This is a genomic window from Cohnella rhizosphaerae (assembly GCF_029525575.1).
GTDB lineage: Bacteria > Bacillota > Bacilli > Paenibacillales > Paenibacillaceae > Cohnella > Cohnella rhizosphaerae.
This window is the reverse complement of record NZ_JAPDIA010000007.1, coordinates 576714-634384: the sequence shown is the minus strand read 5'-3', so window position 1 is coordinate 634384 and position 57671 is coordinate 576714. Positions and strand designations below refer to the sequence as shown.

Sequence of the window (57671 nt, the reverse complement as noted above, 5' to 3'; positions counted from 1 at the left end):
GCGGAGGAGGTCATGCGCAGATGGAAAAGCGAAACCGCGCCATCCTAATCGTGGCCATGACGCTCGCGGCCGGCCTCGCCGTCGCTTCCGCGATCTGGGACGGCCACTATCTGCTGCTGTCCGCCGTCGCGATGACGCTGGCGATGACGCCGCTGTTCGTCCGCTTCGAGCGGCGCCGGCTCGAGCCGCGCGAGATCGCGATGCTGGCCGCGCTGGCCGCGGTCGCCGCGCTGGGGCGGATCGCCTTCGCGCCGCTGCCGAGCTTCAAGCCGACGTCCTTCGTCGTCATCGTGGCGGCGCTCGTCTTCGGCAGCGAAGCCGGCTTCATCGTAGGCGCGGTCGCCGCGCTCGCCTCGAACCTTTTCCTCGGTCAAGGCCCGTGGACGCCCTGGCAGATGTTCGCCTGGGGCATGGTCGGCGCATCGGCCGGATGGCTGCGCCATACGCGTTTTATGAAGTCGCGGATCGGCCTTTGCGCTTTCGGCCTTGTCTGGGGCTTCCTTTTCGGCTGGATCATGAACGTATGGTCGCTGCTCAGCCTCCCCGACGCCTTTGGCTGGAAGCTCGTCCTGATCACGTACGCACAGAGCTTCTACTTCGATCTCGCGCACGCGGCGGCGAACGTGCTGTTCCTCGGCTTCTTCGGCCTCAGCTGGGTACGGCTGCTCGAGCGCATCCGCAAAAAATACGGGCTCCTCGAAAGCCGGAGCGCCCGCCGCTGATGATCCGCCACGTTTAGGCGAACACAACAAACAGAACACCCGGTTAACAGCTGATAACCGGGTGTTCTACTGTTCTGGTTTACTATTCAATTGTCTCAAGACGCTCCCATCTTAAGTTTCCGAAGATTCATCCAGATTCGCTTGCGCATGATCGTAATCTTCTTAGACTTCATTTTAAATGTGACCTCCAAAGGTCGTACGCGCATTCGTGCGGTTAAAGGGTCTTGCCGGCGCCCTTGGCGCTCGTTTGACGCGACACCTCTCACTTCGATCATTTTGATTTCTTGTCCTACTTTCGTATCGTTCTTTCGTATCGTTCTTTCGTATCGTTCTTTCGAATCGTTCTTTCGAATCGTTCTTTCGAATCGTTCTTTCGTATCGTTATGCCGAAGAGTCGTCCTTTTGCTCGCATACGTTGGATTCCCGCATATCCGGACCGCCACGTTACGTCAAATGCCGGGCGGTTGCGCTTGCCGCATTTCCGTTTCCTTCGGATATGCTTCGCTTACCTGGCCCAATGGACTATCCCCTTTCCTTTAAGTTGACCTCATTATAAGATAGCGGATTCAATTATTCAAATTTTCTGACTATTGATAAACGAGCCTTATCGCCCAGGAGCGCGAGCCAATCCGGCCTTTACGCTTGCATCCATTAAAATACTCGCTTTTTCGTTTATTTTTACGCAAATCGCGTTTTCATTTTACAATTCAGAAGACGCCGGCGTCGCTTCTATAAAAAAAGCCCCTACGCCTTTTGGTTGCGCATCAAGACGTCGCTGACGGACCGAGGCGTCGTTATTTTTGTTCAAACCGCTCCTGGCTGCCCCCTCCCGGACCCAGGCGCCGCTATTTTGGAATTGCCGGCCTTTTTTTGCCTGGATCCCGGTGAATAACGTCCCTCCAGTCCGAAAAGTTTGTCATTTGGACCGAATTTTAAGAAATAACGTCTCCTGAGTCCGGTAGGTATCCCCTGCATGACCTGAATTTATTTCTGCGCGATTGTATGCTGGACGGTTCAAAAAACCGCACATCGCTGTGCGGTTCCCGAGTGCATTAGCATGCTGCGCGCAGCAACATTCACGTACGCCGTTTAAAGCCTTAAGAAGGATGCTCCGCGGAAGCGGAAGCTTCCTGCGATTCGCTCGCGGCAGCCGGCGCGCGCCGCACGCCAACCCGCTTGATCTGGCGATTTTCCATCTCGGCGACGACGAACGTATAGTCGTCCGCGGACACTTCGGCGCCGACGACCGCCTCCTCCAGTTCGGACATGAGCCAGCCGCCGAGCGTGTACACGCCTTCGTCGTCTTCGATGCCCGTCTTGAGCAGGCGGTTGGTCTCCTCGATCATAAGCGTGCCGCTTAGCTCATAGCGGCCGTCCGCCAGCTGCTGGATCAGCGGACGGCCGTCCTCGTCGCGCTGCTGCCTCCGTTCGCCGACGATGCGCGCGATGATGTCGCGGATCGTGACGATGCCCGAAGTTCCGCCGTACTCGTCGAGCAGCACCGCCATATGGATGTCCTTTTTTTTGCATGAGCAAGAGAATCTCCTGTACCGACACGGTATCCAGCAGCTGCAGCACGGGCTCGATATAAGGCTTGACCGGCATATCCGGCTCTCCCGGGTGGCGAATGTACGCGGTGAGCAGCTCCTTGTAATCGATCAGTCCCACGACCGAATCCTTGTCGCCGCCCTTCGTGACCGGGTACAGATCATAGGCGTCCAACGAGGTACGGGCCACGACCTCCTGCACCGTCTCGCGCTCGTCGATAAACGCCACGTCGCGCCGCGGGATCATGATCCCTTTGGCCACCATGTCGTCCAGCTCGAAAATGTTCGTGACGTAGCGGAATTCGGACGAGTTGATAATCCCGCTCTTGTAGCCCTCGGACAGGATCAGGCGCAGCTCGGCCTCGGTGCGGGTGTTGTCCGTCTCGGAGAGCGGCTTCATCCCGAACAGACCCGTGAGCAGCCGCGCCGACCGGTTGAGCAGCCAGCTGAACGGATAGGTGAGCTTGAAAAAAATCATGAGCGGCCTTGCCAGCGCGAGCGCGAGCGATTCGGCCTTCTGGATCGCCACGATCTTGGGCAGCAGTTCGCCGACGACGACCTCCAGGAAGGTGAGGATCAGGAACGCGATCACGAAGGACACGATCGTCTCCACCGACTCCGGCAGCGGGAAAAGTCCGAATACGGGGCTGAGCAAATGCTCCACCGTCGATTCGCCCAGCCAGCCGAGCGCCAGGTTGGTCAGCGTATTGCCCAACTGGCACGCCGACAGGTATTCGTCCAGCCTCGCCACGATCTGCTTGACCGCCGACGCCTTCTTGTTGCCTTCGGCGACCAACTGCTCGATCCGGCTCATCCTCGCCCGAATGACCGCATACTCCGCGGCCACGAAAAACGCCGTGCACCCGATGAGCGCCAGCACGATTATCGTATTGATCATCCGCGCGTCTCTCCCTTCCGTGCTCGCTCCGTCGTTTCCAATGGTATATTGTACCCGGAACGCGGCGAATCGAAAGAAAGGTTACGTATATATGATGTTCGGACTCCAGTACGTCGTGTCGAAGCTGTTGTTCCCGTTCTTGTCCAGCATGAAGTAGAGCACGTCGCCCGCCGTCACGCTGACGGTCAGCGAATGGCCGACGCCGGTCGCGTCGTTGTAAGCGATCGCCTGCCAGCCGCTCGCCGGCCATAGCTGGGCAGCGTTCTTCAAGATCTTGATCCGCACGCCGTCCCCGCCGTTCGTATCCTGCTTTCGCGCGTTCCCCGTGACGCGCACCGTGCCCGATGCCGGGGCGGTCCAGGCCCGTACCGTGCCGTCGGCGTCCGGGTGCATCAGGCCGCCGTCGTGAATGATATTCCACGCGTTCGTGCCCCGCCACGTCTTGTCCGTCGCGTTCCAGGCCATGCTCGTATAGGGAGCGGCATTGCCCTGCAGATAGTGCCAGTTCCAGCCGCCCTGATACGTCAGGAAGTCGGTGGATGCGTTAAGCACCGGTTTGTAGGTAATCATCGCGTCCAGCACGGTCGTGTCGTAGCTGTCGGTGCCGTTCTTGTTGACGACGATATAAACGTAATCGCCTGCGGCGACGTTTGCGATGACGCCGAACTGCACGCCGAGCCGATCGGTCGCCCCGATCGGCTGCCAGCCGCCGGACGGCCATAGCTGGGTGCCGTTTTTCATGATTTTGATCCGCACGCCGTCGCCGCCGCCCGTATCCCACTTGGCCGCCGTGCCCTTGATCATGACCGTGCCCGTACTCGGCGCCAGCCATGCTTTGACGGCGTCATTGCTCTCCGGATGGACGAAGTTCGGCCCCCACATGCCGATGTACGAGCCCGTTCCCTTCCATTTGCGGTCCGCCGCGCTCCACGTCATATTGGCGTAGCCGCTGCCGTTCCATTCCTTGTAGTACCACTGATTCGCACCCTGTACGGAGGAAAAGTCCAGCCCGCCGACATACGTATCGACCGGCGCGGTAGAGCGCCTGACGACGACGTTTTTCACGTAATTGTTGACGTTAAACGGCTTGTCGCCCAGATCGGTCAAATATTGTCCGTCGATCGATACGTCCTCGAACAAAATGTCGCTGACAGGCTTGCCCAGGTCCCAGCCCCACAGCCGAATCTCCTTCGAGCCGGTGCCGACGGCCGTAATGTTCCGGAACGTCACGCCGCTGATGAGCCCGGGGAAGGACTGGTTGCCCGGCAGCGAGCCGAACCAGAAGCTGTCCGCGAACGAGAGATTAATGAGCCTGACGCTCTGCTCGACCCGGATGTCCTGGTACAGAATGTTGCGGAACTGCGTGCCGTTCAAGGCGGTGATATCCATCACGGCCCGGTCCTGGATGACCCCGTGATTGTCGCGGTCGTCATAGCTGTACAGGACATCGTTGTTCAAATACTTGATGTTCTCGTAATAGGCGGCCTGCGTCTCCGCGCCGAGCGCCCATACGTCGTTGGCATCGCTCCAGAATTGACTGTTCTGGATGGTGATATTGTAGTTGGGCGCCCCGCTCGCCGGATTATCGCTTGCGTTGTAGCCAGGCGTGACGACGCCTTTGATCGCGATGCAGTCGTCGGCGGTCCGAAAGAAAGAGCGGTCGATCGTCACGTCGTGGGAATTGACGAGATTCAGTCCGTCCGTACTCGCATAAGTCGGGCTGACAACCTTATAATCGGTGACGCTGACCTGGCTGCTGTTGTCCATCAGGCTCGACCAGGCACCGATCCGCCGGTCCACGATGATGCCGCTCATCTGCACGTTCGTACTCGACAGGATGCTGATCGGCTGATTCAGATAAGTCGACGTATAATTCATGCTGACGATGCCGCGGCCCCGGATCGCGACATTCGAGGCGCCGCGCACTTCGATATGCCCGTTCAAGAATGCGCCGCCGGCGATGTACAACGTCTTGCCCGAACCGACCACGATCGTCGTCGTCGGCGTGGAGGAATAGTCGTAATAGCCTGGGCCGATGTAGATGACGTTCGGATCGGACGGGCTCGGCACGCTCGTGTCCGGTGCGCTGGCGAACAGATGGAGCGTGCGTCCTTGGTAGTTCCCGTCCAAAATAAGCGATACGTTGGTTGGACCGTTCAGCGTGAACTGTATGGTGTTCCCGCTTCGGGTCGAGGCCAGGCCGAGGGAGGCGGGCGCAAGTTTATAGGATGAAAAAGAAAAGTTGACCGTCACGGACACGGTGATGGAGCCGGTCATGTCGAAGTACCCGTACGATACCTTGTTGCCCCAGCCGTTGTTGTCTCCGTACAGATCGATGGCGCTGCTGCCGGCTGCGACCGCGAAGTCGGAAGAGCGGGGAGCGCCGGCGGGCGCCGCATAGGCGGTGACCGTCCCGGCGGCGAGCGTCTTCGGGACGCCGAAGGATAGAGGGGCGATGAGCAAAGCAGCCGCGATCAGAAGACGAACCACATTCAAACCGATGTTTCGCATATAGATTGACCTCCCAAAATAGAGTCTAGCCATCGTTGTGAAGCGCTTTCAAATTTGCTTGGTGCTTGGAATGGAACCGCCAGCCGCCCCTCCCTTCGCGCGAAGGGGGATAACGACGCGAATCAGCCGCTCCCCTCCGAAGATGCCCTTCCGCTCGACGTCAGTCGGCCGATATGACTAGCGTACCGCCCTCCGGCTTCACGCGGAAAAATACGGGCCGCTCGTCCGGCGTCCGGTTCGGGCAATGCAGCGCAAGCGTCAGCCGCCCCTCCAGGTCCGCGAACAGCATGCCGTGCCCGCCGTCCCGGCGGAAGAACGGCAGCTTCTCCTGAATCCAAGGCCCTTCGATCTCTCCGGACGCAGACTTGGCGACGCCGACCGCATATCCTTCGTCGCCGTGACTCGACCAGAGCATCCACAGCTCCTGCTCCGCCGGACGGAACAGGAACGGCCCGTCCGTCACGAAGCCGCGCGCTTCCTCCTGCCCCGAAACTTCGTATACCGCGCTTCGCACCCACGGCGCCTCCGTCGCGGCGAACAGCTTGACCGGCTCTCCCGCCGTCGCGGTCAGATCAGCGCTCAGCCGAAGGGCGTACATCTCGCCGTCCGTCACCTGCAGCCACTCCCGGCAGAATACGATCCACGGATCGCCCTGCCGGTCCACATACAAGGTGCCGTCCAGGCATTCCCAGTCCGGCGGCGTCGCCGGCCGGTCGGACAAGGGCCTGAACGGGCCGAGCGGCCCGTTCGCGGCCAGAATCTGCGTCGCGCGCCGCCGTCCGGGCGCCTTGAAGCTGGCGAACATATAGTACATGCCCCGCCAGCAATGAACCTCGGGCGCCCAGAAGTTCTCGGTGCCCCAGAACCCGGTCTCGGGCCGGAACGCCGGGAACGGCCCCTCCCAATGCGCCAGATCGCGGCTGCGGTAGACGTCGAAGCCGGTGCCCGGGCCCGACCAGGCATTGCGGTCGGTCGTCCCGTACAGATAGTACAAGCCCTCTTCCGGCACCGTGACGACGAACGGATCGCGGATTTGAATATCGCTTCTGCGCAGCATATCGGCCACTCCCTCCTTATCCGTCAACCTGCCCAAATTCCAGCACGAACGCTTCGATGCCCTTGCCGCAATCCTCGACCCTGAACCGTACGGTTCCGGCTTCGCGATCCTCCTCCCAGACGATCGGCACATCATCTCCCGGCAGCCGCTTGCAGGCGGCGCTAATCGTACGGCCCGGCGGCAGCGGCGCCTCCACGACCATGTCGGCGATCGAGGCCGCCATCATGCAGCGTTCGCCATAGGTGACAAGGCAACTGCTATGCAGCGCCAACGCCGCGTAGAAGCCCGCCAGCGATCCCGACCCGTACGTCCGGTAGAACACCCGGCGATCCGGATCGATATGCAGCGCCATGTCCGCCTGAACCGGCGCGTTCGCATAGACGTTCCAGGCCGCCCGCATGCGCGCGAAGTCGGCGTCGCCGATCCTCTCCTTCGTGTCGAACCCGTCCAGATGGTAGGTGACCGGCACGCCGAAGGTCGGCGACACCATCCAATACTCGGCGGACCGGGTTCGCGCGCTCGGCCAGCCGTCCACGTCGATCAGCACGCCGGGCAGCATCTTGTTCACGAGCGCGGCCCGGCGGTACCACGGATCGGGCGATTCCGGCACGACGGGGAACAGATCGTTCAGCCGCTGCGCGGGCGCCCACGGCTGCAGGTAAGGCTCCGCCCCGCTGAGCGTCAGAAGCGCATCCGCCTTGACCGCAGCCGCCTCCGTGCCGATGAACCGGACGAGCTCGTACCAGAGCTTTTCGCCGATGCCCCATTCGTAATTGTCGATCGCATGCTTGCCGCCGACCGGACCGTAGTAGTTCATGTCGATCTTGAAGCCGTCGGCATTCACGCCGCCGGCCTCGTCCGACAGCAGGTAACGCACGACGCTTCGAATATGCGCCTGCACGTCCTTGCGCGAGCAGTCGAGCAGGTAGACGTAGTCGTAGATCTCGGTGTTCGTCACGCGGGCCGGCGCCCCGTCCAGGTCCTTCACCAGCCAAGCCGGATGCTCGCGAACGATGGCGGACGTCTTGGACACCCACAGGGGCGTGTACCAGAGCACGACCTTATGCCCTCGCGCTTGGATCGACGCGATCAGCCTTCGGAACGAAGCGGCGTCGCCGAACCGCTGCGGATGCACGCCGTATTCCCCGTAATAGTCGAACCAGTGCGAATCGACGATCAGCGTAAACGGATGGCCGCCCGTCTTCTCCTCCAGGCGTACGACCCAGTCCATCAGCGCGTCCGCCGTCAGCGGATTGCGCTCGAAGTCGCAGCTTTGCTCCAGATACTCCTGCTGCCCCCAGGTGCAGAAGATCGGCCGGCTCCACCAATCGAACCATTCGCCCCCTTCCCGCAGGTATCCGTTGTCCCTGTAATACGCCACATACCTGTCGAGCACCGACGTTTCCGATTCGAGTCCGAAATGGAACTGCACCCGGGGGAATTTCCCTTCGTACGCGGCGCCGTAAAAATGGGTGAACGCGACATCGAAGCGGCCCTGCCTGAACGTCGCCGCCGTCTCGCGTACGGGAAGCGGGTCGGGCACGACGATGCCCCACCACGGGCCGGCCTCCGCCCATTTATCCCGAAATGCCAGCGTCTTTGGCGCCGGACACGTCATCCAGATCCGCTCCAGCCCGCGGTCGAACTGCGATTCCTTGGCCGTCGCGCTGAAGGCGAATACGGCCGATTCGCCCGGCTGGAATACCCGGTTGTAATGGTCGGGCAGGAAGCCGCGAACGACGGAATCGACCAGCTCCGTACCGGCAAAATAGCGGATCTCGCCGTGCAGCGAGCTGGTTCCGTCGATCGTGTATTCCAGCCAGGACGCGCCCGCCGTCAGCTTGACGCGATAGCCGCAGTCCGGCAGCTCCCCCGAGCAGCGCACCGCCTTGTTGCGTCCATCCCGAGATCGGCAGCTTGAAACCGTCCAGTACCGGCCTCAAGCAGACCGCGTACGACTTTCCGCCCAGCGCGAGCGTCATGGTTTCGCCTTCGACCGCGATGCGGCTCCGCCGAGCCTGATGCGATAGCCTGCTCCTTTTTGTTCGAACACTTCGTCTTCTCCCCTTTATCCTTTGACGGAGCCTGCGGTCATGCCGTCGATGATGTAGCGCTGCAGCAATAGATACACGATAACGACCGGCGCCGAGACCAGCACGACGTTGGCGAAGATCAGGTTCCAGTCCGAGCTGTACGTGCCCAGGAAGTTGAAGATGGTCAGCGTCACCGTATAGTTGCGGGGGCTGTTCAGGAAGTAGATCGTAATGCCGAAGTCGTTCCAGACGCCCATGAACGAAATGATGATCAGCGTGACGGTCACCGGCCGCAGAAGCGGGAAAATAATCCCGAAGAACAGGCGGTACGGTCCGACCCCGTCCACGATGGCCGATTCGTCGATCTCGCGCGGAATGCTCTTGTAAAACCCGGTGTACAGGAAAGTGCCAAACGAGAAATTCGTCACCGCCAGCATGACAATGGCTGCCAGATACGTCTTGACATGGAGATAGTACGTGATGAAATAAGCGGGAATGATCTGCAGCGGGATCATCAGGCCGAGCAAAATGAGCAAATAGAGCAGGCCGGACATCCGCGTGTTTTTGCGCTGCAGCGTAAAGGCGGTCATCGAGCAGAGCACGATGAGCAGCGCCACGGTGGCGAACGTGACGAGCGCGCTGTTTTTCAGCCCGGTCAGCACGCCGCCGGCGTCGATCATCTCGGCATAGTTGGAGAGGAGGAACCACTTCCTCGGCAGCGCGAGGCTCATGGCCGCCGCGCCGGCTTTGTCCTTGAACGAATTGACGACGATAAAATAAAGCGGGACGACGACGAGCAAGCTGAGGAGCAGCCCGGCCGCCTCCGCGGCCCAGCGCGGCCGCTTGCGGCTCATAGCTCCACCTCCTTGCGTGCGATCAGCTTCCACGTCGGGAGCGTGATCGCGATGACGATCAGCGACAGCAGGATGCTCGCGGCCGCGCCTTCGCCCAGCCGTCCGCTGCCGAACGACTTGAACACCAGCGTGCCGAACACCTCCGTCGCCGAGCCGGGACCGCCCTGCGTCACGGCCTGCACGAGGTCGAACACTTTCAGCCCGCCGATCAGGTTGACGATGAGCGCATTGTTGAAGTAGGGGAGTACAAGCGGGAACGTAATCGATCGGAATTGCTGCCATTCGGAGGCGCCCTCGATATTGGCGCTTTCGTAGTAGTCCTTGGAGATCGACTGCAATCCCGCCAGCACGATCGCCATCGTGAAGCCCGACCACTTCCATGTCTCGATGCCGACGAGCGAATAGATGGCCAGATGCGGGTCGGTCAGCCAGTCCGGCGCGATCGCGCCGAGGCCGACGGCGTGCAGGAAGCGGTTGATCATTCCGTTCGTCGGATGCATCGCCGAGGTAAAGAAGACGCCGACCGCCACCGTGCTCAGTACCGCGGGCAGGAAGGCCACCGTGCGCAGATAGTTGGTCGCGCGCAGCTTGCGGTTGAGGAAGACGGCGAGCGCCGTGCCGATGCCGACCTTGAGCAGCGTCGTGGCGAAGGCGAAGACGAACGAATTGCGGATGGCAGCGCTCAGATAGTCGTCGGTGAGCACGTTGATATAGTTGGTCCAGCCCGTGAAGCGGATGTCCGAGAATGAAAAGCGGCCGATGTTCGCAAACGAGAGCACGCCCCCGAACAGCGACGGCACGAGGAAAAATACGGCGTACAGCAGCATGCCCGGCAGGATGAGCGTATACGTGTAAGGCTTGTTTTTAGTCGGTTTCATCTTGCTCCGCTCCTATTTGTGTAAGGCATCGCCCCTCCCGGGGAATGGAGAGAGGGGCGACCGGCTTTATTTCCAGTTCGGATCGTCTTTGGCCTTCGCGTTCTTGGCCGTTTCCTGATCGAGCGCCTGCGCCACCTGCTCAGCGGTCTTGCCTCCGGCGTAGTAATCCTGCATGAACTTGTCGAACGATCCGTACGGATACAGCTCTCCGTTGCCCTGCCAGTGCAGGATGCCCTTGCCGTCCTTCAGCGCCGCGTTCAGGTCGGCGATCGCCGGGGACAGCGCCACTTCCACCTTTTTGTTCAGGTAGATGCCCGGCTGCGCTTCGGCGAAAATTTGCTGCGCTTGCGCCGAGGCGATGAAGTCTACCGCGCGCTTGGCCAGATCGACGTCCTTCGCGGAGGTCGTCACCGACAAGGAGCCCGGCGGCGAGATGTTGACGTAGTTGTCGCCGTTGAGCGGGAACGGGAACGCGCCGATGTCGTTCACCTTATCCGGGAACTTCTTGATGATCTCGCCGATGAACCAGGTGCCGTTCACGTGCATCGCCGCCGTGCCGTCCGCGATCGCCTGCTGCGCGGAATCGTACGTATCGGACAGATACGACTTGTTGACGTAGCCTTTGTCGATCAGGTCCTTGGACTTCTTAATCGTGTCGATGAAGTTCGTCAGATCCGCGTAATGCTTCTTGTTCGTGTTCATGTCCTGCCAGAAGTCCGGGAACGACTTGCCGCTCTGCACGATATCCTGCGAGAAGCCGAAGTGCGGAACCGTCTGCAGCGTCCACGTATCCTTGCCGGCGTAGTAGACCGGCGTCTTGCCCGCTTCCTTGATCTTTTCGCACACCGCCAGGAACTCGTCCCATGTTTTCGGAACCGTCAGGTTCAGGTCGGCGAACACCTTCTTGTTGTAGAACACGCCCATCAAGGTCGTCGCGTCGATCGGCACGGAATAATACTTGCCTTTGTACTTGTAAACGCCGTCCAACGCGCTCTCGTCGTAATCCGCGTAGCTGGCGAGCCCCGTCAGATCGACGAGCTTGTCGAGCGCGTCGGCGTTCTGATCCATCCATTTCGGCCCGTAGTTTTGCAGCAGGTCCGGCAGGTCGTTGGTGGCGATCTTCGTCTTTAGCAGCTGCTCGCCCTGGCTGCCGCCGGCAATCTTCTGAATATCCAGCTTGAAGCCGAGCTCGGAGGCATGATCGCCGATGTACTTCTCCAGCGCTTGCCAGCCCGGCGTGTACCAGTCGCTGAACATGAGCAGCGACAGCGTCTTGACCTCCTGCGGTTTGCCGCCGGCCGAATCCGATGCCTGCGGCGTTTGGGAGGACGCCGAGGATGCCGGCGCCGTCGAGGTTGCCGGGGACGCGCCTTCGTTTTTTCCGTTCGCTCCGCACGCCGCCAGCGAGAACGCCATCGTCGCCGAGAGCGCGGACAGGAACAGTGCTTTTTTTATGCAGCCTCCGTTGTTGCATTTTTTGTTTCGCCCCTTGTCGGTTGTTTGTTTTGGCACTTTGAATATAGCGAAGATTCGGAGACGGAAGGATTGTATTTTTTTTTAAAAACGCTTTATTTTTATTAAATATCCGCGATATCCGCGCCAAAACTCGACAGAGAAGCAGACGCGCTGGGGAGATGACACGATGCACCGGCCGCTTCGGACCCGACTGAACAGCATCAAGATCAAGCTGTCCGCCGCGATTCTCCTGTTATTCGTCACGTTTATGTCCGTAACCGTATACATGTGGTACGCCAACTCCAAGTCCGATGCCGAGCGGCAGGCGGGACAGGCCGCGGCCGCTATGATCAACGTTTCGAGCGATAATCTGGAGACGTCGCTGCGCGACATCGACAAGATCGTGGCGCTGCTCTCCGTCGACACCGGCGAATACATGAACGATCTCGTGCGCAAGTATATCGAGCAGTACGACACGCTGGACAAGGTGGCGCTCATTCAGGCCGAGCGGGAGATTCAGGACTACCTGATCAACATCTCGATGTTCAAGCACTACCTGACCGGCGTCACCCTCTCCGATCTGTCGGGGCACACCATCGAGTACGGCGTGGCGACGCCTTACGAAGTGCTTCGTTCGCAGCCTTCGTTCGGCGAGCTGACAAGCATGACGAACGAAGCGCTGCTGCTGCCTCCCCGCCTGAATCCGCGCCTCGGCAGCAGCGCCGACCCGCAGAAGGGCAAAGTCATCACGATCGCCCGGCCGATTCGCAGCGGCGGACAAGCGATCGGCTTCGTCGCCGCGGACGTCGACTATGCGATCGTCGAGGACCTGTTCGCCACCAATATCCGCAACGCCGGCAATTTGCTCATCTTCAATAGGCGAACGGGCCAGCCCGTGCTCGACCGGCCCGAGCTCGGACTGGCGCCCGCCGATCTCGCCCGGCTCGCCTCGCATCTGGATGCCGACGGCGGCAGCTTCTACACCCGCTTGTCGACCGGCAGCATGTTCGCGGTGTATCGCACCTCCGCCTTCACCAACTGGACGACGATGGCGCTGATCCCCAAGGCGAATCTGCTCGCGGGCTCCTCCTCCACGCGCGACAAGATGCTGAACGTGTCGCTGCTGTTCTCCGCCGTGGCCGTCCTGCTCATCCTGTCCATGTCCTCGCTCCTTACCCGCAATCTGCTCCGGCTGGGGCGGGCGCTCAAGGAAGTCGCCAAAAACAATCTCGACGTCGCGATCGAGACCAAGTCGCAGGACGAGATCGGACAGCTTTACCACCAGTTCAATTCGATGACCCGCCGGATGAGCGGTCTCGTCGCCGAGGTCCGCTCGACCGAACGCGAACGCAGCCGGGCGGAGATGAAGGCGCTGCAGGCGCAGATCAATCCGCATTTCCTGCACAATACGCTCAATACGATCAAGTTCCTGTCGATCTTGCAGGGCGCCGACAACATCAAGCTGGTCGCCGAATCGCTGTCCGGTCTGATGCACGCGCAGATGGACGGACGGCCGTTCGTCAGCGTGGACGAGGAGCTGGATTGCCTGCGCAGCTACTTCAGCATTCAGAAATTTAGGTACAGCGACAAATTCGCGGTTCATATCGGTCCGGAGGAGGGCGTCGGCAAGCTGATGATGCCGAAGATGCTGCTTCAGCCGATCGCGGAGAACGCGCTGCTGCACGGCATCGCTCCGCTGAAGACGCAGGGGACGATTCAGATCAAGCTCTTCACGAGCGAGGCCCAGCTCAAGATTCGCGTTCAGGACAACGGCGTCGGCATGACTCCCGCGCAGCTGGCGGCGCTCGAAGCGCCTGTCGAACCGCACGGCGCAGCGGCGCATATCGGTCTCGCCAACGTCCGCTCCCGCATCCGCACGCTGTTCGGAGCGCCGTACGGCCTAAGCGTCTGGAGCGAGGCGCAGCGGTTTACGACGGTGGAGATATCCTTGCCGATATTGAACGAGGAGGAGGCGTTGCGCTATGTATAAAGCGCTGCTGGTAGACGACGAATTGCTCGTGCGGACGAATCTGAAGCTGATGTCGGACTGGCGGCAGCACGGCTTCGCGCTATGCGGCGAAGCCGCGAACGGCGCCGAAGCGCTGGCGCTGATCGAGCGCGAGCGACCCGATCTGATCGTCTCCGATCTGCGCATGCCCGTCATGGACGGCCTGCAGCTCTCGTCCGAGCTTGCGCGCCGCTATCCGGGCATCAAAATGATCGTGCTGAGCAACTACGACGACTTCGACTACGTGAAGGGCACGCTGCAGAACGGCGCCGTCGACTATTTGCTTAAGCACCGGCTGAACGCGTCCGCGCTGGCCGAGGCGCTCGCCAGCGTCAAGGCGCTGCTCGACGCCCGGCCGCAGGGGACGGACGGCGAGCGAACGGACGCGAACCAGCGGCTGGCGCTGCGCACCCGGTTCATCACCGAGTTGATCGCCGGGTTCTACCGCAGCCCCGAGGAGATCGGCCATCATATCCGCATGCTGGATTTGAAGCTGGATACGAAGCAGCTCATCCCCGTCATCCTCTCGATCGACGATTACCGGTCCCGGCAGTCCCGCGCGACGCTCAAGGCGGCCGAGCTGGAGCGCTTCTCCATTCTGAACATCGTCGAAGAGATCGCGGGGGGAGCTCGGCAACGGCGCGGTCGGCCACATCGGCGGCGACAGGTTCGTGCTTCTGTTCTCGTTCCCCAACGTCCGCAGCGAGACCGCGCTGTCGCTCGCCGTCGGCGAAGCGATCTCCCGCATCGCGAGCTGTCTGCGAACCTTCCTGAATCTCTCCGCCAGCTTCAGCATCGGGCCGACCTGCGCGACGCCCGCCCAGATCCCGCACAGCTACAAGCAGGCGGAAAAGCAGATGCAGGACCGTTTTCACCTGGGGAAAAACGTCGTGCTGCGAAGCGCGTCCATCGTGCAAGACAACGAAGCGTTGGCGGGGCTTGAGATCGGGACGGAGAAGGACATGCTCGCCTGTCTGAAAACGCGGAACGCCGCCGGCCTGCTCGCGATACTGGATCGCCTGTTCGAGCGCGTCAAGACGTCAGCGCTCAGCATGGCCGGCTCCCAGCTGCTGTTCAACGACCTGCTCAGCCTGCTGCACCGGGCCATCCGCGAGCATGGCCTGGAGCTGGGAGCGCTCTATGCGGACGCGGTTCCGCCGCACGAGCGGCTCGCCGCCTTCGAGACGCTGGAGGAGGTCAAGGCTTGGTTCCGTTCGCTGTTCGCGCGGTACTTCGAGCTGCTGCAGGCCGACGAAGGGGGACACTACTCCGGATATACCGCGGAGGCGATTCGTTATATCCGCAGCCATCTCGCGGACAGCATCTCGCTCACCGAGGTGGCGGAGCGGATCGGCATCAGCGGCGCTTACCTGAGCACCCTGTTTAAGAACGAGGTCAAAATCGGCTTCGCCGAATATTTGTCCGACGCCCGCCTCGAGCGGGCCAAGGCGTACTTGGAGGACGGGCGCGAGGACATGAAGGACATCGCCGCCTTGTGCGGCTTCAACAGCGCCAGCTATTTTTTCAAGACGTTCAAGAAGAAGACCGGCATGACGCCTTCGGAATTCGCGCGCGGCCGCAGGTCGACCTGAACGTGCGAAGCGAGGCATATGCGAGGGGGCGGGCGGGGCGTTGACTGCGGGCGTTGCAGAATAGCGCAAATTTGTACGCCTGTTGATTTACCAGTATCTAGGTCATGGTAGTGATAAATGGTGAGCCAAATAAACCACCCATTCGGGAGGCAAGGCAGCCAAGCTGATTAGTCGGTCAAACGCCGCAAAAGACAACCGTGCGCTGGGGTGAACCTGGCTATTTCCCTGCACATACACGTACTGAAGCAGCACGTATACGATCAAGGCGGTATATAATTGTCCGTAAACGGCATTCGGTGTCCTTCCAAATAGTTTGGGCACATTCAAATGCTGTTTAATCCATCGAAAAAATACTTCGATTTGCCACCGTTGTCGGTAGATTTCTGCAATTTTCTCCGCCGAGGGACGGTGCAAGTTGGTCACGAGAACAACCGGGTTGCCTTGGGGATCCTTTAGCTTCACGACCCGAAATCGATGGCGGGTCAAGCGCGCCTTTGTTCCGAGTTGGCAGGTCAAATCTTGCTCAATCGTATGTTTGTAGGGACGTTTTCGATCGCGATAAACAGGCTCATGCAGGAACGTGTTGTATCTCACCCGGATGACAAAATACTGCCGTTGCTCCTGCTCCATGTAGGTATCAAATTGCTTATGCTTTCCGTATGCACGATCCGCAACCAGAATGAAATTTGGGTCTGTTACCCTACTGCATATGGTCGAATCATGCTGTTTTCCCGTCGATTCCGTTACACGATGGAGTTCGCCGGTCTCTGTCAACAAAGATACGTGCAGCTTAATGCCGCTCTTCTCTCCTTTGGCCGATGGCGCCCAAGGCAGTCGATTGTGACCGGCGGAAATGGTCGTGGAATCGACCGCCAGCGGTTCTTTCGGAAGCCGAAGACGCCGGCGCGTGGAGCGATTGCATTTACGAATCAACAGATGAAGCAGTTGCTTAAAGACGCTGAACGGAACCTCTTTCGCTTTTTTGGAGATCGTAGAGTGATCCGCTTGGCGCAGCCCACAGGCGACCATCCGCTTTTCTCCGTCCCGATAGCCATCCCATTGCCCAAGCGCCGCTTCAGCAAGAAAAATAAAGAGCTCGTAGACTGTAAATTTCCTTGCTGTATCGACATAATTGGCCTGCTGTAACAGAGGTTGAATCTCTTCGTTAGGAATGAAGGATTGAAGAATAGGGGCGAACATTGTACGATAGTTCATGAGACCGTCTCACCTTCCGTAAGGTTTGTAGGGGTACAAACACTTTACAGGAATGAGCGGTCTTTTTTGCTACCATTTTTTTGATAATCAACAGGCGTACAAATTTGAGCTATAGCGGGGTGTATGCGAGGCGGCGGGCGGAGCACTGACTGCGGGCCTTGCGCATACGGAGATGGCGAACGAGGTCCGAACTGCGCTTCTTCACTGATCGCGATGAACCGCGAATTACGCATTTATGCGCCCCCGCTCACCGGACATTTCTTTACCGCCGCCCGCCAGATCTCCGATCCGACGCGGATCAACCCGCGCCATGCCGGGCTCTTTCGTCCCCCGCCCGCCGCGTCGCGCGGACATCAATTGCATCGATGCAGGACCGGCCGCCGCGGCCGGTCCTTTTCAATTTATGTCCGTATTCCGCTGATCGACGCGCGCCTACAATGGAGGCAGATCAGATTAGGTCCGCCAACGGACGGAAACGAGGTGCTTCGGATCATGGAGAAGGCGCTCACCGCATTGCCGATCCGAAAGGAAAAAAGCTATTGGTCCAGGCTTGGCGCGCGCATCGTCAAGCATCGGGCGATGTATGTGCTCGCGCTGCCGGGCGTACTGTTTTTTATTTTGTTCAAGCTCACCCCGCTGTGGGGTCTGCTGCTCGCGTTCAAGGACTACAATCCCTATTCGGGCTTCGCGGGCAGCGAGTGGGTGGGCTTCAAGCATTTTGCCGACCTGTTCGCCGACCGCAACTTCTACATCATGCTCCGCAACACGTTCGCCATCAACGTCTTCGGGCTCGTCTTCATGTTCCCGCTGCCCATCCTGCTCGCCCTCATGCTGAACGAGGTGCGGCACGGCGCCTTCAAGCGCTTCAACCAATCCATCGTTTACCTGCCGCACTTCCTGTCCTGGGTCGTCGTGGCGAGCATGACCTTTTTCGTCCTGTCCACCGACGTCGGCATCGTCAACAAGCTCATCGGCGAAGCCGGACACGAGCCGATCAGCTTCCTGTCCGAATCGAAGTATTTCTGGGGTCTCATCACGGCGCAGACGATGTGGAAGGAAGCCGGCTGGGGCACGATCATCTTCCTCGCCGCCATGGCGGGCGTCGATCCGCAGCGGTACGAAGCCGCGGTCGTCGACGGCGCAAGCCGTTTCCGCCAGATTTGGCACATCACGCTGCCCGCCATTCGCCCGACGATCCTCATCCTGCTCATCCTGCGCCTCGGCCAGATGGCCGACGTCGGTTTCGAGCAGATGCTCCTGATGATGAATCCGCTGGTCATGCAAGTGGCGGAGGTGTTCGACACGTACGCGTATACGCAGGGCATCCTGCGCGGACAGATCAGCACCGGCGTGACGGTCGGCATGTTCAAGGGCGTCGTCGGCTTCGTGCTCGTGATGACATCGAATTATATCGTCAAAAAATCCGGCCAGGAAGGCATCTACTGACCCGCCGGGAGGAGGCATACCGCCATGAGTTTCGTTTCGCGCAAAAAAGATGACGGCGTTCGATTGGATCAACTATACGCTGCTCGCCGTCATTTCCCTCGTCTGCGTATTCCCGTTCCTGTACGTGTTCAGCGTTTCGTTCACGGACCCTGAAGTGTACGTGCCGCTTCGTTTCTATCTTTTCCCGGAGAAATGGTCGCTGGCCGCCTATTCCTACATTTTGTCGACGGACAGCTTCGCCAACGCGCTGAAAAGCACGGTCTTCATCACCGCCGTCGGCACGGTGCTGAATCTGATCGTCACCTTCTCGCTCGCCTACGCGCTGACGAAGAAGGACGTGCCGGGACGCGGCCCCATGATGGGCTTCGTCATCTTCACGCTCGTCTTCAGCGCGGGCATCGTGCCGAACTACCTGCTGGTGCAAAACCTCGGGCTGCTGAACTCGTACTGGGCGCTCATCTGGCCGGTGCTGACCAACGCCTGGAGCCTGATCATCATCAAAAGCTTCCTCGAGTCGCTCCCTTCGGAGCTGGAGGATGCGGCACGTATCGACGGCTGCTCCGACATCGGCGTCTTCCTGCGCGTCGTCCTGCCGCTGTCCATGCCGGCGGTCGCGGCGTTCACGCTGTTTTTCGCCGTTTCCCACTGGAACACGTACTTCAACGCCCTCATCTATCTTTCCGACGCCAAAAAGTGGACGCTGCAGGTGCTCGTCAAAACGCTCGTTATCGACTCGGACAACGCCGGGATGGCCGGCGCCGGCGGCGACGAGCGCTCGGTCCCGCAGGAGACGATCCGCATGGCCTCCATCATGCTGGCGATGGCGCCGATCCTGCTCGTTTATCCGTTTCTGCAAAAGCACTTCGCGAAGGGCATCATGCTCGGCTCGGTGAAGGGCTGAATATTACGAACGCTGGAGGTCGATTTATTTTGGAAAACAACGAACGCGGCTGGTGGCACAAGCCCCAGCGCATCATACAGACGAATCTTCAGGTAAAGGACACGCATCTGATCGAGCCTCGCCGCCTGGCGCGCCAGATGAAGGAGCTCGGAGCGACCGCGCTCGTGTTCAACGTCGGCGGCATCTATGCCTGGTACCCTTCCGAGGTGGAGGGCCATCATGTCAACGAATATTTGCCGCAGGACTTCGATCTGCTGAAAGGGGTCGTAGACGCCTGCCACGATGAGGGCATCCGCTTCATCGCCCGCCTCGACTTCAGCAAAACGGACGACATCGTCTACCTGAAACGGCCGGGGTGGTTCGTGCGCAAGCCGGACGGACAGCCGGAGATCATCGGCGCGCACCGCCCCGGCGCATGGTCGCTTCTCATGAGCACCTGCCTCAACGCGGGCTACCGCAACGAAGACGTCGCCGTCCCGGTGCTGGACGAGGTGCTGTCGCGGTACGACGTGGACGCCGTTTTTTTTAACGCGCCGCACTTCCTCCCTTGCTGGTGCGGCATCTGCAAGCGCAAATACGAGCGGCTGTACGGCGTGCCGCTGCCGGCGGACCCGGCGTCCTTCGCGGCGGACTGGCCTTCGACGTGCATCCGGGACAACATGGACAAGATGTATCGCTTTATTAAGGGCAAGCGGCCGGAAGTCCAGATGATTCTGTACTACAACCTGTACAAGGACAACCTGTACGACCGTCTGCAGACGACCGATCTCTTATGCACGGAGCCGCAGGATGTCCTGTCGGAGGGTCACCGGAAGATTCCGGAGTTCTGGAAACCGGCGCTCAGCATCAAGCTCGGCCGCTCCGCGCACGACGTTCCCGCGCCGCTCGGCATCGTCCACTCCAGCCCGGGGATGGAGTGGCGGCACACCGGCCTGCCGCCGGCGGAATACCGGTTCTGGCTGTCGCAGATTCCGGCGCACGGGGGCAGCATCTGGCATTCGCTCACCGGCATCCCGGAGACGATCGGCGACAAGCGGATTTTGGAGACGGTCGCGGCGCTCAACCGCGACTTCGCCCAGGTGGAACCGTACATGGACGGCGCAGAGACGCTGGCGCAGGTCGCCCTTCTATGGACGGCGAACGCAGCTGCCGAAGGCTGGGCGGACGGCCTCATCAACCGCCAGATCCCGTTCGACGTGCTGCTCGAGGAGCAGGCGACGCCGGAGCGGTTGTCGCGCTACAAGGCGCTGATCGCGCCGGAGGGTCTGGCGCTGACCGAAGGCATGGCCGCCACGTTGGCCGGCTATGCCGCTGCAGGCGGTCACGTCATCGCCGAGGGCGATGCCGCCGACTATCCCGCGTGGCGGGACCTGCTCGGCGTTCGCGATCAAGGCGCAGCCGGCGAACTGCTGTCGGCCGCCTACCTGCGGTTCGAGGGCGCGGACAATCCGCTCCAGGCCGGGCTAGCGGACACGGAGCTGCTCGCGCTGCGGGGCGCCGTCTATTATGCTCAGCCGACGGCGGAGACCCGGGTGCTGGCGACGCTCGTCCCGCCGTTCGCGCCGCTCGAATGCGTGGGCGCGCCGCCCGAACGCGCGTCGCTGCCCGTGATCCGCACCGACCTGCCGCTGGCGCTGCATCGCCCGAGCGGACTCGGGGGCTTCCTGTACTTCCCGTTCTCGCTCAGCGGCATGCTCAACGAGTTCAAGCTCGGCGAGCATTACCAGCTGCTCGCCAACGCGATCGACCTGGCGCTGGGTGCGGATAAGCTCGTGGAAGTCACCAATTACCAGGGCCTGCAGCTCACGCTGTTCGAGCGGGACGAATACGTCTTGGTCCACCTGGTCAATGGCGCCGGCAGAAGGCCGCTCGCCACCAACCTCCCGCTGCACGATCTCTCGCTGAAGCTGCGGCTACCCGGCCGCCGCGTCGTCGGCGTGCGCAGGCTGATCGCGGAGGACGCGCTGTGTTATAGCGAGGAGGAAGGTGCTGCGGTTATCGACATTCCGAAGCTGGAGGTGTGGGAGTGTCTTCTAATTCGGACGGAGGAGGCCGGACGACCGTAGAACCGCAAAAACTGCTGTCATCCACAGAGCGCTTTACCCTTTCTTAAATTCTGGGCACTCTAATCATGTAGCCCATAGGTAGATGATTTCTTCTATGTTATAATTGAATTAATCTGTCTTGTGAGGTGGATAGCATGACAACAGCCGAAATGAAAAAGTACATTCGTGACATGGATGAGTACATTAAAAAAAATCAGTGCCGAACCGCGTAAGGATTCCTTGGAGTTCTTACAAAAGGCAGGCATCGTTGATAAGGAAGGCAAGCTTACGCCACAATATCAAGAAAAATGATGTATTCCAATTTACCGAATTTTGTACTTGGCTTTCATGGCTGCGATAAAACCGTCGCTGATCAAATTTTGCTGCATAACGATAAAATGCGTTCCAGCGACAATGATTACGACTGGCTCGGTCCCGGCATTTACTTCTGGGAAAACAACCCTCAGCGTGCCATTGATTACGCTCAAATGCTAAAGGATTCCCCCGGCCGATCAAGAAAACCTATCCAAGAACCTGCTTCGGTTGGAGCTATTATTGATTTGGGACATTGCTTGAACTTATTGGAGCAGAGTTCGTTAGATGTTTTAAAAAGAGGCTACGAGATACTAAAAATCAAATTTGAAAACCTTGGTGCTCCAATGCCAGTTAATAAGTACGGAACCGGCAATGAAAGCAAGGACCTGCTAAGACGTTATTTGGACTGTGCCGTGATCCAAGCCGTACATGAATACAATAAAGAAACTGGACAAAATCCGTATGATTCAGTCCGAGGCGTATTTTTTGAAGGTAGGGAGCTATATCCAGGAGCGGGCTTCAAGGAGAAAAATCATATTCAAATTTGCGTCTTGAACCCGAATTGCATAAAGGGTTACTTCAAACCCATGGAACCTGTAGAAGGATTTGAGATTCCTTAAGACGATTAAAAGCCACTTCCTTTGAAATGGCTTTTAATTTTGCTCTTTTTTCGAGTGCTTTGTGGAAATTCCCCCTCTTGCGGCAACCGCTTAGCGCAGCGACATCCTGTACTGCTTCGGCGACATGGACAGATGCCGCTGGAACGCGCGGTTCAGATTGCGTTCGGAGTAGCCGATCAACTCGGCGATCTCGGCCACGCTGTGATTCGTTTCCTCCAGCAGCTTTTTCGCGCGATCGACCTTGTACTTCATCAGGTACTCGATAAACGTCATCCCCGCCTCCTGCTTGAACAGCCGGCTCAGGTAGGACGGACTCATGCTCACGTATTCGGCGCATTCGATCAGCGATGGCATGCCCTGATGCGTCTCGATATAGGCGCACACCCGCTGCACGGCGATCCGCGTCGCGTTCGCCCGGCTCTCCTCGGTGATCTGCCGGTGCATCGGGAACAGAAAATCCACGAACCACTCCTGCACCTCGCGATACGTCTGCCTCGCCTTGAGCTGCTCGAACAGATTGTCCCCGAGATTGTCCAGCACGCCGTAGCCCATCTCCTCGAGCGATTGAATGATGGACGACAGCAGAATGTGGTAGCAATGCATCGCCGTATTGTACGATTCGGACAACCGAATGCGCTCGTAAAAACGTCCCAGAGAAGCCTCCGCCAGCCCGAGCTCTCCTTGCAGCAGATGCTCCGTAATCTCCAGCTCAAGCTCCTTCGGATAATTGAACGTCGTCAGCTTGCCCGACGGTTCGGGCAGCGCGTCGTAGCGGAAGATCCGGCGATGCTCGTCGAAAAGGCGATGCTGCAGCGCGGCCCCCCGCCTCCCGATACGATTCGGCCAGCCGATGAAGACCGTGGCGCACGCCGCCGATGCCGACCGATACGGTGAACGACAGGTGCGTCTTCAGCGCCTCGCACACGCGCTCCGCATAGTCGTCCAGCATGCAGGCAGCCTCTTCCTCGCTGACGTGCGCTTCCCAACCAAGGACGGCGACGGCTTCTTTGTCTTCCTTGCCCACCACGTAGCCGCTTGAAAAGGGGCCGCCTTGCAGCAGTTCCTGCATGACGTTTTTTACCGCAAACACGATGATCGGTCCTTCGCTGGGCAGAAACCGCTTTTCCTTGAACAGGTTCTCGGTCCGTACGATAAGCGCCGCGAATCCGCCGGCCGCAGACATGCCGTACGCCTGCGCCTCCGTCTCGACCGCTTGCGGCCGGGGCGGCGCGGACGCCGTCAGCAGCTTCAGCACGAAGCGCTCGCGCAGATCCGGCTGAAGCCGCTCGATATACGCGCGCAGCGATTCGGCCTGGTCGTTCAGATAGGCAAGACTCGATCGGATATAGCCGATCTCGTTGCCCCCGCCTGCCGTGCCCGGACCGTGCCGCAGCTGCCGGCCGTACAGGATAAGCTTGTCGATCGGACTGTAAGCGAATTTGGACGATGCGACCGTCAGCACGATGCCGAAAACCAAAATGACGAGCACCGAACCCAGAACGAACAAGCGCATCCAATTGAGCTGGCCGGCGATCGCGCGCTCCGGCAGCATCGAGATATAGGTCCGCCCGAGCGCCGTCTTGTACGTCGCCGTCAGCACCTTCCCGCCGTCCGCTTCTCCCATGACGAATTGTCCCTCGCCGCCGCTGCCGGGCAGCACGCTCCGGAACAGCGCGACCGAGTCGGCTTGCTTGCCCATCAGTGCCGCGTCCGAAGAATGCAGCAAAATCGTGCCGTCCGCATCCACGACGGCATACGACTCGTCGCTCCCCGACATGCCCGACTGGAAAAGCTGTCTGCCCAGATCCGCCGCCTTGAGCTCGTAGATCAGCGCGCCCATCGGCCGGCCGTTCCGCATGACCGGCAGTTGGCGAACGTACGAGATATAGCCGGTGCTCGCATAAGCGGGCAGGTAGGTCCAGCCTTCGGTTCGCGCCCCCCTTCAGGACTGCCGCAATGTTATCGCGCTCGGGCGAGTCCTCGAGCGTCGTCTTCCCGTAGCCGTTGGACAGCACCGTATCCGACGCGCCGGCGTAATAGACGATATCCTGTACGAGGCTGCTCGCGTTTTTTTGCACGGTCATCAAGTCGAGAAGGTTCTGTTGGATCACGTACTGCTCGGCGAAGCCCGGCCTGCCCAGCCAGGAGCGGATCGTGGCGTTCGCGGCGAGCTGCATCGACTGATACTCGATGTCCGTCATCGCGTTTTCCGTTCGCTCCTGAAGCAGCGTCAGCGAGGTGCGGCTGTCCGCCTGGAACTGCTCTTCGATCTTGTTGACGGAGTACCGGTAATACGCGAGGCCCAGGATCAGGATCGGCACCGTCACGGAGACGCATCCCAGCCACACGAGTCTTCGGAAATAATTCGATCGCGGAAAAGCCCGGTAGGCGGCTTGGCGGACTTTGTTCAGCAAGCTGCTTCATGAGGACCTCCCTCGGAACGGCGGTTGGGGCGCGATAGACAAGGAAGGCAACCGGCTGTCGGGCCGGTCACCTTCCGACTTGCTGCGTACTGCCTTGCCGCGTTTACGGATTCATCGCCTTGTAGTTCTCGGCGAATTCTTTATACGCTTTTTTGGCTTCCGGCAGGTTGTTGATCTTGTCGACGAACTGCTTGTATTGCTCCATCGTGATCTGGCCGACGATCGCCTGCGTCACCATGGACTTCCACTCGTTCTGGTACTTCGCCCAGACGTCGTTCCAGGTGTCGGAGATCAGGTAAGCGAACGGGTCGATGCTGCCGATCTCGCCGAAGTTTTGCACCTCCGCGATCTTGGCGTCGTTGTAAGCTTTGTCGCCCGACGCGCTGATGACCTTGCCCCACTTCTGGGTAGCCAGCACGCCCGCGTTTTTGCTCGTCGTGTTGACTTCCTTCACGCCCTGCTCGGTCAGCACCTTCTGGCCGCCTTCGACCGTATGGTGTACGCCCTCGACGCCGTAGTAAGCGAGATCCGTCATCTCCGTCGAAGCCGACTTCTCGAAGTAATCGAGCAGCTTCCATACCTTCTCCTCCGGCACCTTCTTGGAAATGAGGAAGCTGCCGGTGCCGCCGAGCGTCAGGTTGACCGCGTACGCCTTCGGTCCCTTAAGCGTCAGATTGATGATTTTGGCGTCGGGCTGGCCGTTTTTCTTGATCAGGTCCTCCCACTCCTTGTCCCACCAGATGCTGCGGGTATAGGAGGCCGCGCGGCCGGTCGTGAACAGATCCTGGGCCTGCGTGCGCTTCATGACGGAAAATTCCTTGGACAGGGCGCCCATCTCGTACATTTTTCGGAAGTAGGCGATGGCGTCCGTGTAGCCCGGATTCAGGTTCGTGTAAATGAGCCCGCCTTCGTCGTTGTAAGTCGGCTCCATCGCCCCGAACGCCGACGCGAAGGATGCGTCGCCGTCGCTGATGATGACGCCGCCGCCGATCAGGCCGAGCGTGTCCGCGCGCCCGTTGCCGTCCGGATCGCCCTTCGTGATCTTGACCAGCGCGTCCGCGTACTCGTCCAGCGTCGTCGGTACCGGAATGTTCAGCTTATCCAGCCAATCCTTGCGGATCTTGATGCCCGGGTCGATCTGCGAACGGGAACCGGGCAGCGAATAAATTTTGCCGTCGATCGTCCGGTATTTATAAGCATTTTCCGGCACGTTGTTCTTCAGGTTCGGATACTTGCTGAAATCGCCGAGGAACGGCGTCAGATCCCAGAACGCGCCGCCCTTGATCGCGTTGATCAGCGTCGGCCGCTTGAAGTCGGGCGCCGCCAGCACCTCCGGCAGCTGCGCCGACGCCAGCAGCAGGTCAAGCTTCGTGTCGAGGTCGCCCGACGGCACCCACTCGACGTTCAGCTTCGTGTTCGTCCGCTTCTGCCATTCGGTCCAGAAGGCGTCGTTCATGTCGGGCACTTCATTGTAGAGTCCGGCGAACATCTGGATGGAAAGCGGCTCGCCGCCCTCCGTCTTTCCGGCTCCCTGGGAGCTCGCCTGCGTTGCGCCGCTACTCCCGGTACTGCCGCCGCTGCTGCCGGTCGGAGACGCGTTATTGTTCCCGTTTCCGCCGCACGCCGCCGTACCTGCAATCGCTGTCATAAGTACGGTTGCCAACCAAGCCCTCTTTATCATCGGCTTCATCCTACCAAGTCCTCCCCCGGATTAAAATGATCGGCGCTAGCCTCGCTGTCGCCTGAATCTGTCGCTGCCATCTCATCGTAAGTCCGATCTCCGAGGCGCGGTAGGGACATTACTTGATTCGGGACGACCGAAAGAAATGTCCGCCGAAAACCCAGGCAGGGCAAGGCTTGCGGGCTGCGGCCGCGGCGTTCGGGTAAGAAAAGTCCGGTCGAAAAACGGCGCGCTAGCCGTCCGCGCGAACGCTCATGCGGGCGACGAATTCCTTCGGCGAGCACCGGTTGAACCGCTTGAACAGCTTGTAAAACTGCGCGATGCTCGGCACGCCGGCTTGAAGCGCGGCCTCCGCGATGCTGATATCGCGCGTCAGCAGCAGACGCTCCGCCATCTTGATTCGCTTGCGGTTGACATAATCGACGAACGAGCAGCCCATCGCCGAACGGAAGTAGCGGATGAAATAATGATAGCTGAAATTGAGCAGCCGGCTGACTTCTTCGACGGTGATCCGTTCGTGCAGATGACGGTCGACATAGTCCAGCGCCGGCCGCAGCCGCTGGAGTTCCCGCTCCGCGGAAGCAGGCAGCAGCCCTTCGTCGTCGTGCCGGACGAACAGCCAGAGCAGCCGCTGGATCGCGGAGCCGAGCGCCAGCGCGTAGCCGCGGGCGCGTCCGCTGTATTCTTCGTACATATGCGCGATCAAATCGTATATCTCGCGCCGAACCTCCGGCTTGTCGCGAAGCAGGCCGTTCAGCCGTTCGAGCGACGCGGCTCCGTCCCCCAGGCCGTACAGATAAGGCAGCGCGACGCTCTCCATATGACGGCCGAGATCGACCTGCAGCACGACAAAGCGGACCGGCGAAGCGCCGACGCGATGCGTCCGGTGCAGCTGGGAGGCGCCGAAAAGCGCGACGTCTCCCGGCTCGAGACGCATGTAGCCGTCCTGCGTCTGCATCCCCATCCCGCCTTCGATCATCGCGAGCAGCTCCACTTCCTTGTGATGATGCCAGGGCCCGTACGCCTCCCGGGCGGGCGCCGGCGGGTTCATGCCGACCTCCCATATTTTCATGTACAGGAGCGGATGGCCATAGACCACGACCTCTTCCCGGACCGGTTCGCGAAAATCGTCCGCCAAATTTGTCAACGCTTACACCTCGCTCGGGGCACAGAAGTTTTTGGAGTCCCAAGTATAGCACACATGTCATTTTTGGAGAATAATCGGTCAGCTTTGGAACTATTCTTGCCGGAACGGCGAGGCCTATAATGTGGGGGTCAAGGCTGAACGCAAACGAGGAGGATGGCGGCATGAAGGACAAACTGCGCGTGCTGATCTGGAACGAATTCCGTCACGAGAAAAATAACGAGAAGGTGAAGGCCGTCTACCCGGACGGCATCCATCGCGCAATCGGAGAAGGTCTCGGGGACGATCTGGCGATCGGATACGCGACGCTCGACGAAGAAGAGCACGGCCTCTCCGAGCGGCGGCTGGCGGACACGGACGTCCTTGTCTGGTGGGGACACAAGGCCCATCGCGAAGTATCGGACGAGATCGTCGAGCGCGTCCACAAGCGCGTACTTGCGGGCATGGGGCTCATCGTATTGCACTCCGGCCACTTCTCCAAGATTTTCAAGAAGCTGATGGGCACGACTTGCAACCTCAAGTGGCGGGAAGCCGACGAGAAGGAGCGGCTGTGGGTCGTGTCGCCGGGCCACCCGATCGCAGAGGGCATCGGGGAATATATCGAGCTTGCGCAAGAGGAAATGTACGGCGAGAGCTTCGAGATCCCGGCGCCCGACGAGCTCGTGTTCGTCAGCTGGTTCGAGGGCGGCGAAGTGTTCCGCAGCGGCTGCACCTACACGCGGGGACAAGGCAAGATTTTCTACTTCCGCCCCGGGCACGAGACTTATCCGACCTACTACAACGAAGAAATCCGCAAGGTCATCCGCAACGCCGTTCATTGGGCGGCGCCGACGGGTCGTCCTGCCCCGCTGTTCGGCAACCGCAAGCCGCTGGAGCCGCTAAAATCGCGGCAGGAGGCGTAGACGCGCATGACCGCAAACGGCGCGTTTCTAAAAACCGATCGCAAATTCCGCCTCGTTCAGGTCGGCTGCGGCAATATGGCCCGGCGCTGGGTCAAGTACGCAGCGGGCCGCCCGGACATCGAGCTCGCCGCGCTCGTCGACATCCATCTGCCCGCAGCCGAAGCGCTGGCTCGGGAATTCGGCCTCGACTGTCCCTGCTATACCGACCTCGGGACGGCGATCCGCGAGACCGGCGCCGACCTCGTCTTCGACGTCACGATTCCGCAGGTGCACAAGACCGTCGTGACGACCGCCGTCGAGCTCGGCTGCGACGTTATCGGCGAGAAGCCGATGGCCGTCTCGATGGCGGACGCCTACGAGATTGAAGAGATCGTGCGGCGGCACGGACGCCGCTACGCCGTCATGCAGAACCGCCGCTTCGCCCGGCAGATTCGGGAAGCGCGCGGCCTCATCGCGCAGGGGACGATCGGCAAGCCGTCGCATGCGACGGCGAACTTCTTCCTCGGCCCGCACTTCGGCGGCTTCCGGGAGACGATGGACCATCCGCTGCTGCTGGACATGGCGATCCACACGTTCGATCAGGCCCGTTACCTGCTGCAGGCCGATCCCGTGTCGGTATACTGTCATGAATTCAACCCTTCCCATTCCTGGTATGCGGGCAACGCCTCCGCGGTATGCATCTTCGAGATGAGCGACGGCTCGGTGTTCACCTACAACGGCTCCTGGTGCGCCGAAGGCGAGCCCACCTCCTGGCAGGGCGATTGGCGCGTCGTCGGCTCCGAAGGCACCTTGATCTGGGACGGGACGAACGATTCGTATTGCAGCGTGGCGGAAGGCCACCTGGGGCCGGGAGCAAGGATGCATGCGTACAAGCGCGTCGAACCGTCCGCGCCGTGGGCCGGGCACGAGGGTCACGACGGTTGCTTCGACGAAATGCTGGCAGCGCTCGCCGAAGGCCGGCCGGCCGAGACGGACTGCTCGGACAATCTCAAGAGCATGGCGATGGTGTTCGCGGCGATCGAGAGCGCGCGGAGCGGAGAAAAGGTTCGCATCGGGCCCGGACAGGCGTATGATAGGGGTTAGCATCTCATATTGGCTGTAAATTTGGGAGGAGAACCTGAAATGCGCTTCGTCATTGCTCCGGATTCATACAAAGGCAGCCTGTCCTCGCGGGAGGTCGGCTCCGTCATGGCCGCGGCCATCCGACGCGAGATTCCGCACGCCGAGATCGACGTCGTCCCGATGGCGGACGGCGGCGAGGGTACCGTCGAGGCGCTCGTCGGGGCCTGCGGCGGCCGCGGCGAGGAGGTCGCGGTGCACGGCCCGCTCGAGCCGGGGGCCACGGCGCTCATCGGCCTGATCGAACAAGACGGCGAGCCGGTCTACGTTATCGAAACGGCGAATATATGCGGCCTGCCGATGATTCCCGCGGATCGCCGCGATCCGTACGCCGCGACCTCGCGCGGGCTCGGCGAAGCGATCGCGCATGCGCTGGACCGCGGCGCGAGGCGCCTGATCGTCGGGCTCGGCGGCAGCGCCGTGAACGACGGCGGCATGGGCATGCTTGCGGCGCTCGGCGTGCGCTTCGCGGATCGCGGCGGCCGGACGCTGGAGGGCCGGGGCGGCGATCTGCTGCGCGCAGCCGCGGTCGACTGGAGCGGCCTGGACCCGCGGCTCGCGGCATGCGCGATCACGGCGGCCAGCGACGTGACGAGCCCCCCTGACGGGGCCGGCGGGCGCCTCGCGCGTGTTCGGGCCGCAAAAGGGCGCGACGCCCGAGCAAGCGGCGGAGCTCGACGAGGCTATGCGCGCGTATGCGGCGCTGCTGGAGCGGCCGGGCGGGCCTAGCGCGGGCGGAGCCGAGGCGAACTCAAGCGACGCGAATGGGCTGCGTCTGTCGGAGCGGCCTGGCGCGGGCGCCGCTGGCGGGCTCGGCTTCGCGCTGCTGCGGCTCGGCGCCCGGATCGAGTCCGGCGCGGAGGTAGCGGCCCGGGCGACCGGTCTGAAGGCGCGGATCGCGGGCGCCGACTGGGTGCTGACCGGCGAGGGGCGCACCGACGCGCAGACGCTGAGCGGCAAGCTGCCGTTCCGCGTCGCGGAATGGGCGGCGGCCGAAGGCGTCCCCGCGATCCTCGTGTCCGGCGGCCTGGGCCCGGACATCGAGCCGCTCTACGAGACGTTCGCCGCCGTCTTCCCGATCGTCGGCAGGCCGTCGACGCTGGATGAGTGCCTGGCCGAGGCCGAGGACAATCTGACCAGAACCGCGCGCAATGTCGCAAGATTGATCAAGACGAAGACTTAACGCCGAGGAGCGTGAACGACTTGAAGAAGATCGGATTCATCGGACTGGGGAATATGGGCTTGCCGATGGCGGAAAACCTCATCAAGGCAGGCTACGACGTATACGGCTTGAATCGCAGCAAGCCCGCCGAGGAACGGCTGGCCGCATCGGGCGGCCGTGTCGGCGCAGATCGCGCGCGGCTGGCGGCGGAGATGGACCTCATCGTCACCTGCCTGCCGATGCCGGCCGACGTGGAAGAGGTCTATCTCGGAGCCGACGGACTCGTCCCGGCAGGCAGGGAAGGCTTGATCCTGGTCGACTGCAGCACGGTCGGACCTGCCCTGTCGCGCAAGATCGGCGAGGCTGCGGCCGGGCGCGGCATCCGCTTCCTCGACGCGCCGGTCAGCGGCGGAACGACCGGCGCCGCCGCGGGGACGCTCAGCATCATGGTCGGCGGCGACGAAGCGACGTTTGCCTTGGCGCAGCCCGTGCTGGCCGCGATGGGCAAGCAGATCGACCTCGTCGGTCCCGCCGGCAGCGGCTCCGTCGTCAAGCTGGTCAACCAGCTCATGGTCGGCATCCATACGCAGGCCGTCAGCGAAGCGCTGGCGCTCGGCAGAAAAGCAGGCCTGGACGAGGAGCAGCTGGTGAACGTGCTGCTGGCCAGCTTCGCCAGCAGCCGCATCCTCGACCGGCATTACCGCAACCATATCGGACCGGGCCGCTTCGAAGCCGGCTTCGCCATCAAGCTGCTCGCCAAGGATCTGACGCTCGCGGCCGAGCTCGCCGCGCAGTCCGGCGTCGGCCTGTCCGCGGGGCGCCGCGTCAAAGGCCTGCTCGACGGCGCCGTTCGCGACGGCTTTGCCGAGCAGGACATGGCCGCGATGCTGCGTTATCAGCTCCAGCGCGATGAACCGGGCGAGGCGATCAAGCACTTCGCCGTCTTCCTGCCGATGAAGGACCCCGAGCTCAGCGTGAAGTTCCGCGAGCAGCATTTGCAGTTCCTGGCGGATCGCCGCGCCGAAGGCAAGCTTCATGCCAACGGCCGGTTCGTCGACGGCGCCGGCGGACTCGTCATCTACAAGGAGCGCTCCCTGGAGGAAGCCGAATCCTGGGTGAAGCAGGACCCGTACGTCGTCCTCGGCGCCAGAGGCTACGAGATTCATGAGTGGGACATCGTGCTGGCGGAATAGGTTTCGCGCTAGGTTTCACGCCAGGTTTCACGCCAGGTTTCACGCCAGGTTTCGCGCCAGGTTTCACGCCACCCTTCCAACTACGATTTAACGATCGTCAAGCGATGCGTTTCCCTTTGGTGGTTCGAGCACTTCCGCCTGAGGGGACGCTTTCTTTTTAGCTCCGCCTCTGGCTCCGCCTCTGGCTCCGCCGTCGTCGCTTGCCGCCGGTGAAGAGGCCTAAGCCGTGCTATCGCGTAAAAGTGCACGATCAAGCGCCCCACTCGTTTGACCTTCCGTCTACCGCGCAAAAGTGCAGGATATTCACTCGAAACACCCGCATTCTCGCTCAAAGAGACGAGGTACCGTGCACTTTCGCGCGATAGCTCGCAAAAAGACGCCATACCAGCCTTGAATGATGCACTTTTGCACGATAGCGCTAATCCAGCCATTCGACGGACAAGCCTTCGATCCGCACGTCTCCATGACCGCCTTCGAGCTTGACCGTATTAACGGCTCCAGCCTTCAGGCGCACGGTGAGCGAAGTATGTCCGCCCTCCGCCCGCAGCGCGTTCAATAACGAATCGTCGGCGCCGTTGACGAACAGCCGCAGTTTGGCCAGCCGCTCGCGCGTCGTATAGCGCACCGCGAGATTCGCCCGGCCGCCGCGTCCGCCGTCGACCTCGCGGAATTCGCAGCCGGACGAAGCCCCTTCCAAGCCGACGACCGCAAAGACGCCCTCTTCCGCAGCGACGACCGCCGCATCCCCGAACGTCCCGCAGCCCTCTGCCGGATAAAAGGCGCGCGCATTTTCCTTTGCAGCATCCGTCTGGACGGCACGGACGCCTTCCTCCGTCTGCCTAACCGTGCGAATGGCTCCGTCTTCGTCGAAGTGCAGCTCGTCGATGCAAACGCTGCGCAAGTTCCCCATGCCGGAGATCGCCTGATTGTGATAGAACAGATACCATTGTCCCTTATGCTCGACAACCGATCCGTGCGTCGTGGAGCAGCCCGTCGGCTCCAGGAAGATGCCCCGGTAGGTCCACGGGCCGAGCGGATGCTCGCTCGTCGCGTAGCGCATCCGGTTGTTGTCGTGCAGATTGTCCGCGTAGGTCAAATAGTAGACGCCGTCGCGCTTGAACGTCCATGCCGCCTCGTGGAAATCTTCCAGGCCGATCATGTCGGCCATCTCTCCCTTGACGGACATCATGTCGTCGTTCAGCTCGCCCCCGTGGCAAACGCCGCCCCCGCCGTAGTACATGTATGCGCGTCCGTCGTCGTCCATAAAGACGCACGGATCGATCATCGCGAAGCCGCCGAGTCCTTCGATATAGCCGCGGTCGACGAATCCGCTTGCGGGCTTGTCGCTCGTAGCGACGCCGATCTTCCACGTGTCGTTCCAGTCGGAGCCGCTCGGATGCGGATAGTAGAAGTAGTAAGTGCCGTTCCGGTAAGCGCAGTCGGGCGCCCACATGAAGCCGCCTTCGGGTCGTCCCCACGGCACGTCGTCCGAACGCAGAATTTCCCCTTCGTCCACCCAGTTCACCATATCGTCCGACGAGAAAACGTGATAGCGGTCCATCAGATCGCAGCCCCGCGGCGGGTCCATGTCGTGCGAGGCGTAAATGTAAATTTTGCCGTCCTGCCATACATGAGCCGAAGGGTCGGCCGTGTAAATCGAAGTAATTATCGGATTTTTACCTTTCATGCTGCACGCTCCTTGACCGCTCATCGCGCGTTTTCCTCCTCATTTTAAGGCAAGCTTCCGAGCGCTCCCATGAGGCGATCGAAAACGAAATCCGCCGATCTTGTCTTCTTTGCAGCCGTAAGCACGGAAAAGCGGCCCCGGAAGACGCATCTCCCGTAAGCCGCCGTATGCCTTATTGATGGGTGGTCGGATGCGAGGCCGTGACCGGAATTTGCCCTTTGAACATCCGGTTGATGTCGCCCGCCAGACGGAGATAGAAGTCGGAAGATACCGCTACGCCGTCCGCATTGAGCGTCAGGAAGTACTGGTTGGTCGGGATCATCGCGCTGTTCTCCGCCGCTTTGGCGATGGCCGTTCCTTCGTCGTACTCGTCGAACATGGCGATATAGCCGGTGTTGATGCCGAGCTGCTTCAGCCGATAAGCTTGCTGCCACATGAAGTCGCCATGGAGCCGGGGAATTTGATTCGTCGGCCCTCCGGTCATGTTGGACCAGGCGAAGCCCGGCCAGATGACGGGCTGATAGGCGATGTTCCGCTGCTGCGTGTACGTAAGATCGGGCCCGTATTGGTTCGTACTGTAGTTGTCGACGTCGGCAGCGCCAAAGCGCCCGACAAACCATGGCGAGAGCATATCGAGCGATTCGTACACGCTCATAAAGCCGGACTTCGAATCGTTGTTGCCCGTCCGCCAATAAGTCGGCACGCCTCCGATGACGTAGACGTTCTGCGCTTTGAACCAGTCGATCAGGCTCTGGTGCTCGGCAGCCGTGCCCGGACGGTCGGTGAATCCGATCCCCCATATACAAACGACGATTTTGCCGTTCTGCTTGGCATAGGCGCTCGAGGACGTCAGATGCATATTGTTCACGACGTTCGTCGTCCAGTCGTGCTTGACCGCGTTCACCCAGTTGCTCGCGTCCATGCCCGTGATGTCGTACATGACGTAAAATTTGCGGCCGTACGTCTCGGCGGCATTCTTCACCTTGACCGCCACGCTGTCGCGATTCGTCTTCCAGTTGTTAGGCGTATCGCTCTCGTCCGCCCCGAAGCGCTGAAGCGCCGCGCCGTCGATGTTGTACGTCTGCATCCATTCGAAGTGCTTGTTGACGGTTTCCTGATCGTAGGAGGAAAAAAGCTTGGCCTGCGTGCCGTTGGCGAGGTTCGCCAGGTTCGTCTGATACAGCTTCGAATACTCGCGAATGTCCGGGTACAGCTCGAAGTTCACGTTCGAGCCGGCGGTCGGCGCGCTGCTGTTTTTGGACCAATGGACCCACCCGCCGTTCGGCGAGCCGTCGCCCTGCGCGTTGAACCAGCCTTGGTAGCCGGCGAACAGCTTGCCGACGACGTCGCCGCCCGACGTCGGGGTGCCCGTGCCGAACTTGAACCAGTTCAGGTTCATCAGATTGCCCGCCCCGCCCGTGAATTTCACGTACAAATTGTGGACCCCCGACGCGCCGGACACCTGCCCGCTAGCCGTCGTCCAGTTCTGCCAGCCGCCCGTGCCGCTCACCGCGACGGTCCCGATCAGCGTTCCCGTCAAGCTGTCCAGCCGGAATTCGATCGAACCGCCTCCGGCCGCGCTTGCGACGCGCGCCTGAACGCTGGACGCGCCGCTGCCGAAGTCGACGCCATTGAACGTCAGATAGTCGCCATTGTCGATAAAGCCTACGTTCGACCCGCCGCCGGCATCGGACGTCGGCTCCGTTTGAATGCCGGATTGCCCGTTGTAGGCTTCCGCCTCGATCTGGTTAAAGGCCGACAATCCCGACGCAAACTTGAACCACAGCATATTGAACAAATTGCCGCTGCCGCCCGTAAACTTCAAATACAGCGTGTGCACGCCGGTCGCGCCAGACGCGTTCGTCGTCACCGTCGTCCAATTTTGCCATCCTCCCGTGCCCGGAACCTGCGCCGTGGCGACCAGCGTCCCGTTCACGCCGTCGAGCCGCGCCTCGATCGCGCCGCCGCTCGCATTGCTCGCCACGCGTACCTGGAACGTGCTCGCGCCGCTGCCGAAATCGACGTTCGAAAATGCGATATAGTCGCCATTGTCGATAAACGCGACGTTCTGTCCGCCTTCGCTCGAGCTCTCGAGCTGAATGCCGGACTGGCTGCTGTAGCCCGACGCCGCCGTCTGCACGAACGCGGAAGCGGCGGATGCGACCGACGGAGACCAGGCCCACTGGCCGAGCAGCAGCGCCGCGGTCAGCAGCGCCGCGCAAAAGCGCGGCCATGTCATGCGGAAACGTTGGTTGACGTTCATCAATGCATGCCTCCTCGTTTGATTAAATCGCCGGACGTATCCGGCCTGTGCGCCTTCTTCGCTCAACATGCATGCGCCATCCTGTACGCCTCATGAAATTCGCTTGCCGCTTTAGACGATCTTGACGCCCTGCGACGCACATGCTTCCGCGCCGCGCTTTCTTTCAGGAAGCCGTTTATCCACCTCCTTCGAGATCGGCAGCATGGCGGATGGTGTAAGGGCTTACCTATCAATGTAGACCGATCTGACAAAAGCTTACATCCAGGATAGCGAATTGATAAGGAGGCAATATTGAACTTAAGCGGACGATCCAAGCCTTTCCAGGGGGAGTGCTGACGTTATGCGGGAGCACCGGTTTGTTCCTGGCCGAGACTTCCTGCCGCGAGCCCGCATACGAGAGCGCAAGTTTGTTCCTGGCCGAGACTTCCTGCCGCATGCCCGCATACGAGAGCGCCAATTTGTTCCTGATCGAGACTTCCTGACGCGAGCCCGCATACGAGAGCGCCAATGTTCCTGACCGAGACTTCCTGCCGCGAACCCGCATACGAGAGCACAAGTTTGTTCCTGACCGAGACTTCCTGCCGCGAGCCCACATATGGGAGCGCCAGTTTGTTCCTGATCGAGACTTCCTGACGCGAGCCCGCATACGAGAGTACACGTTTGTTCCTGATCGAGACTTCCTGCCGCGAGCCCGCATACGAGAGTACAAGTTTGTTCCTGACCGAGACTTCCTGCCGCATGCCCGCATACGAGAGCGCCAATTTGTTCCTGATCGAGACTTCCTTCCGTGAGCCCGCATACGAGAGTACCGGTTTGTTCCTGACCGAGAGTTCCTGCCGCGAGCCCGCTGACCGCATGAAGGCAGAACGGCCTGATCGCAAAAAGAAGCAGCCCCCGCAGAGGCTGCTTCTTCCCGATCCCGCGCCGCTTTATTGCACCTTCCGCTCCCAGTGCCGGTGCGCCGCGATCGCTTCGACGAACGACTTGGCGAAGGCTTCGTCCGGCGCGCCCGCGACGACGACGCCGGGCTCGTTCCAGGCCGGCTGGTTCGCCGAGCCCGTCGCCTTGGCGCCTTCCGGGGTCGGCGCGCCGACCCCGGCGGCGGACAGCAGGTCCGCGCCCTCGCCGATCGCGGCGATCGGCTTGTAGTGGCGGTACGCCTGGCGGACGAAATCAACCGCCAGCGGCTGCGCCAGCAGCGCGTCGACGCTCTCGCGTCCGCCCGCGACGTAGACGGCGTCGAACAGGACGGAATCCGCCGACTCCAAATGGTGCATCACCTCGACCTGCCCGTCGGCATCCGTCGGCAGGAAACCCAACTTCGTGCTCACGAGCTCCGCCGTGACGCCCGCCGCGGCGAGCGGCGCAAGCACCTCCCGCAGCTCGGCGTCCCCCGAACGTCTTGGCCGTGAGCACGGCCACCTTGCGCGTCTGCGCCGACTTCGCCTTGTTCATGATGCTGAGCGCCGGCGAACGCATCGTCACTGCAGGCGGCGCCATATCGGCAGGCGGGAGCGCCCCGATCGCGTCGGCCAGCTGTGCCGCGAGGCCCGGATCGACCTGCGCGAACACGTCGACCGTGCGCTGCCGCACCTCTTTGCTTTTCACCTTGCTCAGCTCGAATTGAAATGCCTTGATAATGTGCAGCTGCTCCACCTCGGACAAGCTTTGATAGAACATCACCGCCTGACTGAAGTGATCCTTGAAGCTGTCGCTGCGCGCGCGGACTTTGCGTCCTTCCACTTTTTCCGCATAGTGCTTGTAGCCCCCCCTCGGCTTCCGTCGCAGGAGACGGCGCGTTGCCGGCCAGTCCGTTCTTGTGATACGACACCTGGCCCGGATTGATCGTCATGCGCGCCATGCCGTCCCGCTGATTGTTGTGGACCGGCGCGACTGGGCGGTTGATCGGCAGCTCGTGGAAGTTCGGGCCCCCCGACGCGCTTGAGCTGCGTATCGGTATAGGAGAACAAGCGGCCCTGCAGGAGCGGATCGTTCGAAAAGTCGATGCCCGGCACGACATGACCCGGGTGGAAGGCGACCTGCTCCGTTTCCGCGAAAAAGTTGTCGGTATTGCGGTTCAGCGTCATTTTGCCGACGATCCGGACCGGCACGAGCTCCTCCGGCCACAGCTTGGTCGGATCGAGGATGTCGAAGTCGAAGTTGAACTCCTCGTCCTCTTCGATGAGTTGAACGCCGAGCTCCCATTCGGGGGAAGTTCCCCTGCTCGATCGCGTCCCACAGGTCGCGGCGGTGGAAGTCCGGATCCTTGCCCGCGATCTTCTGCGTCTCGTCCCATACGGTCGAATGCACGCCGAGCGCCGGCTTCCAGTGGAACTTCACGAAGCGCGCCACGCCCTCCGCGTTGACCAGGCGGTACGTGTTGACGCCGAAGCCCTCCATCATTCGGAAGCTGCGCGGCAGCGCGCGGTCGCTCATCGCCCACATGACCATGTGAGCGGCCTCGGTATTCGTCGTGACGAAGTCCCAGAACGTATCGTGCGCCGACTGCGCCTGCGGCACCTCGTTGTGCGGCTCCGGCTTGACCGCGTGCACGAAGTCGGGGAACTTGATCGCGTCCTGGATGAAGAATACGGGGATGTTGTTGCCGACGAGATCGTAGTTGCCTTCCTCCGTATAAAACTTAACGGCGAAGCCCCCGCACGTCGCGCACCGTGTCGGCCGATCCGCGGGACCCTGCGACGGTGGAGAAGCGAACGAACACCGGCGTCTTGACGGACGGATCCTGCAGGAAGCCCGCCTTTGTGATCTCCGCCTGCGGCTCGTACGCCTGGAAGAAGCCGTGCGCGCCGAAGCCTCGGGCATGAACGACCCGTTCCGGGATGCGCTCGTGGTCGAAGTGCGTCATTTTCTCGCGGAAATGAAAGTCCTCCAGCAGCGTGGGTCCGCGTTCGCCCGCCTTGAGGGAAAACTCGTCCTCGGCCATGCGCAGGCCCTGGTTCGTCGTCAACTTCTGTCCTTTCGCGTCTACCGTATATTGCGCCAGCTGCTCGTCCTTGACCGTTTTCTCCGGCTTGCCGTTGTCCTTCATGGCCATACGATCGCTTCCTCCTCGATATCGGGCTCGTTATAGAGCTCGTTCGTCCTTATCTCGCGCTGCCTTATGTAGTCGTGCCGCGGTTAACGGAATTCTTTACCCCGGACCTGCGCGAATTAAGCAGACGGCACGTCCGGGAAGCGCAGCCGGCCCCTCCCTGCCATGATCGAACCGAATTTACTATACAAACTCCATCATCTCCTCCGAGCTCGTTTCCATGCAAAAAGCCGGGATTTTCGCGTCGCGCCGCTGCGGACGATGGACATACTATAGGCGCAACGAGCCGCACAATGCCGCTGCTTGCGTTTGTGCCACTGCATCGATATATTTATAATTATAGATATATAAAAATAAGGGCCGCGCCCACCCAAGGAGAGAACATTCATGACCGTTAACCCCACCGCAGCGCCGCTGTTCGAACGCTTTTCCAGCGATAAACTGGAGCTGGACAGCCGGATCGTCATGGCGCCGATGACCCGCGGCTTCTCGCCGAACGGCGTTCCCGGCCCCAACGTGGCCGGCTACTACCGCCGCCGGGCTGAAAACAACGTCGGCCTGATCATCACGGAAGGCACCGTGATCAATCACCCGGCTGCCGCCGCAGACCGCGACGTTCCTCACTTCTACGGCGAAGCGGCGCTCGAAGGCTGGGCGCGCGTCGTTCGCGAAGTTCACGAGGCCGGCGGCAAGATCGCCCCGCAGATCTGGCATGTGGGCACGGCGCGCCAGCGCGATAAGTTCCCCCGAGTCGAACGCCGACCCGATCGGACCATCCGGCTTGTCCCTCACGGGCGAGCGGGTGTCCGATCCGCTGACGAAGGAAGAGATCCGCGGGCTCGTCGCGGGATACGCCCAGGCGGCTGCCGACGCCAAGCGGCTCGGCTTCGACGCCGTGGAGATCCACGGCGCGCACGGCTACCTGATCGACCAGTTTTTCTGGGAAAACACGAACAAGCGCGACGATGAATACGGCGGCGACATCGTCGGCCGCACGCGGTTCGGGGTTGAGGTCATCGAGGCGGTCCGCGCGGCCGTCGGCCCCGACTTCCCGATCATTTTCCGCTTCTCGCAGTGGAAGCCGGTCGACTACAACGCCAAGCTCGCGCCGACGCCGGAAGCGCTGGAGCGGTTCCTCGCGCCGTTGTCGGCGGCGGGCGTCGACATTTTCCATTGCTCCACGCGCCGTTTCTGGGAGCCCGAGTTCGAGGGCTCGGACCTGAACCTGGCGGGCTGGACCAAGCAGCTCACCGGCAAGCCGACCATCACGGTCGGATCGGTCGGCCTCGATTCCGAGTTCACGAGCCTCTTCGCCGAAGGCAAAGGCGCCGACAACGTCGGGCTGGATGCGCTGGTCGAGCGGCTGGCGCGCGGGGAGTTCGATCTGGTCGCCGTCGGCCGGGCGCTGCTGAACGATCCTTCCTGGGCGAGCAAGATCCGCGAAGACCGCGCCGGGGAACTCCGCGCGTTCACCCGGGAAGCGCTCGGATCGCTCAGCTGATAACTGCAAACGAAGGCGCGCGGAGAGATCCGCGCGCCTTTCGCATGCTTGCGGGACAATCGCCGTGTTATAATTCGAAGACGCGCGGCCTATGCGCCGCGGCGCATTCGACGAACAAAGGAGCCTGTTTCCCTTGACTCAAGTCCGCAAAGTCATCATCGACGCCGACACCGGCATCGACGATGCGCTCGCCATTTTATACGCGCTCAAGTCCCCCCGCGCTTCGCGTCGAGGGCATCACGACCGTCTTCGGCAACGTGGACGTACGGCAGGCGACGGAGAACACGCTGCGCATCGTCAAGCTGGCCGCGCCCGCTTACGAAGTGCCCGTCGCGATCGGCGCCGACCGTCCGCTTAAGCGGCCCCCGACCGGCTTCTCCGCGCACGTGCACGGACACAACGGCATCGGCGACGCCGAGCTGCCGCCTTCCGGTCAGCGGGCGCTCGCCGAGCGCGCGGAAGACTTCATCGTCCGCAAGGCCGGCGAGCTGGACGGCGAGCTCGTCCTGATCACGCTCGGACGGCTGACGAACGTCGCGCTCGCGCTCGCCAAGGATCCCGGGCTGGCGCGCAAGATCAAGCAGGTTTACGTGATGGGCGGCGCCGTTCAGGTCGCCGGCAACGTCACGCCGGTCGCCGAGGCGAACATCTGGGGCGATCCCGAGGCCGCCGATATCGTCTTCGCATCCGGACTCGACATCGTGATGATCGGGCTCGACGTCACGATGAAGACGCATCTCGCCCAGGAGCACCTGGACTTCCTGCAGCGGCGCTGCCGGCCCGAGAACCGGGAGATCGTCGAATTCCTGCGGACCTCGATGGCCTACTACTTCGAGTTCTACCGGCAGGCCAACCACTTCGTCGACGCGGCGCCGATGCACGACCCGCTCACGGTGCTCGCCGCCGAAGAGCCGGGACTCGTCACCAACCGCACGATGCGCGTCACCGTCGAATGCGAGAGCGCGCTGTGCGCCGGCATGACGGTCGCGGACCTCAGGCCGAGCCCGAGCGTCGGCACGCCGATCCAGGTCAGCGTAGACGTCGACGCCAGGACGGCGGTCGGGAAGCTGCTGTCGGTCTTTATCTGAAAATAAGCGCGCAGCGTCAAGTCACCGCGTCTGTCAGGCAGGATCATGACAGATTCGGTGACTTGTCTCACTTCCGGAGGAATTGCGATGACAATTAGAATGGGGGAGGATATCAGTCGCAAAGGAGAGCGCTTCCATGAACGATAACGCTAAAAAAATCGCGCTGGTCACGGGCGGCAATCAAGGCATCGGATTCGAGATCTGCCGGCAGCTCGCTCAGGCGGGCGTCCGCGTCCTCGTGGGCGCGCGCAACGCGGAGCGCGGTAACGAAGCGGTTCGCCTGCTGAACGCGGAAGGCGGGAATGCCGCATGCGTCCGGATGGACGTCACCGATGCGGCGCAAGTGTCCGCCGCCGCCGAGGACATCGCGCGGAGCTATGGAAGGCTGGACATCCTCGTCAACAACGCCGGCGTGCTCCTGCCCGAGTCGCGACCGGGCGAATCCGGCGCCGAGCTTGTCCGGCAAGTGTACGAGACCAACGTGTTCGGCGTCGTGCGCGTCACGCAGGCGATGCTTCCCTTGCTCCGCCGGTCGGCCGGCGGACGGATCGTCAACCTGTCGAGCTCGCTCGCCTCGCTCCGGCTGCATGGCGACCCTTCGTTCGAGCTGGGCTCGTTCCTCATGCTCGGCTACAATTCGTCGAAGACGGCGGTCAACGCGCTGACCGTCATGTGGGCCAAAGACCTCGCCGGAGACGGCATCAAGGTCAATGCGGCGGACCCCGGCTACTGTGCCACCGCCATGACGGGTTATGCCTCCCCCCAGGTTCGCCGCCGAAGGCGCGCGGGAGCCCGTTCGCCTGGCGCTGCTGCCGGACGACGCTCCGAGCGGCGGCTTTTTCGGAGACGCGGGTCCGATTCCCTGGTAAATCCGGGGAACCGGCCAACCGCTTAAATCAAGCTTACAAGCTTAAATGATGATCTCCTCGATATTCAGATTCCGCTCCCGCTTGAGATCGATGAAGCTGTCGCCGACCTTCACGAGCGGGTGCATATCCTCCTGCGGATCGAGATAGACCACCTCTCCCCAGCGTCCGTCGCTCAGCTTGACCTGGCGGCCCAGCAAGTGCCGGACGATCTGCTCGAGGAACACGCCGACGATATGCGGATCCAGCTCCCCCGAACGAGCCGTTGCGCATCTCGCTGACGACTCTGTAGAAGGGCATCGGCTCGTGGTAGGGACGCCTGGACGACATCGCGTGAAAGATATCGGCTACGGCCACGACCCGGCTCATGGCGTCCATCTCGCTGTTGCAAATGCCGTACGGATAGCCGCGGCCGTCGTTGCGTTCGTGGTGCTGCAGCGCGACCAGCGCCACGCGCGGATCGATTTTCGGATTCGCTTTCAAAATCTCGTATCCGTAAACGGTATGCAGCTTCATCTCCGCGTACTCGTCCGCCGTCAGCCTGCCGGGCTTCAGCAGAATTTCGTCCGGAATGCGGACCTTCCCTACGTCGTGCAGCGAGGCGGCGAGCGACAGCAGGGCGACCTGGTCGTCTCTCCATCCCAGCCAGCGGCCGATCAGCGTGGACAGCACGCTGACGCCGATGTTGTGCTGATGCGTATATTCATCCTTCGCTTTGACGGTATGGAACAGGCTGAACATGTCCTTGTTCTCCGACATCTGCAGCACCATCGGCGTCAGCGTGTGCTCGATCTCCTGCGGATCGACATGGCCCGCCTCCCGCACCCGCTCGAACATCTCCTTCGCGAACTGTACGGCTTGCGTCATCAACGCTACGGACTCCGCGTCCTGCGGCCTGCCTCCCTGCTCCGCCACGCGAACCTCTTCGGGGTCCACCCGGTAATTCTCCAGCAATTCAATGTGCGACTTCTCAAGTGCAACTCCTGCCGGCACGAGCACCAGCCCGTTGTGGACGATGTCGTGCTTGACCTTTTTGCCTAGGAGTTCCGCATGTCTCATCGGGCTTTCCTCCTGTTGCCCATTTGTTTTGATGGACGTCCCTTCCAGTTTAATCCTTTCGGCGCATCACTTAAAGCGACAAATATGATACCGTCCGGAAGAGCGCCGACTTGATTGGCCTGAACGGACCGGGGGTAATGGAGGATATCAACGCGATGCATGAGCCGGAAGGAGGTGCAGCGATGTCGATGCCCGAGCGATATCTGGGTCAATCGGAGCTGCTGGAGGAGGACTACGAGCGTCCGCGCGACGGCGAACCCGTCGCCGTCTCGTTCATCGAGTACTCTGCTTACTTCGCGATTCTGCTTGGTTTGCTTTATTTCCTCACCCAATACGTGCTCCCGAGTTTTTAATCCAAGACTAGGAGGGTTCGACCATGTCCATCGAACAGCGCAACGTCGAATACGAACAGCATAACGTAGAAAGAAAATACGATTCGAGCCTCGTCGCCTCGACTTTTATCAAGTATGCCGCGTACGTCCTCATCTTCTTCGGCGTTCTGTATTTCCTGGCCCGCTATATTATTCCGAAGTTCTGAATCTCGCTCGCCGGTTTTACGCCATGCAAAAGCAGGCAAGGCCGAACGCCCCTTCGAACAAACCAGGGACGCTTGGCCTTGCCTGCTTGCTTTATATCGGGGTCTATTCGTCTTCCGGCAGGTGCGACGCGCAAAAAAGCGGCCAGCTCGGCGAGCTCCTCGGGCTCCGCGTCCAGCGGCAGGTAGCGGTTCGTCGTCTTTTCCGTCCAGTCGCACGTCAAGATGCCGGACGCCTCGCCGTCGTCCTTGTAGACGACGCGCGCGTAGACGCCGTGCTCCGAATAGAGCTCGTCCTCCTCGTCCACCTCGACCTCCAGCTTGAACTCGTACCTTCGCCCGCTCAGTATGCCGAACGGATCCTGTACCAGTTCGACCGAATATGCCGTTATGTTCATCCGTCGTCCCCCCTCTAAATGCACCGCGTTAACAGTATACAATGCCGGACCGCAAATACAACCGCCCGCGGCGGCGTCTATTCCAGGCGGCATCCGTCAATAATGACGATTAAAAGGGAGGCTGAGCGGCGTCATGGGAGATGCGAAGAATCAGCGGCAGGAAAACGAACGGTTTTTCGAGGAAGTCAAACGCAAATATCTGGCCGACATGAAGACGCGGTTCGGCTTCACCGACCTGCAGGCGACGCAGGCCGAGAGCCTGGCGAACTGGGCGTTCGACAGCGGCTTCGGGAGCGGCGTCAGCTATGCGCGCTACGACGAAGCGATGTCGCTGCTGAGGCCCGGAAGAAGAGCTTAAGGCCGGCCCAAGCGTCTGACGGGCGACGGCGACAGATCAAACTCGCTTATTGACCGGATGACGGCCCGCGGGAAACCTGCGGCCTTCCGGCGCTCCTTGCCTGCGCTTCGCTTCGTCCAGCAGGCGCGCCACTCTGGCCTTGTCCTGCATGATCCGTTCGATGTCGAACAGGACGGGAATAAGCGCGGACGTCGGCCCCTGCATGACCGGTCCGCGCTGCTCGACGCCCAGTCCGAAGACGATCCGCAGCATGCGGTACAGCCTGCGCTCGATAAGCGCGATATAATAGCGGGGAGCGAATCGCTCCGCGTGATCGTAGAAAATCTCGAGAAACGTGCCGAACCGCCCCTGACGCTGGTAAGCTTCGGCGATGCACAGCTTGTCGATCTCCCAGATCCGGTAGGGAGATTGCCGAATCTCAGGCTCCTTCGAAAAAGGATGCTTGTACGGTCCTTCGACCGTGCTGCGCGGATTGCCCGGGCGATAGGGAATGAATTCGATCGTCCCGATCGTTCGCCGGCGGACAAAAGGCATGCGCCCGCCGCGCAACAATACGTAACGTATCCCCTCGATGGCGCAAGGGTCGTTGCCCCAGCCGTATTTGCTGCAAAAATACGCCCAGGTGCGTCGAAACGACCGGTCCTGGCGTTTGCTCCCGACAAGCGCGTACATCGCGGCTCCCCCCTTCCGTCAGCATGCCTTGAACGCGGACCCAACCGCTTCCGCTTCCCTGTTAGAATCCGCTATGCACCGATTCGAGCGAGGCGGCGCCGCGACGGCCGGGCGTATGCCCTGCGCGGACGCGGTGCCGCCCCGTTCGCCGGCCGCCTAGCTGTCCAAGTCGGGCGGGCAGTCTTCGCCGCCGCCAGGCCCGCCGGGACCGCCCGGAGGATGAACCGGCGGGAAGAACTTCATCGTCATTCTGACCTCCAGAACCTCGAGCACCGGATTCGACCAATCCTTTTTCATAGAGACAACTCCCTTCAAGCAGAATGTAGGTCTTCCTATTCAGATACAATATGTATCATCAAGGGCAAATTCAGATTAGCACCGCGCTATGAGACTGTCAATAGAAAACCGATTCTAGCGAACCGGTACTTGACGATCGCTTGCGGATGTTGGCCTGTCGATTCGACCCTCGGCATCATGCCCTCATTCCCGGCGGGATTACGTCGAGCGAACCAAATGCTCCCGGGTCAAGCTGTAAATGCGGTGATGCTCCCAAACGCCGTAGATCTTCAAATAGTACTCGGCCAGCCCCTCGTATTTAAAACCGTTTTTCTCGATGACGCGGATCGATGCCAGATTGCGCGGCATGACCGCCGCCTGGACCCGATGCAGGCCCGCCTCGCCGAACGCGAAGTCCACCGCCTGACCGAGCGCCTCCGTCATGAGGCCGCGGCCGCCTTCCGCCTCGTCCATATAGTAGCCGACCGTGCAGCTCTCCCATGCGCCGCGCACGACGTTGCTCAGATTCACGCGGCCGACCAGCTTGTCCGCGTCGCGGCGGAAGATGCCGAAGCCGTAGCCGCTTCCCCGCTCCCAATGCAGCTCGTCCTGATCGAGCAGGTCGCGCATGCCGGCCGGCGTGAAATCCCGCTCCGCGCGGATCGGCTCGAACGGCTCGAAAAACGCGCGATTGCGCCGCCGCAAATCGAGCAGCGCCGCGGCATCTCCGGCCTTCAGCCTGCGAAGATATACGTCAGTCATCGCTTGATCCGCCCTTTCTTTGATCTTGTCCCTGCGCTTGATGAAAAAAGCCGCCTGCGGCCTTTGTTTGCGCATTGCGCGCAGCGGACGGACTCAGGAGCCTTTATTTTTGTTCCGATCGCGCTTTGCAGCCCGCTCGCGGACCCAGGAGCCCCTATTGCGGGATTAGAGACTATTTTAGTCTTGATCTGGGTGAATAACGGCTCTCCAGTCCGTAATGATCACAATTGCACCGTTTTTTACGAAATAGCGTCATCTGAGTCCGGTATCTTCGCTCGACTTGCCTTCGGTTACTCCCGCAGTTTTCATTGGCATCTCACGCTTACCTTTCCGCTTAACGTCTTCGTAAGGTTAGCAAGTGAAGCCAGCGAGGGCGATTGAACGCCGCCGCTCCTGTTCGCAATATGCATGCGCAAGGGATAACCTATGAATCCCTGCAAAGGATTGGCAGGCATTTCCGCCTCGGCTCGTCCAATCGGCTGGAAAGCCTGCGTTATCCAGCTTTCCCCTTTCTCCCCTCGCGTTTCTCCCCTCGCGCGACGATGCGAGAGCGGGGCGTAAGGTGCTGTGCAGCGTTACCTGTCGGGACTGTGACGTATTTCGGGCCGAAGAGACGCTGTACAGCGTTACCTGCCGATTTTTTACTTTTTTATTATGAAATAAAAGCTTCGCCTCTCCGTAGAAAGGCGAAGCCGTTCGGGCTTCCCGCCCGCAGCATTAATCCAACGCCGCTTCGTCGGGGCCCAGCTCCCCGGTCGGCCATGTCTCCTGAAGGCCGCGCACCTCGATATCCAGGCCTTCCGGGCCATGCTCCCGCGCGGACATCCGAATGCCGTCGGGCAGCGGCTCGCCGGTGAGCAGCCTGCAGGCCATCTCCGGATCGTTCAGCGCGAGCAGCCGGAAAGCCTCGTCCTCCGCCGCTCGCTCCTTGATTTTGTTCACGTAGGCGTACGCTTGCTCCAATGACCAGCTCATCGCCGTCACTCCTCGCCAATCGGATTTCCGGTACTGTTATTATTTATCCAGAAATCCGGCTCGCATACCACCTTAGACTTTGATCTCCAGCAGCTCGTACTGGATCATGCCTACGGGCGCCTCGACGCTGACGGCAGCGCCGACGGACTTGCCCATGAGCGCCTTGCCAAGCGGGCTCTCGTAAGAAATCTTCGCGGCCATGACGTCGGCTTCGGCGGGACCTACGATCCGGTATTCGATAATCTCGTCGAATTCCTTGTCCTTGAGCACGACCGTCGAGCCGACGGATACCGAATCCGCTCCCGCGCTTTTGACGACGCGCGCCTTCTTCAGCATGCGATCGATCGTCAGGATCCGCGTCTCCATGAACGCTTGCTCTTCCTTCGCGGAGTGGTACTCGCTATTCTCCTTCAAGTCGCCGTAGCTGATCGCCGTCTTGATCCGGGCGGCCAGCTCCCTGCGCTTTACCGTCTTGAGCTCCTCCAGCTCCTGCTCCAGCTGCGCTAACCCTTCCGCGGTCAAGATGACTTCATCGGATACCATCGGTCTTCCCCCATTAATCGTTTTTTTAAAATGCGTAGCTTGATCTGATCGGCAAAAAAAAGCGGCCGGTTTTGTATGCGCGGTTACAGAAATGATCGGTACCCTTCGCCCATAATGGAGAACGAAGCCGTTCAAAGGAGAACCCCTCTATGTACCGAACCGTCAAAAAACTGCTGCTCATCGGCATCTGCGGCGCGATCGCGTTCGCCGGCACCTGGCGTCTCGTCAACGAAGCCTTCTGGGACGGCCCCGCCGACCGGCAGGTGTCTTCCTCTTCGCTCCAGGATAACCCCTGATTCGGTCGAACAACTCATTATAGCATAGCCCGATATTCGTTTCCCCGTTCAAGCGGACGTCGCCGCATCCGACGTTCGACGATCCGACCGTTGACAAACGGACCGATGTGGTTTATTTTTGTTGTACATACAAATGAATGGTGGGCTAACCGATGACGGATATCATGCCTGACGAAGGCTTTTTGCAGAGCTGTCTGTTTTTCACCGCGAACCGGCTCGGCCGGGCGATCACGCGGATCGCAGAGGAGGAGTTCGCGCCGACCGGCCTAACGCCGATGTACGGCTACGCGATCCGCATCGTCAACGGCCGGCCCGGCATCACGCAGAAGGAGCTGGCGGAAAAGCTGAGCATCGCGCCGTCCACGCTGACGCGGTTCGTCGACAAGCTCGAAGTCAAGCAGCTCGTCCGACGCAGCGTGCAGGGCAAGACGGTGATGCTCTATCCGACGCCCAAGGGGCAGTCGCTGGAAGGCGAGATCCGGCTCGCTTCGGGGCGATTGAAGGCCCGGTACAAAGCGATTCTGGGCGACGCGGCCGCCGATGCGCTGTCCGACGGCATTCTGGCGGCCGGCACCCGGCTGGAGAAAGGAGCGGCCGCCGATGCAATCGACGCCTGACAGGAAAGATGGGGAATATGGCATGACGAGCGGTCAGACGGGCGAAGATCATTTGAAAGACGCCGCTGCAAGCACAGCTTCCGGACGACGCCGGAGATTCCATTACGGCTGGACCGTGCTGGCCGTCACCTTCGTTACGCTGCTCGTGTCCGCCGGCGTGCGCTCGATGCCCAGCATTTTTATGCTGCCCTTCGAACGGGAATACGGCTGGAGCCGCAGCGGCATCTCGAGCGTCATCTCCGTTGGCATCTTGCTGTACGGCCTGACGGGGCCGTTCTCGGCGGCGCTGCTGCTGCGATTCGGCATTCGCCGCATGACCGCGGTCTCGCTCGCCGTGCTCGCCGCCGGCCTGCTGTCCACGCCGTACATGACGGCGCTGTGGCAGTTCGAGCTGCTGTGGGGCGTCGTGTCGGGGCTCGCCACCGGCATGATGGCCAACGTGCTGGGCGTTACGGTCGCGGGCCAATGGTTCGCGCATCGCCGCGGGCTCGTCGTCGGCATCCTGACGGCCAGCGCGGCGACCGGCCAGCTGCTGTTTCTGCCGGTGCTCGCCCGCATCACGGAGGAGGCCGGCTGGCGCTACGCCGTCTACGCGGCCGTCGGCGCGACGCTCGTCGCGCTCGTCGCCGTCGCGATCTGGATGCGCAACCACCCCTACGACGTAGGGTCGGCGCCTTACGGGGAGACGCGAGTCGCGAAGCCGGCGCCGTTCCGCGGCAATCTGTTCCTCGCGCCGCTCGCGGCCTTGCGGGAGGGCGCGCGCACGAAGACGTTCTGGCTGCTGAGCGGTACGTTTTTCTTCTGCGGATTCTCGACGAACGGTCTGATCGGCGCGCATCTCATCCCCGCTTGCGGCGACTTCGGCATCCCCGAGGTGACGGCCGCGGGCATGCTCGCCCTGATGGGCATGTTCGACCTCGTCGGCACGACGCTGTCCGGCTGGCTGTCCGACCGCTTCGACAGCCGCAAGCTGCTGTTCTGGTATTACGGGCTGCGCGGCCTTTCATTGCTCTTCCTGCCCTACGCCCTCGGCGCGGGCCAGCCGCAGCTCACGCTGTTCACGGTGTTTTACGGGCTCGACTGGATCGCGACCGTGCCGCCGACCGTCAAGCTGTCGCAGGACGCTTTCGGCAAAGAGCGGGCCGGCATGATCTTCGGCTGGGTCGTCGTCACCCACCAGCTCGGCGCCTCGGTGGCCGCCTATGCGGCCGGCACCGTCCGCGAGTGGCTCGGCAGCTACCAGGTGCCGTTTTTCGCGGCAGGCTTCGTCTGCCTGGTCGCGGCGCTCATGGCGCTTCGCATCGCGAAGCAGCGCGCGGCCGTGCGCGGAGCGGCGGCCTGAGGGCGCCTGCCATGGCACAACCAAAGGCCTTTGCAGCCCGCATGCCGGATTTTCCGGAAGTTGCGTGCCGCAAAGGCCTCTTACCTTGACGCGACTCGAGCGATATTCCTGCAGATATGCATCTTTTTATCGGCCAGCATCCGTGGCTGCGCCAATACCTGCATATATACAGGCTTTCCGGCGGTGAGCCGGATTTTTAAGACAATCCTGTTTAAATGCCTGCATATTTGCATTTATCTCGAGCAATTTATCGCCGCACCCGGAATTTACCTGCAGATGTGCAGCTTTTCATGCAGTCCTGACCACCGCGGCGGTTAATCCCCTCGTCAGCAGACTGTCTCCGCTCTGACATGTCAACGCCCGCCTACCACTCCTGCCGCGCCAGCAGCGACGACAGAAACACCAGCGCGAGCCCCTGGCCCCAGCCCTGAATGCGCTTCTCCGACGTGTCCTTGTAGCCCTGGACATCGCGCATGACGGCCGTGCCGGCCGATACGCCCGAGACCATGCCGTCCTCGGTGATCCGGTCCAGAATGCCGCGCACGGAACGGTTTACGTACTTGTTGTACAGACGCCCGCGCGACAGCAGCGCCGCGGCGATGCCTGCCGAGCCCGACGTCTCGAAGTACGACGTCGGATCGTCCAGCACGGTGTGCCACAGTCCTGTCTCCTCGTCCTGCAGCCGCACGAGCGCGCTCAGCTGGTCCCGCAGCGAGCCCTCGATGATCATGAACGACGCATGGTGCACGTCGACGAGCTCGAGCGCGCGCGCCATCGTCAGCGCTGCCCACGCATTTCCCCGCGCCCAGAATACGCCGGACATGTGCGAGCCGCCAACGTTGTCCCAGCCGTGGTAATACAGGTTCGTCTTCGGATCCTGCAGGCAGTTCTCGTGGCCGTGATATTGGCGGATGCCGTCCATGACGTAGTCCTGCCGGCCGAGCAAATGACCGACGCGAAGCAGGAAGTAGCCCGCCATGAACATCGTGTCCACCCAGGCCTGCTCCGGGAAGTCGTACGTATGCGAGTTGACCGTATGCTGGAAGATGCCGTCACCGAACCGCACCGCTTCGTGCGTCAGGAACTCCGCCATCTCCGTCGCCTTGTCCAAGTACAACTGCTCGCCGGTCGCTTTGTGCAGCGTCAGCAGCGAGTGCCCCACCGAAACCGCGTTGACCGTCAGCTTGGGAATGCCGTCCTCCAACTGTTCGTCGACCCACGCCTTTAACTTTTCCAGATACGCCTTGTTTCCTGTCGCCTCGTAAGCTTCGCATACGCCGTAGAAAGCGACGCCCGCCGGCCAGTCCCAGTTGAAGTCCATGCGAAACGTGCGGTCGACCACTCTATCGATGGCCGCGCGCACTTCCGACTCGTCGAATTGCAATGCCGGCATGTCCGTTGCCCCCCCTGTGCGTTAATCATTATTTGAGACCGCTGGTGCTGATGCCTTCCACGATATAGCGCTGGAAGACGAAGAAGATGAGAAAAATCGGGACGAGCGACAGCGTGGCCATCGCGAACATGCCGCCCCAGTTGTTGACCGAATCGCCGTCCAGGAACATTTTGAGCGCCAGCGAGACCGGGTACAGCTTCGGATTGTTCAGGTACAGCAGCGGGTTGATGAAGTCGTCCCATCTCCAGTAGAAGGAGAAAATCGCGGCGGTGACGATCGACGGCACGATCAGCGGCAGGACGATGCGGAAAAAGATGCCGTACTTGCTGCAGCCGTCCATCTTGGCGGCCTCGTCGAGATCGTGCGGGATCGTGCGGATGAACTGCATGATGAGGAATACGAAGAACGGTACGGCGAAAAACTGCGGCACGATGACCGGTTTGAACGAGGACAGCCAGCCGATCTTGGAGAACATGACGTACTGCGGAATCATCGTCACGTCGTGCGGCAGCATCATCGTCATCATCATGCAGGCGAACCAGAAGCCCTTGCCGGCGAACGGGATGCGCGCGAAGCCGTAAGCGACGACGGCCGACGAAGCGACCGCGCCGATCGTCGAGATCACGACGATGAAGAGCGAGTTTTTAAAAAAAGGTGGTGAACGTATTGCCCGCAAATCCGGCCCAGCCGCTGCGATAGTTCTCCCAGGCGATCCGGCTCGGGATCAGATTGTACGCCTGCGAGAAAATCTCACCGTTCGGCTTCAGGGAACTGGAGATCATCCACAAAATCGGGTAGATCATAACGAGCGCGAGGAGACCGACGATCAGGTGGAATACGATCGGCTTCCAGCGTTTGGCCGGATTTGCCTTAAGTCTCGTTTGCGAGGGATTAGTCGTCAGCATTGCTTTTGCCGGCATCGCCATCTCAGCTCTCTCCCTTCGACTCGTAGTGGACCCAGTACTTGGACGTCTGGAACAGAATCAGCGCGATGATGCCGACCGTCAGCAGCATGACCCAGGCCATGGCCGAAGCGTAACCCATTTGGGTAAATTGAAAAGCGCGTTTGTACAGGTACAGCGAGTAGAGCAGGGTACTGTCGAGCGGGCCGCCTTCGCCGCGGGAGATGACGTAAGCCGGGGTGAAGGTCATGAACGCCGAGATCGTTTGCATGATCAGGTTGAACAGGATGATCGGGCTCAGCATCGGCAGCGTAATCTTGAAGAAGCGGCGCACGGCGCCTGCGCCGTCCACGTTCGCGGCCTCGTGCAGCGAAGCGGGGATGCTCTTGAGGCCGGCCAGGAAGATGAGCATCGAGGAGCCGAACTGCCAGACCGAGAGGGCGACCAGCGTCCAGATGGCGGTGCCCGGAGAGCCGATCCAGGACGTCGTCGCATGGGCGCCGAACAGGTTCAGGAAGGAGTTGAGCAGCCCTTTGTCGCCGAACACCTGCGTCCACATGATCGATACGGCGACGCTGCCGCCGATGAGCGAGGGCAGGTAATAGGCGGAGCGGTACAGGCCGATGCCGCCGATCGCCTTGTTCAGCAGCATCGCCACCGCCAGCGCGAACGCCAGCCGCAGCGGCACGCTCGCGACCACGTACGTGAAGGTGACCTGCACGGACTTCCAATATTGGTCGTCGCCGGTGAACATCGTCTTATAGTTGTCGAATCCCACCCAGTTCGGCGCTTCGAACAGGTTGTAGTCGGTGAACGAATAATACAGCGATGCCAGCATCGGGAACATCGTGAAGATCAGGAAGCCGATAATAAAAGGCGCGGTGAACAAGTATCCGACCAAATGGTTGTTTTCACGGAACTTCGTCATCTCGATCACTCCAATCTTGGTCGCGCACGCGAATGTAAGCGTATACCTTATCCTCTTATTATAAATTTCGGGGCCAAAACCAGAAGGCAAAAAACCGTTGTCTTTGTTCAAAAAACAGGCGTTCGGAGGGGAACGAGGGCGCCGGAAGCTGGATTGTCCGCAAACTGTCGATCTGCGTGCATACTTCGGCTGTCGGCGGTCGGTTCATCCGCGAACTGTTGATCTACGTGCATACTTCGGACGATTCGACCGCCACGCATGAACGCGTTGCATAAAAATCGGCCCGGCGCATACTTCTCGCGCGCGGGCCGACTGCTTACCGCCCGATGACCGGGCGTTATTACGTTACTTGTTTTTCGCCAGGATGGCGTTGGCCTTCTCGCGGAACTCCGCGGCGCCTTTTTCGACCGTCACTTGCTTGTACAAAATCTTCTCGACCTCGGCCTTGAGAAGCGCGTCGACCTCCACGGCGCCGACGGGGTTCGGCGGATTCATCTCGCTGCTGTTCTTCTCCGCCCAGGCGACGTAGTCGAATACTTTGGTCTGCTCCGGCGTCAGATTCGGACGGATCGCTTCCTGCACCTTGGACGACACCGGCACGCCGCGTTCGCCGAGGATGACCTTGTTCGCTTCGACGTCGTTGATAAAGTAGTTGATGAAGTCGATGGCCGCGTCCTTCACCTTGGAGGAGTTGGCTACCGTGAAGTACATGCTGGGCTTCAGGAAAAGCGCCTTGTTCGTATCCCAGCCCGGAATCGGCAGCAGGTCGAGATCCCGCTTCGCCGCGGCGGAAAGGCCGATGAACTGGTTGGACCATTGGTTTGACGACAACGCCGTGCCAAGCGCCACGAGATCCTCCTCGGGCGTGCCCTTGCTCTGCGACAGCTTGTCGAGCGACAGCGTGTAGCCTTTGTCGTACCATTCCTGATATTTTTTGTAGTAGTCGATAAAGAGCTGGTCGTCGTCATAGCCGAGCTTCGTGCCGTCCGCAGCGTACATCAGCTTGCCTTGGCCGCGCAAATAAAACGGGAAGAAGACGTCGTGGCGCAGGTCGCTGAACAGCAGCTTGCCCTGCGCTTTGGCCTTGTCGCCCAGCGCGGCGAACTCATCCCAAGTCCAGCCCTTGTCCGCCGCCGGCTCCTCGATGCCGAGCGACTTCAGCATCGCCGGATCGACCATCATCGTGAGCGCGTTGGAACCCGCGTTCATCGCGTACAGCTTGCCGTCGATCTTGCCTCCTGCGAGCGTCGTCTCGGCCACGGCGCTCACGTCGAGCTTGCCGCTCTCGGTGTAAGACGTCAGATCGGCCAGTTGGTTGCGACCCGCGTACTGATTGAGGTAGGAGATATCCATCTGGATGACGTCGGGCAGTTGATTGGCTTGCCGCTTGCGGGGCGAGCTTCTTCCAATAATCGTCGAACGCCGCGTACTCCGGCTCGATCGTCACGTTCGGATGCAGCTTTTCGTACATGTCGATCACCTTGAGCGTGTAGTCGTGGCGCGATTGTCCGCCCCACCAGGCTACGCGCACCGTGACCGGCTTGTCGCCGCTCTTGGCCGTCGCGCTCGCGCTGCTTCCGGTGCTGCCGGATGCGGCGGCGTTGGCGTTGCCCGCGTTGCCTTCGTTGTTCCCGGAGCCGCAGGCGGCAAGGCCGATCATCAAGCTCGCGGCCACCAGCGTCGTCGTTAATTTTTTCATATTTCGTTCCTCCCCCAGGATCGATGAAGTCCGTCATTGATAGTGCTTACATTTACTATTATTGCGTTTATGCGGGAGGATTTTAACTCAAAAAAACAGAGGTGTTTGTATAAAAAACAGAGTTTCGGAAAGCGCTTTAACGACGCGGCTCGCGGGCACTGCCATGCACAATTTTTGTGCATGATCGCGATGCCGGCCATCTCCACGCCACCGCGAGGCTCCATCATGCACATTTCTTGTGCATGATCTTATTGCCGGCCACTTCCGCGTCACCGTGGGGCTCAATCATGCACAATTTTTGTGCATGATCGCGATGCCGGCTACCTCCGCGTCACCGCGCGGCTCAATCATGCACAATTTTTGTGCATGATCTTATTGCCGGCCACTTCCGCGTCACCGTGGGACTCAATCATGCACAATTTTTGTGCATGATCGCGATGCCGGCTACCTCCGCGCCACCGCGCGGCTCAATCATGCACAATTTTTGTGCATGATCGCGATGCCGGCTACCTCCGCATCACCGCGAGGCGTAATCATGCACATTTCTTGTGCATGATTACCCCCGCTGGCAGCCTTCGTCGCGAATCGTGCGCTCAACCATACACAATCCATGTGCATGTGACCACCGCAGCGGACGACTAGCCCAAGCATGCCTCCTCACCCAAGGCTCCTGATATATTCCGAAGGCGTGCAGCCCGCGTATTTTTTGAAAATCTGGCTAAAATACTGCGGATTGTCCCCGAAGCCCAGCCGCTCGGCGAGCTCGAAGATTTTCACGTCGGGCTCGGCCGCGATGTCGGCCATCGCCTGCTTGATCCGCGACTGGGTGACGAAGGCGGAAAACTTCTCTCCCGTTTCCTTTTTGAAAAGCTTGCCCAGATAGTCTGCGTTCATGTACAGCATCTCTTGCGCCACCCGGTTCAGCGACAGCTCCGGATTGCCGAGCTGCGCCTCGACGATCGCGATCACCTTGCGCACGATGGCGCCGTGCTTGTTCACGTTCTGCTCGTAATTCCACCTCGCGATCTCCTTGGCCGCCTCTTCCAGGAAGCTCTGAATCGCATGGAGCGTCGTCAGCTCGACCAGCGCGGGGATCCGCCTATAGTAGTCGCCCATCCGACCCGGCTCGCACAGCCGGATCAGCGCGACGAACTGCTGGAGCACGTACGACTTGGCGACGCCGATATCGAGATGGGCTTCCTTCAAGCCGCCGATAAATTCGTCCAGCGCGGCCTCCGCTTCCTCGAGATGGCCCGATCGCACGGCCATGCACAGCCGCTCTTCGTCGAACGCGAACGAGTCGTCCCGGCTCGGCAGCAGCGTATCCCTCCGGGTGATCAGGCTGCCTTCCTCGACGTAGAAGCCATACTGCAGGCAGGACAGCGTCTCCTTGTAAAGGCCGCGCGCGTTGGTGATATGATCCGGCTCGCTCAGCGCGACCGTCGCCTTCAGCTTGTAGTAGTCTTGGAAAATGTCGCGAATGCGCTCCAGCTTGCGCTGGAGCCCCTCGCTTTCGCCGTCTTCGTCCTCCCGGATGACCAGCAGCACGTGATCGCCGATCGTCGTGCTGAGCAGCGGCTGCGCGAGCACGTCGTCCGCGATGTTGCGGATCGCGAACAGATGCTCGAACTCGAACGGCGCCTGCAGCTGGAACAGGATCAGCCGCACCCGGTAATCGTAGTCGAGCTTGAACAGCTGCCTGTACCGCTCCCAATCCCGAATGCCGAACGTCTTGTTGGTCACGAATTCCTTCAGGAACTGCTCCTTGACATGCGGCATGACGGCGTCCATCTCCGTCTTCATCTGCTGCAAAAAGGCCTCGCGCCGTTCCTCTTGTCCAAGCTCCGCGATCAGCTCGGCGAGCGCGCCGACGATCTTGTGCTCGTTGGTCGGCTTGAGCAGGTAATGCTTGACGCCAAACTGCATCGCGCGGCTCGCGTATTCGAATTCGCCGAAGCCGGACAGCACGACGAACCGGATGCGCGGATAGGCTTCGCTCGCCTTCTCCACCAGCTGCAGGCCGTCCATGACCGGCATCTTGACGTCCGTGATGACGATATCCGGCGCGAGCTCCGCGATGCGCTCGAGCGCCTCCGCGCCGTTGCGCGCCGTGCCCGCGAGCGCTGTCCCCGCCGACGCCCAGTCGACGATGCGGGAGATGCCGTCCAGTATGAGCCGTTCGTCGTCTACCAGCAAAACCTTGTACATGGCCCTTCCTCCTTCGTTCGGTTCGGCTTCAAGTCCGCGCGTCTTCGGCGGGCAGGGCCAGCGTCACGCGAGTGCCTCGCCCCGGCTCGCTCTCCACGCGGACGCCGTAGGCTTCTCCGAACGCGATCTTGATGCGCTCGTCAATGTTGAGCAGGCCGATGCCTCTGCCCTGGCCGCGGGCTTCCCCCGCTGCGGAGCCGCTCCAGCATGCGGGGATCCATCCCCGGCCCCGAATCCTCGACGGTGAGCAGGAGCAGTCCTTCCGCGGACGATTCCCTGGCGCGGATGACGATCCTGCAAGGCGACATCGAAGGCTCCACCGCGTAGTTGACGGCGTTCTCGAGAAGCGGCTGCAGCGTCAGCTTCGGAATCGTGCGGCCCAGGAGCGCCTCCGGAATGTCAGTCTCGAATTCCAGGCGTTCCTCGAACCGGTACTTTTGGATCGTGACATAACTTTCCACCAGCCCCAGCTCCTCGCGCAGCGGGATGAGCGGATCGCCGAGCGAGATCGAGTTGCGCAGCAGGAAGCC

At 61.0% G+C, this 57671-nt stretch carries 49 protein-coding genes and 5 pseudogenes (2 of these 54 cut by a window edge); 25 read left to right on the top strand and 29 right to left on the bottom strand.

Features of this window, described 5'->3' with window-relative positions; translation table 11 throughout:
• Positions 1-48 carry the end of an ABC transporter ATP-binding protein gene (locus OMP40_RS20765; protein WP_277534922.1) on the top strand. The gene continues 1029 nt to the left of window position 1, outside the view, so only the last 48 of its 1077 coding nucleotides appear in the window; its start codon lies beyond the left edge, outside the window; the stop codon is at positions 46-48.
• A complete protein-coding gene (locus OMP40_RS20760; protein ID WP_277534213.1) occupies positions 21-722 on the top strand; it encodes an ECF transporter S component in 702 nt (233 codons plus the stop codon). Before OMP40_RS20765 ends, OMP40_RS20760 begins: the two co-directional genes overlap by 28 nt.
• Positions 723-1819: 1097 nt before the next feature.
• On the opposite strand, the gene OMP40_RS20755 is transcribed toward OMP40_RS20760, so the two are convergent.
• The 8 genes from OMP40_RS20755 to OMP40_RS20720 all read right to left on the bottom strand — a co-directional run bounded on the left by OMP40_RS20755 (position 1820) and on the right by OMP40_RS20720 (position 11916).
• Positions 1820-2068: a transporter associated domain-containing protein gene (locus OMP40_RS20755; protein WP_277534920.1), complete on the bottom strand. Its 249-nt coding sequence runs from the start codon at positions 2066-2068 to the stop codon at positions 1820-1822.
• A gap of 16 nt (positions 2069-2084) precedes the next feature.
• Complete coding sequence (locus OMP40_RS20750; RefSeq protein ID WP_277534211.1) at positions 2085-3167, bottom strand: hemolysin family protein; 1083 nt, start codon at positions 3165-3167, stop codon at positions 2085-2087.
• Between the two features lie 81 nt (positions 3168-3248).
• A complete protein-coding gene (locus tag OMP40_RS20745) occupies positions 3249-5678 on the bottom strand; it encodes a glycosyl hydrolase family 28 protein (RefSeq protein ID WP_277534208.1) in 2430 nt (809 codons plus the stop codon).
• 160 nt (positions 5679-5838) lie between these two features.
• Positions 5839-6735, bottom strand: coding sequence for a glycoside hydrolase family 43 protein (locus OMP40_RS20740; RefSeq protein ID WP_277534206.1), 897 nt, complete (start codon positions 6733-6735; stop codon positions 5839-5841).
• A 16-nt stretch (positions 6736-6751) separates the two neighbouring features.
• Positions 6752-8620, bottom strand: coding sequence for an alpha-galactosidase (locus OMP40_RS20735; RefSeq protein ID WP_277534205.1), 1869 nt, complete (start codon positions 8618-8620; stop codon positions 6752-6754).
• Positions 8621-8803: 183 nt separating this feature from the next.
• Positions 8804-9622, bottom strand: coding sequence for a carbohydrate ABC transporter permease (locus OMP40_RS20730; protein ID WP_277534203.1), 819 nt, complete (start codon positions 9620-9622; stop codon positions 8804-8806).
• Positions 9619-10500, bottom strand: a complete 882-nt coding sequence (locus OMP40_RS20725; protein WP_277534201.1) for a carbohydrate ABC transporter permease — start codon at positions 10498-10500, stop codon at positions 9619-9621. Before OMP40_RS20725 ends, OMP40_RS20730 begins: the two co-directional genes overlap by 4 nt.
• A gap of 66 nt (positions 10501-10566) precedes the next feature.
• Positions 10567-11916 (bottom strand): ABC transporter substrate-binding protein, encoded by a 1350-nt coding sequence (locus OMP40_RS20720; RefSeq protein WP_277534199.1) that lies wholly within the window; start codon positions 11914-11916, stop codon positions 10567-10569.
• 226 nt (positions 11917-12142) lie between these two features.
• Between OMP40_RS20720 and OMP40_RS20715 the strand changes: the two genes are divergently transcribed.
• From OMP40_RS20715 to OMP40_RS20705, 4 genes and pseudogenes are all read left to right on the top strand, one after another.
• A complete protein-coding gene (locus OMP40_RS20715) occupies positions 12143-13945 on the top strand; it encodes a cache domain-containing sensor histidine kinase (protein WP_277534197.1) in 1803 nt (600 codons plus the stop codon).
• Positions 13938-14267, top strand: a pseudogene (locus OMP40_RS42035) (response regulator); the annotation flags it as partial. The gene OMP40_RS20715 and the pseudogene OMP40_RS42035, both read left to right, overlap by 8 nt.
• Before the next feature lie 367 nt (positions 14268-14634).
• Positions 14635-14757 (top strand): annotated as a pseudogene (locus OMP40_RS42030) (hypothetical protein); the annotation flags it as partial.
• A 63-nt stretch (positions 14758-14820) separates the two neighbouring features.
• Positions 14821-15555, top strand: coding sequence for a helix-turn-helix transcriptional regulator (locus OMP40_RS20705; protein WP_277534193.1), 735 nt, complete (start codon positions 14821-14823; stop codon positions 15553-15555).
• Between the two features lie 102 nt (positions 15556-15657).
• On the opposite strand, the gene OMP40_RS20700 is transcribed toward OMP40_RS20705, so the two are convergent.
• Positions 15658-16770 (bottom strand): IS4 family transposase, encoded by a 1113-nt coding sequence (locus tag OMP40_RS20700; RefSeq protein ID WP_277534191.1) that lies wholly within the window; start codon positions 16768-16770, stop codon positions 15658-15660.
• A 492-nt stretch (positions 16771-17262) separates the two neighbouring features.
• Here OMP40_RS20700 and OMP40_RS20695 point away from each other — a divergent pair, with 492 nt between their 5' ends.
• From OMP40_RS20695 to OMP40_RS20680, 4 genes are all read left to right on the top strand, one after another.
• On the top strand, positions 17263-18216 hold the full coding sequence (locus tag OMP40_RS20695) for an ABC transporter permease (RefSeq protein WP_420872025.1): 954 nt from the start codon (positions 17263-17265) through the stop codon (positions 18214-18216).
• A gap of 49 nt (positions 18217-18265) precedes the next feature.
• A complete protein-coding gene (locus OMP40_RS20690) occupies positions 18266-19117 on the top strand; it encodes a carbohydrate ABC transporter permease (RefSeq protein ID WP_277534189.1) in 852 nt (283 codons plus the stop codon).
• A gap of 29 nt (positions 19118-19146) precedes the next feature.
• Entirely contained in the window at positions 19147-21183 is a 2037-nt protein-coding gene (locus tag OMP40_RS20685) for an alpha-amylase family protein (RefSeq protein WP_277534188.1), read from the top strand.
• Between the two features lie 287 nt (positions 21184-21470).
• Positions 21471-22097 (top strand): hypothetical protein, encoded by a 627-nt coding sequence (locus OMP40_RS20680; RefSeq protein WP_277534186.1) that lies wholly within the window; start codon positions 21471-21473, stop codon positions 22095-22097.
• Positions 22098-22187: 90 nt separating this feature from the next.
• On the opposite strand, the gene OMP40_RS20675 is transcribed toward OMP40_RS20680, so the two are convergent.
• The 4 genes from OMP40_RS20675 to OMP40_RS20660 form a co-directional block, all read right to left on the bottom strand.
• Positions 22188-22724 carry a helix-turn-helix domain-containing protein gene (locus tag OMP40_RS20675; RefSeq protein WP_277534185.1) on the bottom strand — a complete coding sequence of 179 codons (537 nt, stop codon included), beginning with the start codon at positions 22722-22724 and terminating at the stop codon, positions 22188-22190.
• 82 nt (positions 22725-22806) lie between these two features.
• Positions 22807-23937, bottom strand: coding sequence for a CdaR family protein (locus tag OMP40_RS20670; protein WP_277534183.1), 1131 nt, complete (start codon positions 23935-23937; stop codon positions 22807-22809).
• A gap of 686 nt (positions 23938-24623) precedes the next feature.
• The gene (locus OMP40_RS20665; protein WP_277534182.1) at positions 24624-26183 is read right to left on the bottom strand and encodes a type 2 periplasmic-binding domain-containing protein; all 1560 of its coding nucleotides are present in this window, start codon (positions 26181-26183) and stop codon (positions 24624-24626) included.
• A 250-nt stretch (positions 26184-26433) separates the two neighbouring features.
• Positions 26434-27348, bottom strand: coding sequence for a helix-turn-helix transcriptional regulator (locus tag OMP40_RS20660; protein ID WP_277534180.1), 915 nt, complete (start codon positions 27346-27348; stop codon positions 26434-26436).
• 161 nt (positions 27349-27509) lie between these two features.
• Here OMP40_RS20660 and OMP40_RS20655 point away from each other — a divergent pair, with 161 nt between their 5' ends.
• From OMP40_RS20655 to OMP40_RS20635, 5 genes are read left to right on the top strand one after another with little or no spacing between them, the layout of a single operon-like run.
• Positions 27510-28247, top strand: a complete 738-nt coding sequence (locus OMP40_RS20655) for a ThuA domain-containing protein (protein WP_277534178.1) — start codon at positions 27510-27512, stop codon at positions 28245-28247.
• 6 nt (positions 28248-28253) lie between these two features.
• Positions 28254-29330: a Gfo/Idh/MocA family protein gene (locus tag OMP40_RS20650; protein ID WP_277534176.1), complete on the top strand. Its 1077-nt coding sequence runs from the start codon at positions 28254-28256 to the stop codon at positions 29328-29330.
• Positions 29331-29369: 39 nt separating this feature from the next.
• Positions 29370-30095, top strand: coding sequence for a glycerate kinase family protein (locus OMP40_RS20645; RefSeq protein WP_277534174.1), 726 nt, complete (start codon positions 29370-29372; stop codon positions 30093-30095).
• A complete protein-coding gene (locus OMP40_RS20640; RefSeq protein ID WP_277534172.1) occupies positions 29995-30549 on the top strand; it encodes a glycerate kinase in 555 nt (184 codons plus the stop codon). Before OMP40_RS20645 ends, OMP40_RS20640 begins: the two co-directional genes overlap by 101 nt.
• A gap of 20 nt (positions 30550-30569) precedes the next feature.
• Entirely contained in the window at positions 30570-31721 is a 1152-nt protein-coding gene (locus tag OMP40_RS20635) for an NAD(P)-binding domain-containing protein (RefSeq protein WP_277534170.1), read from the top strand.
• A gap of 418 nt (positions 31722-32139) precedes the next feature.
• Here the strand turns inward: OMP40_RS20635 and OMP40_RS20630 are convergent, their stop codons facing one another.
• Positions 32140-33432: a family 43 glycosylhydrolase gene (locus tag OMP40_RS20630; protein WP_277534168.1), complete on the bottom strand. Its 1293-nt coding sequence runs from the start codon at positions 33430-33432 to the stop codon at positions 32140-32142.
• A gap of 148 nt (positions 33433-33580) precedes the next feature.
• Positions 33581-35671, bottom strand: coding sequence for a carbohydrate-binding protein (locus OMP40_RS20625; RefSeq protein ID WP_277534167.1), 2091 nt, complete (start codon positions 35669-35671; stop codon positions 33581-33583).
• Between the two features lie 329 nt (positions 35672-36000).
• On the opposite strand from OMP40_RS20625, the gene OMP40_RS20620 reads away from it, so the two are divergent.
• Positions 36001-36153, top strand: coding sequence for a hypothetical protein (locus OMP40_RS20620; RefSeq protein ID WP_277534166.1), 153 nt, complete (start codon positions 36001-36003; stop codon positions 36151-36153).
• 447 nt (positions 36154-36600) lie between these two features.
• Here the strand turns inward: OMP40_RS20620 and OMP40_RS20615 are convergent.
• Positions 36601-38726 (bottom strand): annotated as a pseudogene (locus tag OMP40_RS20615) (catalase).
• 384 nt (positions 38727-39110) lie between these two features.
• Here OMP40_RS20615 and OMP40_RS20610 point away from each other — a divergent pair.
• From OMP40_RS20610 to OMP40_RS20600, 3 genes and pseudogenes are all read left to right on the top strand, one after another.
• A pseudogene (locus OMP40_RS20610) lies at positions 39111-40224 on the top strand (NADH:flavin oxidoreductase).
• 182 nt (positions 40225-40406) lie between these two features.
• Positions 40407-41312 (top strand): nucleoside hydrolase, encoded by a 906-nt coding sequence (locus OMP40_RS20605; RefSeq protein WP_277534165.1) that lies wholly within the window; start codon positions 40407-40409, stop codon positions 41310-41312.
• A gap of 136 nt (positions 41313-41448) precedes the next feature.
• On the top strand, positions 41449-42207 hold the full coding sequence (locus tag OMP40_RS20600; RefSeq protein WP_277534164.1) for an SDR family NAD(P)-dependent oxidoreductase: 759 nt from the start codon (positions 41449-41451) through the stop codon (positions 42205-42207).
• A 7-nt stretch (positions 42208-42214) separates the two neighbouring features.
• On the opposite strand, the gene OMP40_RS20595 is transcribed toward OMP40_RS20600, so the two are convergent.
• The gene (locus OMP40_RS20595; protein ID WP_277534162.1) at positions 42215-43237 is read right to left on the bottom strand and encodes an HD-GYP domain-containing protein; all 1023 of its coding nucleotides are present in this window, start codon (positions 43235-43237) and stop codon (positions 42215-42217) included.
• Positions 43238-43419: 182 nt separating this feature from the next.
• Between OMP40_RS20595 and OMP40_RS20590 the strand changes: the two genes are divergently transcribed.
• Together OMP40_RS20590 and OMP40_RS20585 are read left to right on the top strand one after the other, a co-directional pair.
• Complete coding sequence (locus OMP40_RS20590) at positions 43420-43590, top strand: hypothetical protein (protein ID WP_277534160.1); 171 nt, start codon at positions 43420-43422, stop codon at positions 43588-43590.
• A gap of 23 nt (positions 43591-43613) precedes the next feature.
• Positions 43614-43775, top strand: coding sequence for a hypothetical protein (locus OMP40_RS20585; RefSeq protein ID WP_277534158.1), 162 nt, complete (start codon positions 43614-43616; stop codon positions 43773-43775).
• On the opposite strand, the gene OMP40_RS20580 is transcribed toward OMP40_RS20585, so the two are convergent.
• Positions 43754-44170 carry a DUF6509 family protein gene (locus OMP40_RS20580; RefSeq protein ID WP_277534156.1) on the bottom strand — a complete coding sequence of 139 codons (417 nt, stop codon included), beginning with the start codon at positions 44168-44170 and terminating at the stop codon, positions 43754-43756. The genes OMP40_RS20585 and OMP40_RS20580 overlap by 22 nt on opposite strands.
• Before the next feature lie 133 nt (positions 44171-44303).
• Between OMP40_RS20580 and OMP40_RS20575 the strand changes: the two genes are divergently transcribed.
• The gene (locus tag OMP40_RS20575; RefSeq protein ID WP_277534155.1) at positions 44304-44528 is read left to right on the top strand and encodes a hypothetical protein; all 225 of its coding nucleotides are present in this window, start codon (positions 44304-44306) and stop codon (positions 44526-44528) included.
• A gap of 36 nt (positions 44529-44564) precedes the next feature.
• On the opposite strand, the gene OMP40_RS20570 is transcribed toward OMP40_RS20575, so the two are convergent.
• The 5 genes from OMP40_RS20570 to greA form a co-directional block, all read right to left on the bottom strand.
• Positions 44565-45200: a hypothetical protein gene (locus tag OMP40_RS20570; protein ID WP_277534152.1), complete on the bottom strand. Its 636-nt coding sequence runs from the start codon at positions 45198-45200 to the stop codon at positions 44565-44567.
• Positions 45201-45356: 156 nt separating this feature from the next.
• A complete protein-coding gene (locus tag OMP40_RS20565) occupies positions 45357-45497 on the bottom strand; it encodes a paeninodin family lasso peptide (protein ID WP_277534148.1) in 141 nt (46 codons plus the stop codon).
• Between the two features lie 198 nt (positions 45498-45695).
• A complete protein-coding gene (locus tag OMP40_RS20560; RefSeq protein ID WP_277534145.1) occupies positions 45696-46238 on the bottom strand; it encodes a GNAT family N-acetyltransferase in 543 nt (180 codons plus the stop codon).
• Between the two features lie 717 nt (positions 46239-46955).
• Positions 46956-47213 (bottom strand): hypothetical protein, encoded by a 258-nt coding sequence (locus tag OMP40_RS20555; RefSeq protein WP_277534143.1) that lies wholly within the window; start codon positions 47211-47213, stop codon positions 46956-46958.
• Positions 47214-47285: 72 nt separating this feature from the next.
• A complete protein-coding gene (greA, locus tag OMP40_RS20550; protein ID WP_277534141.1) occupies positions 47286-47756 on the bottom strand; it encodes a transcription elongation factor GreA in 471 nt (156 codons plus the stop codon).
• A 149-nt stretch (positions 47757-47905) separates the two neighbouring features.
• On the opposite strand from greA, the gene OMP40_RS20545 reads away from it, so the two are divergent.
• The 3 genes from OMP40_RS20545 to OMP40_RS20535 all read left to right on the top strand — a co-directional run bounded on the left by OMP40_RS20545 (position 47906) and on the right by OMP40_RS20535 (position 50011).
• Positions 47906-48052, top strand: a complete 147-nt coding sequence (locus OMP40_RS20545) for a hypothetical protein (protein ID WP_277534139.1) — start codon at positions 47906-47908, stop codon at positions 48050-48052.
• A gap of 152 nt (positions 48053-48204) precedes the next feature.
• Complete coding sequence (locus OMP40_RS20540; RefSeq protein WP_277534137.1) at positions 48205-48669, top strand: MarR family winged helix-turn-helix transcriptional regulator; 465 nt, start codon at positions 48205-48207, stop codon at positions 48667-48669.
• Complete coding sequence (locus OMP40_RS20535; RefSeq protein WP_277534135.1) at positions 48653-50011, top strand: MFS transporter; 1359 nt, start codon at positions 48653-48655, stop codon at positions 50009-50011. Before OMP40_RS20540 ends, OMP40_RS20535 begins: the two co-directional genes overlap by 17 nt.
• A 364-nt stretch (positions 50012-50375) precedes the next feature.
• Here OMP40_RS20535 and OMP40_RS20530 read toward each other — a convergent pair whose 3' ends face one another.
• The 6 genes and pseudogenes from OMP40_RS20530 to OMP40_RS20505 all read right to left on the bottom strand — a co-directional run.
• Positions 50376-51404 carry a glycoside hydrolase family 88/105 protein gene (locus OMP40_RS20530; RefSeq protein WP_277534134.1) on the bottom strand — a complete coding sequence of 343 codons (1029 nt, stop codon included), beginning with the start codon at positions 51402-51404 and terminating at the stop codon, positions 50376-50378.
• A 28-nt stretch (positions 51405-51432) separates the two neighbouring features.
• A pseudogene (locus OMP40_RS20525) lies at positions 51433-52207 on the bottom strand (carbohydrate ABC transporter permease).
• A gap of 124 nt (positions 52208-52331) precedes the next feature.
• The gene (locus tag OMP40_RS20520) at positions 52332-53234 is read right to left on the bottom strand and encodes a carbohydrate ABC transporter permease (protein WP_277534132.1); all 903 of its coding nucleotides are present in this window, start codon (positions 53232-53234) and stop codon (positions 52332-52334) included.
• A gap of 345 nt (positions 53235-53579) precedes the next feature.
• A complete protein-coding gene (locus OMP40_RS20515; RefSeq protein ID WP_338131192.1) occupies positions 53580-54587 on the bottom strand; it encodes an ABC transporter substrate-binding protein in 1008 nt (335 codons plus the stop codon).
• Between the two features lie 1003 nt (positions 54588-55590).
• A complete protein-coding gene (locus tag OMP40_RS20510) occupies positions 55591-57141 on the bottom strand; it encodes a response regulator (RefSeq protein ID WP_277534130.1) in 1551 nt (516 codons plus the stop codon).
• Between the two features lie 140 nt (positions 57142-57281).
• A protein-coding gene (locus tag OMP40_RS20505) for a sensor histidine kinase (RefSeq protein WP_277534918.1) crosses the window boundary here: on the bottom strand, positions 57282-57671 show its end. The gene runs 774 nt beyond the window's last position; 390 of the gene's 1164 nt are visible here — the last part of the coding sequence; its start codon lies off the right edge, out of view; it ends in the stop codon at positions 57282-57284.

Bases quoted from the DNA above. Each gene is read 5' to 3' on its own strand.
- OMP40_RS20760 (WP_277534213.1), top strand. From the start codon at position 21: ATGGAAAAGCGAAACCGCGCCATCCTAATCGTGGCCATGACGCTCGCG.
- OMP40_RS20755 (WP_277534920.1), bottom strand. From the start codon at position 2,068: ATGATCGAGGAGACCAACCGCCTGCTCAAGACGGGCATCGAAGACGAC.
- OMP40_RS20750 (WP_277534211.1), bottom strand. From the start codon at position 3,167: ATGATCAATACGATAATCGTGCTGGCGCTCATCGGGTGCACGGCGTTT.
- OMP40_RS20745 (WP_277534208.1), bottom strand. From the start codon at position 5,678: ATGCGAAACATCGGTTTGAATGTGGTTCGTCTTCTGATCGCGGCTGCT.
- OMP40_RS20740 (WP_277534206.1), bottom strand. From the start codon at position 6,735: ATGCTGCGCAGAAGCGATATTCAAATCCGCGATCCGTTCGTCGTCACG.
- OMP40_RS20730 (WP_277534203.1), bottom strand. From the start codon at position 9,622: ATGAGCCGCAAGCGGCCGCGCTGGGCCGCGGAGGCGGCCGGGCTGCTC.
- OMP40_RS20725 (WP_277534201.1), bottom strand. From the start codon at position 10,500: ATGAAACCGACTAAAAACAAGCCTTACACGTATACGCTCATCCTGCCG.
- OMP40_RS20720 (WP_277534199.1), bottom strand. From the start codon at position 11,916: ATGGCGTTCTCGCTGGCGGCGTGCGGAGCGAACGGAAAAAACGAAGGC.
- OMP40_RS20715 (WP_277534197.1), top strand. From the start codon at position 12,143: ATGCACCGGCCGCTTCGGACCCGACTGAACAGCATCAAGATCAAGCTG.
- OMP40_RS20705 (WP_277534193.1), top strand. From the start codon at position 14,821: ATGCAGGACCGTTTTCACCTGGGGAAAAACGTCGTGCTGCGAAGCGCG.
- OMP40_RS20700 (WP_277534191.1), bottom strand. From the start codon at position 16,770: ATGAACTATCGTACAATGTTCGCCCCTATTCTTCAATCCTTCATTCCT.
- OMP40_RS20695 (WP_420872025.1), top strand. From the start codon at position 17,263: ATGGAGAAGGCGCTCACCGCATTGCCGATCCGAAAGGAAAAAAGCTAT.
- OMP40_RS20690 (WP_277534189.1), top strand. From the start codon at position 18,266: ATGACGGCGTTCGATTGGATCAACTATACGCTGCTCGCCGTCATTTCC.
- OMP40_RS20680 (WP_277534186.1), top strand. From the start codon at position 21,471: ATGATGTATTCCAATTTACCGAATTTTGTACTTGGCTTTCATGGCTGC.
- OMP40_RS20670 (WP_277534183.1), bottom strand. From the start codon at position 23,937: ATGGGCGCGCTGATCTACGAGCTCAAGGCGGCGGATCTGGGCAGACAG.
- OMP40_RS20655 (WP_277534178.1), top strand. From the start codon at position 27,510: ATGAAGGACAAACTGCGCGTGCTGATCTGGAACGAATTCCGTCACGAG.
- OMP40_RS20650 (WP_277534176.1), top strand. From the start codon at position 28,254: ATGACCGCAAACGGCGCGTTTCTAAAAACCGATCGCAAATTCCGCCTC.
- OMP40_RS20645 (WP_277534174.1), top strand. From the start codon at position 29,370: ATGCGCTTCGTCATTGCTCCGGATTCATACAAAGGCAGCCTGTCCTCG.
- OMP40_RS20630 (WP_277534168.1), bottom strand. From the start codon at position 33,432: ATGAGCGGTCAAGGAGCGTGCAGCATGAAAGGTAAAAATCCGATAATT.
- OMP40_RS20625 (WP_277534167.1), bottom strand. From the start codon at position 35,671: ATGAACGTCAACCAACGTTTCCGCATGACATGGCCGCGCTTTTGCGCG.
- OMP40_RS20605 (WP_277534165.1), top strand. From the start codon at position 40,407: ATGCGCTCGCCATTTTATACGCGCTCAAGTCCCCCCGCGCTTCGCGTC.
- OMP40_RS20600 (WP_277534164.1), top strand. From the start codon at position 41,449: ATGAACGATAACGCTAAAAAAATCGCGCTGGTCACGGGCGGCAATCAA.
- OMP40_RS20595 (WP_277534162.1), bottom strand. From the start codon at position 43,237: ATGAGACATGCGGAACTCCTAGGCAAAAAGGTCAAGCACGACATCGTC.
- OMP40_RS20590 (WP_277534160.1), top strand. From the start codon at position 43,420: ATGTCGATGCCCGAGCGATATCTGGGTCAATCGGAGCTGCTGGAGGAG.
- OMP40_RS20585 (WP_277534158.1), top strand. From the start codon at position 43,614: ATGTCCATCGAACAGCGCAACGTCGAATACGAACAGCATAACGTAGAA.
- OMP40_RS20580 (WP_277534156.1), bottom strand. From the start codon at position 44,170: ATGAACATAACGGCATATTCGGTCGAACTGGTACAGGATCCGTTCGGC.
- OMP40_RS20575 (WP_277534155.1), top strand. From the start codon at position 44,304: ATGGGAGATGCGAAGAATCAGCGGCAGGAAAACGAACGGTTTTTCGAG.
- OMP40_RS20570 (WP_277534152.1), bottom strand. From the start codon at position 45,200: ATGTACGCGCTTGTCGGGAGCAAACGCCAGGACCGGTCGTTTCGACGC.
- OMP40_RS20565 (WP_277534148.1), bottom strand. From the start codon at position 45,497: ATGAAAAAGGATTGGTCGAATCCGGTGCTCGAGGTTCTGGAGGTCAGA.
- OMP40_RS20560 (WP_277534145.1), bottom strand. From the start codon at position 46,238: ATGACTGACGTATATCTTCGCAGGCTGAAGGCCGGAGATGCCGCGGCG.
- OMP40_RS20555 (WP_277534143.1), bottom strand. From the start codon at position 47,213: ATGAGCTGGTCATTGGAGCAAGCGTACGCCTACGTGAACAAAATCAAG.
- greA (WP_277534141.1), bottom strand. From the start codon at position 47,756: ATGGTATCCGATGAAGTCATCTTGACCGCGGAAGGGTTAGCGCAGCTG.
- OMP40_RS20545 (WP_277534139.1), top strand. From the start codon at position 47,906: ATGTACCGAACCGTCAAAAAACTGCTGCTCATCGGCATCTGCGGCGCG.
- OMP40_RS20540 (WP_277534137.1), top strand. From the start codon at position 48,205: ATGACGGATATCATGCCTGACGAAGGCTTTTTGCAGAGCTGTCTGTTT.
- OMP40_RS20535 (WP_277534135.1), top strand. From the start codon at position 48,653: ATGCAATCGACGCCTGACAGGAAAGATGGGGAATATGGCATGACGAGC.
- OMP40_RS20530 (WP_277534134.1), bottom strand. From the start codon at position 51,404: ATGCCGGCATTGCAATTCGACGAGTCGGAAGTGCGCGCGGCCATCGAT.
- OMP40_RS20520 (WP_277534132.1), bottom strand. From the start codon at position 53,234: ATGACGAAGTTCCGTGAAAACAACCATTTGGTCGGATACTTGTTCACC.
- OMP40_RS20515 (WP_338131192.1), bottom strand. From the start codon at position 54,587: ATGGATATCTCCTACCTCAATCAGTACGCGGGTCGCAACCAACTGGCC.
- OMP40_RS20510 (WP_277534130.1), bottom strand. From the start codon at position 57,141: ATGTACAAGGTTTTGCTGGTAGACGACGAACGGCTCATACTGGACGGC.